Source organism: Kitasatospora sp. NPDC059571 (assembly GCF_042735675.1).
Lineage (GTDB): Bacteria > Actinomycetota > Actinomycetes > Streptomycetales > Streptomycetaceae > Kitasatospora.
In genome coordinates, this window is record NZ_JBHWBW010000001.1 from 57,672 (window position 1) to 115,342 (window position 57,671).

Annotated in this window: 37 protein-coding genes and 1 pseudogene (1 of these 38 only partly in view); 28 read left to right on the plus strand and 10 right to left on the minus strand. The window is 69.0% G+C overall.

Translation table 11 applies throughout. The annotated features are described in order from the left end of the window. Positions 1 to 220: 220 nt before the first annotated feature. The 5 genes from ACFV0G_RS00240 to ACFV0G_RS00260 all read left to right on the plus strand — a co-directional run bounded on the left by ACFV0G_RS00240 (position 221) and on the right by ACFV0G_RS00260 (position 8,301). Entirely contained in the window at positions 221 to 1,666 is a 1,446-nt protein-coding gene (locus tag ACFV0G_RS00240; RefSeq protein WP_380538992.1) for a phytoene desaturase family protein, read from the plus strand. A gap of 331 nt (positions 1,667 to 1,997) precedes the next feature. Further along, positions 1,998 to 3,500, plus strand: coding sequence for an APC family permease (locus ACFV0G_RS00245; protein ID WP_380538995.1), 1,503 nt, complete (start codon positions 1,998 to 2,000; stop codon positions 3,498 to 3,500). 97 nt (positions 3,501 to 3,597) lie between these two features. Continuing rightward, the gene (locus ACFV0G_RS00250; RefSeq protein WP_380538998.1) at positions 3,598 to 5,703 is read left to right on the plus strand and encodes an AMP-binding protein; all 2,106 of its coding nucleotides are present in this window, start codon (positions 3,598 to 3,600) and stop codon (positions 5,701 to 5,703) included. Positions 5,704 to 6,718: 1,015 nt separating this feature from the next. Then, a complete protein-coding gene (locus ACFV0G_RS00255) occupies positions 6,719 to 7,522 on the plus strand; it encodes a hypothetical protein (RefSeq protein ID WP_380539001.1) in 804 nt (267 codons plus the stop codon). A 113-nt stretch (positions 7,523 to 7,635) separates the two neighbouring features. Beyond that, complete coding sequence (locus tag ACFV0G_RS00260; RefSeq protein WP_380539004.1) at positions 7,636 to 8,301, plus strand: TetR/AcrR family transcriptional regulator; 666 nt, start codon at positions 7,636 to 7,638, stop codon at positions 8,299 to 8,301. Positions 8,302 to 8,737: 436 nt separating this feature from the next. Here the strand turns inward: ACFV0G_RS00260 and ACFV0G_RS00265 are convergent, their stop codons facing one another. Then, a complete protein-coding gene (locus ACFV0G_RS00265) occupies positions 8,738 to 9,052 on the minus strand; it encodes a transposase (protein ID WP_380539007.1) in 315 nt (104 codons plus the stop codon). A 179-nt stretch (positions 9,053 to 9,231) separates the two neighbouring features. Between ACFV0G_RS00265 and ACFV0G_RS00270 the strand changes: the two genes are divergently transcribed. From ACFV0G_RS00270 to ACFV0G_RS00280, 3 genes are all read left to right on the plus strand, one after another. After that, positions 9,232 to 11,007 (plus strand): IS1182 family transposase, encoded by a 1,776-nt coding sequence (locus ACFV0G_RS00270; protein ID WP_380539010.1) that lies wholly within the window; start codon positions 9,232 to 9,234, stop codon positions 11,005 to 11,007. 571 nt (positions 11,008 to 11,578) lie between these two features. Then, the gene (locus ACFV0G_RS00275; RefSeq protein WP_380539013.1) at positions 11,579 to 17,689 is read left to right on the plus strand and encodes a glycosyltransferase; all 6,111 of its coding nucleotides are present in this window, start codon (positions 11,579 to 11,581) and stop codon (positions 17,687 to 17,689) included. A 266-nt stretch (positions 17,690 to 17,955) separates the two neighbouring features. Next, positions 17,956 to 21,345: a right-handed parallel beta-helix repeat-containing protein gene (locus tag ACFV0G_RS00280; RefSeq protein ID WP_380539016.1), complete on the plus strand. Its 3,390-nt coding sequence runs from the start codon at positions 17,956 to 17,958 to the stop codon at positions 21,343 to 21,345. Between the two features lie 31 nt (positions 21,346 to 21,376). Here the strand turns inward: ACFV0G_RS00280 and ACFV0G_RS00285 are convergent, their stop codons facing one another. Beyond that, positions 21,377 to 21,700: a hypothetical protein gene (locus tag ACFV0G_RS00285; protein WP_380539018.1), complete on the minus strand. Its 324-nt coding sequence runs from the start codon at positions 21,698 to 21,700 to the stop codon at positions 21,377 to 21,379. Positions 21,701 to 22,116: 416 nt separating this feature from the next. Between ACFV0G_RS00285 and ACFV0G_RS00290 the strand changes: the two genes are divergently transcribed. Together ACFV0G_RS00290 and ACFV0G_RS00295 are read left to right on the plus strand one after the other, a co-directional pair. Next, the gene (locus ACFV0G_RS00290) at positions 22,117 to 22,791 is read left to right on the plus strand and encodes a LuxR C-terminal-related transcriptional regulator (RefSeq protein ID WP_380539021.1); all 675 of its coding nucleotides are present in this window, start codon (positions 22,117 to 22,119) and stop codon (positions 22,789 to 22,791) included. 204 nt (positions 22,792 to 22,995) lie between these two features. Then, the gene (locus tag ACFV0G_RS00295) at positions 22,996 to 23,781 is read left to right on the plus strand and encodes a hypothetical protein (protein WP_380539024.1); all 786 of its coding nucleotides are present in this window, start codon (positions 22,996 to 22,998) and stop codon (positions 23,779 to 23,781) included. Between the two features lie 18 nt (positions 23,782 to 23,799). On the opposite strand, the gene ACFV0G_RS00300 is transcribed toward ACFV0G_RS00295, so the two are convergent. From ACFV0G_RS00300 to ACFV0G_RS00310, 3 genes and pseudogenes are all read right to left on the minus strand, one after another. Continuing rightward, positions 23,800 to 24,429: a sigma-70 family RNA polymerase sigma factor gene (locus tag ACFV0G_RS00300; protein ID WP_380539027.1), complete on the minus strand. Its 630-nt coding sequence runs from the start codon at positions 24,427 to 24,429 to the stop codon at positions 23,800 to 23,802. A gap of 244 nt (positions 24,430 to 24,673) precedes the next feature. Further along, on the minus strand, positions 24,674 to 26,449 hold the full coding sequence (locus tag ACFV0G_RS00305; protein ID WP_380539186.1) for a hypothetical protein: 1,776 nt from the start codon (positions 26,447 to 26,449) through the stop codon (positions 24,674 to 24,676). 717 nt (positions 26,450 to 27,166) lie between these two features. Beyond that, positions 27,167 to 27,904 (minus strand): annotated as a pseudogene (locus ACFV0G_RS00310) (RICIN domain-containing protein); the annotation flags it as partial. Between the two features lie 277 nt (positions 27,905 to 28,181). On the opposite strand from ACFV0G_RS00310, the gene ACFV0G_RS00315 reads away from it, so the two are divergent. The 7 genes from ACFV0G_RS00315 (at position 28,182) to ACFV0G_RS00345 (ending at position 38,579) form a co-directional block, all read left to right on the plus strand. Then, on the plus strand, positions 28,182 to 30,068 hold the full coding sequence (locus tag ACFV0G_RS00315) for a helix-turn-helix domain-containing protein (RefSeq protein ID WP_380539030.1): 1,887 nt from the start codon (positions 28,182 to 28,184) through the stop codon (positions 30,066 to 30,068). Between the two features lie 270 nt (positions 30,069 to 30,338). Then, positions 30,339 to 30,923 (plus strand): DUF5317 family protein, encoded by a 585-nt coding sequence (locus ACFV0G_RS00320; protein ID WP_380539033.1) that lies wholly within the window; start codon positions 30,339 to 30,341, stop codon positions 30,921 to 30,923. Positions 30,924 to 31,736: 813 nt separating this feature from the next. Further along, positions 31,737 to 33,383: an APC family permease gene (locus tag ACFV0G_RS00325; RefSeq protein ID WP_380539036.1), complete on the plus strand. Its 1,647-nt coding sequence runs from the start codon at positions 31,737 to 31,739 to the stop codon at positions 33,381 to 33,383. Between the two features lie 225 nt (positions 33,384 to 33,608). Beyond that, positions 33,609 to 34,724, plus strand: coding sequence for an ATP-binding protein (locus ACFV0G_RS00330; protein ID WP_380539039.1), 1,116 nt, complete (start codon positions 33,609 to 33,611; stop codon positions 34,722 to 34,724). A gap of 19 nt (positions 34,725 to 34,743) precedes the next feature. Continuing rightward, the gene (locus ACFV0G_RS00335) at positions 34,744 to 35,151 is read left to right on the plus strand and encodes a roadblock/LC7 domain-containing protein (RefSeq protein WP_380539042.1); all 408 of its coding nucleotides are present in this window, start codon (positions 34,744 to 34,746) and stop codon (positions 35,149 to 35,151) included. 168 nt (positions 35,152 to 35,319) lie between these two features. Then, entirely contained in the window at positions 35,320 to 37,641 is a 2,322-nt protein-coding gene (locus ACFV0G_RS00340; RefSeq protein WP_380539045.1) for a hypothetical protein, read from the plus strand. Then, entirely contained in the window at positions 37,638 to 38,579 is a 942-nt protein-coding gene (locus ACFV0G_RS00345) for a hypothetical protein (protein WP_380539048.1), read from the plus strand. Before ACFV0G_RS00340 ends, ACFV0G_RS00345 begins: the two co-directional genes overlap by 4 nt. Positions 38,580 to 38,606: 27 nt before the next feature. On the opposite strand, the gene ACFV0G_RS00350 is transcribed toward ACFV0G_RS00345, so the two are convergent. Further along, on the minus strand, positions 38,607 to 41,468 hold the full coding sequence (locus ACFV0G_RS00350) for an ATP-binding protein (protein ID WP_380539051.1): 2,862 nt from the start codon (positions 41,466 to 41,468) through the stop codon (positions 38,607 to 38,609). Positions 41,469 to 41,681: 213 nt separating this feature from the next. Here ACFV0G_RS00350 and ACFV0G_RS00355 point away from each other — a divergent pair, with 213 nt between their 5' ends. The 9 genes from ACFV0G_RS00355 to ACFV0G_RS00395 all read left to right on the plus strand — a co-directional run bounded on the left by ACFV0G_RS00355 (position 41,682) and on the right by ACFV0G_RS00395 (position 49,672). Next, a complete protein-coding gene (locus ACFV0G_RS00355; protein ID WP_380539054.1) occupies positions 41,682 to 42,428 on the plus strand; it encodes a prepilin peptidase in 747 nt (248 codons plus the stop codon). A gap of 442 nt (positions 42,429 to 42,870) precedes the next feature. Next, complete coding sequence (locus ACFV0G_RS00360; protein WP_380539057.1) at positions 42,871 to 43,761, plus strand: hypothetical protein; 891 nt, start codon at positions 42,871 to 42,873, stop codon at positions 43,759 to 43,761. Next, a complete protein-coding gene (cpaB, locus tag ACFV0G_RS00365) occupies positions 43,758 to 44,492 on the plus strand; it encodes a Flp pilus assembly protein CpaB (protein ID WP_380539060.1) in 735 nt (244 codons plus the stop codon). The genes ACFV0G_RS00360 and cpaB overlap by 4 nt, the downstream gene beginning before the upstream one ends. Further along, on the plus strand, positions 44,489 to 45,754 hold the full coding sequence (locus ACFV0G_RS00370; protein ID WP_380539063.1) for a CpaE family protein: 1,266 nt from the start codon (positions 44,489 to 44,491) through the stop codon (positions 45,752 to 45,754). Before cpaB ends, ACFV0G_RS00370 begins: the two co-directional genes overlap by 4 nt. Beyond that, positions 45,751 to 46,143 (plus strand): hypothetical protein, encoded by a 393-nt coding sequence (locus ACFV0G_RS00375; protein WP_380539066.1) that lies wholly within the window; start codon positions 45,751 to 45,753, stop codon positions 46,141 to 46,143. Before ACFV0G_RS00370 ends, ACFV0G_RS00375 begins: the two co-directional genes overlap by 4 nt. Next, positions 46,140 to 46,505, plus strand: a complete 366-nt coding sequence (locus ACFV0G_RS00380; protein WP_380539069.1) for a TadE/TadG family type IV pilus assembly protein — start codon at positions 46,140 to 46,142, stop codon at positions 46,503 to 46,505. The genes ACFV0G_RS00375 and ACFV0G_RS00380 overlap by 4 nt, the downstream gene beginning before the upstream one ends. Positions 46,506 to 46,508: 3 nt before the next feature. Then, the gene (locus ACFV0G_RS00385; protein ID WP_380539072.1) at positions 46,509 to 47,846 is read left to right on the plus strand and encodes a CpaF family protein; all 1,338 of its coding nucleotides are present in this window, start codon (positions 46,509 to 46,511) and stop codon (positions 47,844 to 47,846) included. Next, entirely contained in the window at positions 47,843 to 48,766 is a 924-nt protein-coding gene (locus tag ACFV0G_RS00390; RefSeq protein ID WP_380539075.1) for a type II secretion system F family protein, read from the plus strand. The genes ACFV0G_RS00385 and ACFV0G_RS00390 overlap by 4 nt, the downstream gene beginning before the upstream one ends. Before the next feature lie 12 nt (positions 48,767 to 48,778). Further along, complete coding sequence (locus ACFV0G_RS00395; RefSeq protein WP_380539078.1) at positions 48,779 to 49,672, plus strand: DUF5936 domain-containing protein; 894 nt, start codon at positions 48,779 to 48,781, stop codon at positions 49,670 to 49,672. Between the two features lie 494 nt (positions 49,673 to 50,166). On the opposite strand, the gene ACFV0G_RS00400 is transcribed toward ACFV0G_RS00395, so the two are convergent. The 3 genes from ACFV0G_RS00400 to ACFV0G_RS00410 all read right to left on the minus strand — a co-directional run bounded on the left by ACFV0G_RS00400 (position 50,167) and on the right by ACFV0G_RS00410 (position 54,316). After that, positions 50,167 to 53,040, minus strand: coding sequence for a hypothetical protein (locus tag ACFV0G_RS00400; RefSeq protein WP_380539081.1), 2,874 nt, complete (start codon positions 53,038 to 53,040; stop codon positions 50,167 to 50,169). Positions 53,041 to 53,188: 148 nt separating this feature from the next. After that, positions 53,189 to 53,491, minus strand: a complete 303-nt coding sequence (locus ACFV0G_RS00405; RefSeq protein ID WP_380539084.1) for a WXG100 family type VII secretion target — start codon at positions 53,489 to 53,491, stop codon at positions 53,189 to 53,191. A 63-nt stretch (positions 53,492 to 53,554) separates the two neighbouring features. After that, positions 53,555 to 54,316, minus strand: coding sequence for a hypothetical protein (locus ACFV0G_RS00410; protein ID WP_380539087.1), 762 nt, complete (start codon positions 54,314 to 54,316; stop codon positions 53,555 to 53,557). Positions 54,317 to 54,486: 170 nt separating this feature from the next. Between ACFV0G_RS00410 and ACFV0G_RS00415 the strand changes: the two genes are divergently transcribed. After that, positions 54,487 to 56,865 carry a hypothetical protein gene (locus ACFV0G_RS00415; RefSeq protein WP_380539090.1) on the plus strand — a complete coding sequence of 793 codons (2,379 nt, stop codon included), beginning with the start codon at positions 54,487 to 54,489 and terminating at the stop codon, positions 56,863 to 56,865. Then, positions 56,862 to 57,314, plus strand: coding sequence for an SUKH-3 domain-containing protein (locus tag ACFV0G_RS00420; protein WP_380539093.1), 453 nt, complete (start codon positions 56,862 to 56,864; stop codon positions 57,312 to 57,314). Before ACFV0G_RS00415 ends, ACFV0G_RS00420 begins: the two co-directional genes overlap by 4 nt. Positions 57,315 to 57,325: 11 nt before the next feature. Here ACFV0G_RS00420 and ACFV0G_RS00425 read toward each other — a convergent pair whose 3' ends face one another. Continuing rightward, positions 57,326 to 57,671: the end of an FtsK/SpoIIIE domain-containing protein gene (locus ACFV0G_RS00425; RefSeq protein WP_380539096.1), read on the minus strand. Its footprint extends 4,076 nt past the window's final position; the window shows 346 of its 4,422 coding nt (coding positions 4,077–4,422); its start codon lies off the right edge, out of view; it ends in the stop codon at positions 57,326 to 57,328.

A 57,671-nucleotide genomic window follows, 5' to 3' on the forward strand; every position in this document is an offset into this window, starting at 1 on the left:
AGCCTGTGCCGCCCGCGACTGCATCCTTCACCATGCGGAGCGGTGTGCGGGCTTGGTGGCCGGACCGACGGTCCGTGGCTCCACCTGGCAGGTGGAACGGTCGATCGGTGCGGCCGCGAGGCCGCGCGAAGTCGGGTCCGGCCGCTGGTGCGACTCAGGTCTGCGTACCCGCCCCGGCAGGGCCTGTGGATGTCTGGCGATTCTGGCAGGAGGCAACAGTATGAGTACTGCCGTGGTTGTTGGCAGTGGGCCGAACGGGCTCGCGGCCGCCATACGTCTGGCACAGCACGGGATTCGGGTGCATGTGCTGGAGACCGGGGAGGTCATCGGTGGTGGCACCCGCTCCTGTGAGCGCACGATCCCCGGCCTGCTCCACGACGACTGCTCGGCCTTTCACCCCACCGGGGCCGGGTCCCCCTTTCTGCAGTCGCTGGGTCTCGAGGCCTATGGGCTGCAGTGGCGGTGGCCGGAGATCGACGTGGCGCACCCTCTCGATTCGGGATCCGCCGGGGTGCTGTGGCGCGACATCGACCGCACCGCGCTGGCCATGGAGGAGGACGGCGAGGCCTGGCTGAGAGTGTTCGGGGAGTTGGCCGGGTCCTTCGACGGGCTGGTTGAAGACGTGTTCCGTCCGACTTTGCGCAGGCCTGTGCACCTGGCTGGGTTCTGCGGGTTCGCCGTCCGTGCGCTCCCTCCCGTTTCATGGACGGTCCGGAAGTGGAAGAGGCCGGAGACCCGGGGGCTCTTCGCCGGGATCGCAGCGCACGCTTTCACCTCGCTGCGTGCGCCCCTCAGCAGCTCGGCCGGGCTTGTGCTGACGGCGGCGGGCCATGCCTACGGCTGGCCGGTTGCGGAGGGTGGGTCCCGATCGGTGACCGATGCGATGGCGGCTCTGCTCCGGGGGCTCGGTGGCACCATCGAGACCGGAACGCGCGTTCGCTCCATCGAAGAGCTGGGCAGGCCGGACGTCGTCATGCTTGCCGTCACCCCGCGTGCGGCGATAGGGATTACGGGTGGCCGGCTGCCGGGGAGGGTTGCCAGGGCTTACCGGCGCTACAGGTTCGGTCCAGGGGCATACAAGGTGGACTTCGCGGTCGCAGGCGAGGTCCCCTGGAGCAACGAGTTCTGCCGGAGGGCGGGTACCGTTCACCTCGGCGGGACCTTCGAGGAGATCGCGGCAGCCGAGAGTGCCGCCGTCCAGGGAGTCATGCCGGACAGACCGTTTGTTCTGGTCGGCCAGCAGTACCTCGCCGATCCTTCCCGGTCGGTGGGTGACATCAACCCGGTCTGGGCCTATGCCCACGTGCCGCACGGCTACCGAGGCGACGCCACTACCGCGGTCATTGGCCAGATCGAGCGCTTCGCGCCCGGGTTCCGCGCCCGCATTGTGGGCCAGCACGTGCGTTCAGTGCCGCAGATGGAGCAGTACAACCCCAACTACGTGGGGGGCGACATCGGCGCCGGCGCGAACACTTGGCGGCAGCTCGTGCTGCGGCCCCGGTTGGCTCTCGACCCGTACGCGACGGGAATCCCCGGTGTCTACCTGTGCTCGTCGGCGACCCCGCCCGGGGGTGGTGTGCATGGAATGTGCGGGTACAACGCGGCGGAGTCGGCGCTCAGGTACCTCGAGCGGACAGGCCCGTGCCGGGCAGAGGCACGACGGTGAGACGCACGAACGAGAAGACCGCCGACCGAGCCGGCGAGGTCGTCGGGCATGCACGAAAACATAGGTGGAGGGGATGGGGCCGCCCGTTGACGGGGTGATGGGGGAGGGGTACATTGGCCAAAGTCAAGTAATAACTTGTTTTTCGGAGGAGCGGCGCCCCGCTGAATGCCGTCGCCGTGAACAACCTCGTCAGGCGCGCGGGTTACACCGTTGCCGCAGGAGCGGCCGAGTACCCGATCCGCCGAGGCCGCCTGGTGCCAGTGCCGGACTGGCCCGCTTCCGGGCCGTCGAAAGGGACTGCTTCTCCTCCCCCGCCGAAGGGGTCACGCCCGTGTACACCCAGACACCGCAGAGACCGCCCGCCACCGGGGCGCTGCACGGAAATCTCTCCACACTGAAGGTCGTGGCCCTGGCCATGGCCGCAGCTGCGCCCCTGGTCGCGATGGCCGGCACCGTGCCGCTGTCGATGGCCATCGGAAACGGTGCGGGCGTGCCCGGCACGTACGTCGTCGCGACCGTCACCCTGCTGTGCTTCGCTGTCGGCTACGCGGCGATCAGCCGTCGTGTGACCTCCGCCGGCGGCTTCTACGCATATGTGCTCAAGGCCCTGGGCCGCCCACCCGCCGCCGCCGTGGGCGCCCTCTCACTCGTCGCGTACAACGCCATGGTCGTGGCGCTGGCCGGAGGCAGCGGGTACTTCGCGGGGATCGTTGGCAAGCTGCTCTTCGGAGTTACCGCACCCTGGTGGCTGTTCAGCCTGGCATTCGTGGGCATCATGGCCTTCCTCGGTTACCGCCAGATCGACGTGTCGGCACGGGTACTGGGCGTTCTCATGGTCCTGGAAGTGGCCATGCTCGCGGTGCTCGACATCGCGATCATTGCGACCAAGGGGGCCAGGGCCTTCCCGACCGCCTCCCTCTCCCCGCATCTCGTGTTCTCCGGTGCACCCGGCGTGGCGTTCATGTTCGCTTTCGCCTCCTTCTGTGGTTTCGAGGCAGCCGCGATCTACGCCCGCGAGGCCCGCGACCCGGCCCGCAGCATCCCCCGGGCCACCTACATCTCCGTCACCGTGATCGGACTCTTCTTCTGTCTCACCTCCTGGCTGGCCGTCGGGGCCCTCGGCGCCAACCAAGCCCGCCAAGTCGCCGCAGACAAGCAGGGCATGCTGTTCCTCGGACTCACCGGTTCATTCCTCGGTGACACCATGCTCGACATCTTCGCGATCCTGGTGATCACCTCGGCCTTTGCCTGCCTGCTGTCAGCGCACAACGCCGCCACCCGCTACACGCACACGCTGGGCCGCGAGGGGCTGCTTCCCCGCGCCCTGGGACGCGCGCACGCCCGCCACGGATCCCCCTACCTGGCCAGCCTTGCCCAGTCCGCAATGTGCCTCGCGGTCGTGGTCGTGTACGCGGTGGTGGGCCTGGATCCCTACCTCAACCTGACCACGACGATGAGCGGGATCTCCACCTTGGGGATCGTGCTGCTCGAGGCGGTGGTCGCGATTGCCGTGATCGCCTACTTCCGCAACCACCAGGACCGGCATTGGTGGCGCACTCTGCTCGCCCCGGCAATCGGCCTCATCGGACTGCTCGGTGCCACTGTCTTGCTGCTGTGGAACTTCGACACCCTTGCAGGCTCCCACTCAGCCTTCGTCTCCAGTCTGCCGCCGGCGGTAGTGGCCCTCGCACTGCTCGCTGTCGGGCGCGCCCTGTGGATGCGCAAGCACGACCCGGCCGCCTACACACTGCTGGGTGACGACCCGGATGAGTCCCCCCAAACCACCGCGCCGATGAACCGGCACGGGATGACCGGCGAGGGAACCGCCGTCTGACCCCCCGTCCGGCCTGCGGTCTCCGTCGGCCCTAACGCCGCCAAAACTCGTCGAGAGGACCTGGATACCCATGCCATCAACGGGCACGACTCTGGAGATGATGCGCCGATCCATCGGCCAGGAGCTGTTCGTCACGGACTGGGTGCCCGTCACGCAGGATTCGGAGCAGGCCTTCCAACGGGCCGCCCTGCTCCGCGAGGACTTCCTCGGCTTCGCACCGGACAACGGCGACCCCTGGGGCGACAGCCTGGTGTCCGGCTTCCTGCTCCTGTCCATGATCGTGGCCTTTCACAAGAAGCACCTGCGCCTGGACCTGGATGGTGGCTACGGCCTCAACTACGGTGTGGACAAGGTCCGCTTCGTGAGGCCGGTGCTCACCCACGAGCGTGTTCGGCTACGCGCAGAACTGGTTGCACTAGAAGAAAAGTCTCCCGGCCGGCTGCGCTGCCTGACACGCAACACACTGGAGGTGGAGGGCGCCGGCCCGGCGATGATCGCCGACTGGATCACCCTGTTCGTCACCCACGAATCCGGATACCGCCCTTCCCGTGCCGAGGATGCGCAGAGGACGCAAGTTCCCCCGGCGCGCCGGGCGGTCGACTTCCTGCACCACTGGGCGACCCGCCAGCCTGACGCCGAGCTGGATGTCTTCGGTGGCGTCCGACGCACCTACGCCGAGGGCCGACGCGAGGTACGCGACTGTGCGGCGGCACTGCTGCACTCCGGTGTGTGCCGTGGTGACCGGGTGGCCGTCATGACAACGCCGCGCCCGGAATTCCTCACACTCTTCTTCGCCCTGTCCGAGATCGGCGCTGTCTGGGTGGGACTCGACACACGCAACTCCCGGGACGAGCTGGCCCACATAGTGGAGGACAGCGGGGCCTCAGTGCTCTTCACCCTGGTTGATTCCGGAGGTCGCGACTACCGGCCGGACGTGCAGGCGGTCGTGGCGTCGGCGCCTGAACTGCGGCGGGTGATCACCATAGGTGGGACGTGGAACCGCGGCACTGATCCGTCCACCACCGGTGCTGACCCTGCTGGCCATGAACCTCCCGGGACCGTGCCCTTCGAGGCCTTCCTGACCGAGGGGCAGCGGCTGTCCGATGACGAGATCGCCAGTGCTGCGCTGGCCTGTCGCGGCGACGACACCGCCCTGATCGTCTACACGTCGGGCAGTACCGGCCGACCGAAAGGGGCCATGATCGCGGCCGGGGCATTCGCCCGGGGCTGCCTGCTGCAAGCGACGGGCCAACGGCTCACACGTCCCCGCGTCCTGGCCTATTTGCCGGTCAACCACGTCGGCGGAGTGATGGACCTCGGGATCGTGCCGATCGCTGCCGGCGGCTGTCTGATGTACCAGGAGCACTTCGAGCCGGGCGAGGCTCTCGGAATGCTGCAACGGGAGCGGATCACCCTCTGGGGTGGCATCCCGACGATGTTCCTCATGGTGGCTGCGCTGCCGTGCTTCGACAGCGCCGACCTGAGTTCACTTCGGCACATCGCCTGGGGCGGTGCTCCGATGCCGGCGTTCCTGGTCGCGAAGTTGCGTCGCACGGGCGCACGCCTGATCACCCAGTACGGCCTGACCGAGGCGTGCGTCGCGCTCACCTACACTGACGACGACGCCGATGACACAACTCTGGCCACCACCATCGGCCGTCCCGACCCCCGCCTCGAGTTCCGGATCGCCAGCCCCGACGACCTGCCCGTGGCGGTGGGCGAACAAGGAGAGATCCAGGTCCGCCACACCTGCCTGATGCAGGCCTACTGGGGCCTTCCGGACGCCACTGCAGCCGCATTCACCCCTGACGGCTTCCTGCGCACGGGCGATCTGGCGATTGCCCAGGAGGACGGCAACGTGCGTCTGGTCGGCAGGTCTGTGGAGATGTACAAGTCGGGTGGGTACAACGTGTACCCGCGAGAGGTCGAACTCGCGCTCGAGCGCCACGAGGCAGTGGAGCGCGCAGCCGTCGTGGTGGTACCCCACGCTGTCTACCACGAGGTGGGTATGGCCTACGTGGTGCCCCGGCCGGGCCGTACCCTCACCCAGTCCGAGCTGGAGAGCTGGTGCAGGCAGGAATTGGCGAACTACAAGCGGCCCAAGCGCTTCCAAATCATCACTGACCTGCCGCTGCGACCCAACGGCAAGATCGACAAGCGCGTGCTCACCGGTCTGGCCAGGGACCTGGCTCTGGAGAGCTGATCTGACTCCTGCTCGGTCCTGTCTCGTGGTTGGCCGGCCGCGGCGCGTGGGCAGGCGGATTGGCCGATGTCCAGCGGCTTTACAGACAAAGCCCCCGGCTGACCGAGGTATACCCCGAGAACGGGTCCCGATGTTGCGCGGAGCGGGGCGAGCCGTCTCCATGTGCGCGGCAGTGGATTGAGAAGGGTCCTGGCAGAAAAGGGTGTGCCGTCGTAGGCACTGGCCTTGGAGTGGTGAAGCTGACAGGCTTCGGGCAGCTCAGCCCTGACAAGGCGTGTGCGCAGGGGTTCCGACGGCTCACACTGATCTGTCGCTGTCCGGGGCGGAGGTGGCCTTCTTCTTTGGGTTGCTGGCCCTCCGTCTCTTGAAAGTTCGCCATGGCCGCCGCGAGGGGGACCGCAGTAGCCGATCTTGCCGGGGGTGACACGGTCGCGTGTCACCCCCGTTTACTGCTGCTGCGGCGGTCATCAGCGCGGCAGTCTCTACGCGGCCGGACCTCTGGGCCCGAGCAGCACGGTGGTTACCCGCCGGCGTCCGGAGTGATGGTGTCAGCGGTCGGGCGGGACCTGCTCAACTTCGGCAGCTGCGACATCGTCATCGCCGGAGGAGCGAGGCAACGGAACACCGAAGGCGGGCTCTTGACGGGACCTGAGCCCTGGGCCGGTCCTATTTGCATTCGCGGATGTGCCGATACCCCGGGGCGCGCGCGTCGATCACCCCGTCTCGCCGGTGACGCCAGGCTCCATCCGGCAGCCTCGCTTCCCGTCCAAGCGCTCGCAGCCGATGCCCGGTCCTGCAGGCCCGGGAAAACCGGCAGATCGGGCCTGGCCCAGGGTCCCACGGCTCTGTCGACCAGACGATTCCAGCCAGATGATGTGCGCCCTGGCCCTGCACATCCCTTCCTTAGGGCAGGTTGAGGCCCGAAGCCGATCCCTGCGGCGCATTCGGCCCCTGCCCCAGCCCAGGGCCATTCCTTCCTGGTGACTCGCTGTCGCGGTTGAACGGTGAGCCGCACATGCAGATCAACGGCTCTGACAGAAAGGGTCCGGTCATGGGAATTCCACACCTCTGGGCCGATCACGAGGCCAACCGCCACGACTGGCGACTGCTGCCGGCATCGGCGCAGAATCCGACATGGCGGGCCGCCCGGGTCGCGGTGCTGATGCTCATCGGGGCGATGCCGGTGACGACGATCCCGCTGAGCGTCTTCGGACTCCTGCCGCTGGACGCGGCAGCGCGGTTCATCGTCCTTCCCTTCGTCGTCCTGTACGTGCTTCTGGTCCGCCAGCGATCGGCCTCCTCGGCATGGGCCGTGCGCGGACTGCTCGCCGGACTGCTGGGTGTCGCAGCCTACGACGCGATGCGGCTGCCGCTGGTAGCCGTCCACCTGTGGCCGGACTTCATCCCCCGCCTCGGTGGCTGGATCCTGGGCACAGGTGTCCCCAACATCGTTGTCGGCTACACATGGCGCTGGCTCGGTGACGGCGGCGGGATCGGCATCGCTTTCTTCATGGTGTGTGGAGTTCTCGGCGGCACCCGCCTCCGCATCCTGCTGCGGCACCCGATCGCACTGTCCATCGGCTACGGGATCTTCGTTTGGTCCGGGCTCCTTGCCACCGTTGTCTTCTCTGCACGTGGCGCAGAACTGCTCTTCCGCCTCACCCCGGCGAGCTTCGTCCTCAGCCTTCTGGGCCACCTCGTCTACGGATCGGTGCTCGGCGTCTACCTGCGTCGCGCCCTCGCCAAGGGAGCGGCGCCCATCCTGCTGAAAGCCGCGGTTCCCGCCGCGCCGGAGGAGACCATGGACCTCGTCTCCTGAACCGCGGTCCCAGCTGCGACGCCCCACCTACCGAGACCCAACCAGCACGGTGGATCGGCCCGACGGCCATCACCCCTTGCAAAGCCGCTCCAAGATCCGGGCACAATATAAACATGCCTGCCAAACCATCCCCGCAATTCGAGGAGAGCGCCTCACCGCTGCGAAGGCGCACCCCCGTGCAGGCGCGTGCCCGGCGGACTGTGGAGAAGATCCTCGCCGCCGCCGCCGAGATCCTTGCGGAGTCGGGGCTGCCCGGGCTGAACACCAACGCGATTGCGGCGCGTGCCGAGGTCAACGTCGCCACTCTCTACTCCTACTTCCCGGACAAGATCGCGATCCTCCAGGAGCTGTCGGCGCGGTTCGAGGACATCCGCGGCCGGTACTTCGCGGACCGCATCGAGGCGCTCGCGACCGCGCCCGACTGGCGGCTCCTGACCCAGGAGATCATCCTCAGGCTCGCGCAGTTCCGTGCCGAGGTGGCCGGGGGAGTGGCCCTGCGCCGCGCGCTGCAGGCCGTGCCCGAACTGGGGGAGATCGACGACTCCTCGACCCGGCGCAGCGCGGGCTACCTGGCGGACGCCATGTGTCTGCGAAACCCGCGGCTGAGCCGGGACCGGGCCTACGTGGTCGCGCTCGTGACCTCCGAGACCGTCAGCCGGCTGCTCGACCTGGCGTTCCGCGACCGCACCTGCGACAAGGAACTCCTGGACGAGACCATCACCATCTGCCAGGCCTACATGGCACCGTACTGCGACGTTCTACAGCCCGGCCGACCCTGACCGCTGCCGAGATCGGCTTGATCAACATGTGGCCCCTTCCAACGGATCTATCTTGGGAACCCTCCGGCTCAGCCGGGAGGGATTAGGTCCTCGGTTGGAGCTGCGGAGCGATCTCCGCAGGGTTGGGCGGGGCCGTTGTCGGCGGGCTTCGATGAGTTGACCTGGTACATCTCCGGTATTACTACCGCCTGTACCCGACGGTGAACCAGCGTGCGGCGTTCCCCGTTCCGGGTCCTGTTTCATCTGGAGGGCCTGGAGGAGCAGGATCAGTCCGTGCTGGTCGTGGGTGTTGCCGGCGGAGATGCCGACGATGAGGGGCAGCCCGGAGCGGTCGGACAGGACGTGCACCTGAGATCCGGGTTTGCCCCGGTCGACGGGGCTGGGGCCGGTGTGATCTCCTCCTTTCTTTCCACGCGGACGTGCACCGAGTCGACGATCACCCGCGACACGTCGAGCACCTCGGCGGCAGCCAGGTGCTCCAGCATCGCCCGCCGCAGCCGGCCCCCAGCCCGTCCCTGGTCCAGATCGTGAAGCAGCGGTGCACCGTCGACTTCGACAGCCCGAAGCAGGGCAGCAGATGCCGCCACGCGCACCCGGCGGTCAGCACGTAGACGATCGCGGCGAACACCGCCTCGTCGTCCAGGTTCGCCGCCCCGCCGCCCTGCGGCGGCACCCGGGCCGCCGGCAGCAACGGCTCCACCACATCCCACAGGCCGTCAGGAACGATCCAGCCCAACCTGCCACTCCCCATGCCTAATCCAACGACCAGTCACCACATAGGTCATGCTGTAAACCGGACGTTCGGGTGCGCGGGGTGCCCAGCGCTGGCCCCGCGCTGCGGAAGGACACACGTAGCGGTCCGCCATGGTTATTGGTCGTGCCCGAGGCGCTCCCTGAGCTTGACTCTGTCGGGGATCTTGGAGTTCCTCGGTGCGGCAGCGTGATCAACGGGCATGCTCGGGTAGTTCCGCCGACCGATGCAGCTGTCGAGGTGCCCATTGTCCCTTCGCCCCCCGTTCCGGAGAGCAAGTCCCTTCTCTGACCGCGCAGATCGCGCGGGCGAGCAACCCGCGCGGTACGACGGCGATCTGGGTACGCGACCGCCTCGATGGGCTCTGGCGCGACGAGGACTTCGCCGACTGGTACCCCCGCGATGGGCGGCCCGGGCTCTCGCCTGCTCAACTGGCCACCGTCTGTGTCCTGCAGTTCCTGCTCGGCCTGTCGGACCGGCAGGCCGCCGAGGCGGTCCGCTGCCGCATCGACTTCAAGTACGCCATGGCGATGGAGCTGGACGATCCCGGGTTCCACCACAGTGTGCTGGCCGACTTTCGTGACCGTCTCGCCGAAGGCGACCGTGCGGATCGCCTCCTCGATCTCGCGCTGGCCCGTCTCACGGAGGCCGGACTGGTGCGCGAGCGCACCACGCAGCGCACCGACTCCACCCACGTCCTGGCCGCGGTGCGCGACCTGACCCGCCTGGAGCTGGTCACTGAGGCAGTCCGTGCCGCACTCGAAGAAGTCGCCGGCACCTCCCCTCACCTGCTGGACGAACTGGTCGATGAGGAGTGGGGGCACCGCTACGGCCGGCCGGTCCGCCTGGGCAAGAACCCCACCAAGCCCACGGCCAGGATCCTCGCCACCGGCAACGACGCCGTCCGGCTCCTGGAACTCCTCCACCGGCACGGAGCAGGCCGCACCCCCGGCCCTCGCGCCCAGGCCCTGCGCCAGATCATGGTGCAGAACTACCACCGCGACCACGCAGGGCGACTGCGCTGGCGCACCGCCGAGAAGGAAGGCGGACCCGGGCTGCCACCCTCGTCCCGGGCGGTCGTCTCTCCCTACGACACCTCAGCCCGCTATGCGAGGCACGGACACATCATCAGCTGGAAGGGCTTCGCCGCCCATCTGACGGAGACCTGCGCTCCCAACAGCCCCAACGTGATCACGGACGTGGCCACCACCGCGGCCACCACCCACGACAGCCAGGTCCTGCCCGGCATCCACACCCGCCTGGGCCGCCGCGGCCTGCTGCCCGCCGAGCACCTGGTCGACGCCGGCTACACCTCCCTGCCCCACCTGGAACAAGCCGCCCGTGAACACCAGGTCACCCTCTCCGGGCCGCTGCGGAGCAACCCCACCCGTCAGCACCGCCGCAACGAGGGCTTCGCTCGGGACGACTTCCACATCGACTACGACCGTCAGCAGGTCACGTGTCCCCAGGGGCAGGTCAGCGCGGGCTGGCACGGTCCCTATCCGACCTCGTCACCCACCGCGGCCCCACTGATCGTGGCCAGGTTCACCAAGAGTCAGTGCCGTCCCTGCCCGGCCCGCACCCACTGCACCTCCACCGCCGACAGTGCCCGAACCGTGGGCTTTCCCCCGCGAGAACTCCGTGACCTGCAACTCCGCGTCCGTGCCGAGCAACAGACACCCGAGTGGAAGGCACGCTACGCGGTCCGCTCCGGAGTAGAGGGCACGGTCAACGAGTTCGCCCACGGCCACGGCATGCGGCGCTGCCGCTACCGAGGACAAGGGAAAGCCCACATCCAGCACGTTCTGACAGCGATAGCCGTCAACATCGAGCGCCTCAGCGGACTGCCACCGGCCGAAGAAGCGCCCACGTCCCGGCAACCGACTGCCTTCCAGCACTACCTCGACCAGCGCGAAATACCCCGGTCGAAATCCTGGCGAATCCTGGGAACCTGACCGGCATCTCCAAGATCCCCGACAGAGTCAAGCTGAGCGCGGCACCTGGGTCCGCCCAGACCGCATGCTCATGGCCGCCGCATGGCGCAGTGCGGAGAGATGGTCGACGGTGACCGAGTGCGTGGTCCGGAGTTCGGTCACGTCTCTGCAGACAACCCGTCCCTCGATGTGCCGCCCGGCGCCGACACCGTCGAAGAGCTGCATACTGCGCTGTCTCCGGCCCGTGCTGCCGAGCTCCCCACTGCGATCTACACGGCCATGATGCCCGGCAACCCTGAGGTCCCGCCCGCGCACCCGTGATGGGAGGCGCAGCTCGCCGTCGTGCCACCTGCGGCCAGCGGCATCACTTCGTGATGGGCCCAGGGGCTCTGTGTGCTAGGAGGGGAGTCCGTTACGGTTCACACCCCCAGTAGGAAGGCAATTTCGGGACATCGGAGGGAACAGGAGGAGGTATGGACAACGGCTCCCTCCCCACGGCTAGTGTCGCGTCCGGGCACGCACAGGCCCGTCCGCCCGCGGCGGGCGGAGCCGACTAGTCGTGTCTCTGAGTCCCCCCTCGTGGACACAGCCGGTGCTGGGCATCCTTGCTGGGCACTGGCCCAAGGCCGACGAGGACGGCCTGCACGGCCTAGCGACCACGTTCGACCAGCTGGCTTGGGATGCCGGGTCCTTGCAGGATCGGCTCGCGGCACAGTCCGTCTACGTGCCCAAGTGGCAGGGCGGGGCCAGGGAGGCCCACGACCGAGCTGTTGGACAGGCCCTGGGAGACAGCGGGCTGGCCCGGGCACGGGAATCAGCAGCCCGAATGGCCGACAGCATCCGGGCCACTCGCAGCCACGTGGTGAAGGCGAAGATCCAGGACCTGGAGATAGCCGCCTGGCTGATCGCATCGACCACCTGGGCACTGGCGAGTGCCTACATCACGGGTGGCGCTTCGCTCCACCTGCTGGCTGCACTGCAAGCCGCCGCGGAAGAACTGCTGGCTGCGGTGAGCCGGTGGTTGCTGGCCGCACTCCAGGCGATCGGCGGGGGCATGCTCTTCATGGTGGCCGCGGACGCGACAGCGCAAGGCATTGAGCTCGCGCGCGGCGACATCAGCAGTTTCGATGCGGACTCGCTGGCCCAGTCGGCGCTGGGAGGCGCGGTGGTGGGAGTGGTGAGTTTGCCGCTCGGGCTGGTGGTTCGCCCTGCCGGGGACGCACTGAAGAATGCGCTGAAGGACAGGCTGGGGGGACTGCTGGGTGCGACGGCTGGAAAGGCGGCGGAGGCTACGGCGGACCGGGCCGTGGGCTTCGCGAACATGGTGGCCACCAACTGGGTGACGAACGCAGGATGGGGTGCGGCAGAAGGACGAGCAGACCTGAGCCTCACGGACGCTGTGGCGGGTGCGGGTGCGGCCGCCCTGCACGTCCATGCTGCGGAACACGGTGAAGGACCCCCTGGCATGGGGCATCAGCCGGGAGAGATCACCCCCCACCCGGCGGGAGACGGACACGCTTCCGGTTCTGCGGACGGCGAGGGATGGGGGGTGAGCCTGCCAGATGGGTACTGGCTGGGGGCCTTTGGTAAGGGGAACTTGTGGGCGCGGCCGAAGGGCTGGGAAGAAGCTCCGCAGGCGATGGGGTTCGCGTCCTCGGTTCGCGCGATGAAGCCCGCAGTAGATGGAGGACCACGGCTCGTAGTGGGAACGCCTGAGCTGTCGGCGGATGCCGTGCTGGAACGGCTCGCCTCGGCGTGGCGCAGCGTCCAAGCGACGGGGGTACCTGTGTCGGAGGTGGTGCTGGCCGCGCCGGTTGGGGACCGGCGAATCGCTGTGATCCGTGATTTCGCCACCCGCGAGCGAGTGACAGTGAACGCGCTCAGCGGACAGGTGATCGCAGGACCGGGCCGGTCACAACGCCTGCCTGCCAGTATGGGCCACAGCCCCTCAGATCCTGCCTCCCACATGCTCGACCACATGGCAGCCAACCACGGCACATCGTCGGCCTCGCACGCTGCCGTTGACAGCCCCGCCCCTCTTGACCGGCCCACCCTTTCATCCGCTGGTACCCCGCTGCCCGTCCGGACGCCGTCCGCGGACACGAGCGCACTACCTGCCACCGTGCCCGCCGAAGTCGCCCACCCGCAAGCAACCCCCGCAGAGCAGCACCAGGAACCTTTCCGCACCACTCCCGCCGGACCTCCGCTGCCCGAAGCACAGACACTCGTCGCGCCCCAGGCTGATGCGGCGGCGCACCAGACCACTGGCGGCACGCGCGAACTTGACCCTGCCGTTGCACCGCGCTACGCATCCGGCTCCGTCCGCCCGGATGCGGCGCCGCCGACCACGGGCGATGCGATGGCTGGCCCCCTGGCACCTACCTCGCTCTCCACAGCGACGGTACGGCCGGGCGGTGCGCTGCTGGACCCGCCCCGCTGGGAGCACGCACTGACCGGAGAAGCCGACCTGATGCCTGCGGAACTGGCCGACCGCCTGGGGCAGGTCACCCGTCCCGAGGGCTCCAGGTCCGGCACAGGCCCGTTCATCGCGGAGTCGGTCGGCTCTCATTACCCGTCCCCGCCCGTAACCCGCATCGAAGCCCTTGCCGAACTCCGAGACCAACCGCTGTCCGTCACCACATACCCAAGCCCAGCTGGCGCCCGTCTTCACGATCCCCTCCCCGCCCCGCAGGAGTCCGCCAGCCACTGGACTACACCCGCGGCCGCCTCGCCGAGCCACACCAGCACCGGCGATGCGCCGTCAGCCCTGACTCTGGCGAATGCCCTCGACCCCACAGGCCGCAACCATCTGCACAGAGCCTCCCTCGACACGGCGCCCGCCCTGGCACCGGAACACACCGTGCACCACCCGCTCGCAGCGAACACAGGCTCCGCTCCTGATGCGGCTCCCGCACACGCTCCGGCTGGATCCGCATTGGGCCGGCTCGCGGATCACCCCGCTGCCGGGCAGAACCCCCACACCCAACCGAACGAGCCTGCGCCCGGTCCTCGGGCCACCGATCCTGCCGAGAGCACGCGCCTGCGGGCGGCGCTCGCACGAGACTTCAACCCGTTGATGGACGCAGCCACACCGGACACCGCCCTTGCACGGATTCTCGGCCCTGACGTGTTCGGCCTACGGCAGGCACCACCCGCACCGGAATTCCTGCACGGCTACGACTTCACCCGGGTGAAGGCTGACCAGCGGTCCGCCCTGTACCGGACGCTGGACCTGACCCACGACGCCCCACACCACCAGGACCTTTCCTCCGCGGCACTGGAACACCGGCCGGACAGCGTCACGGCGTCGCAGCGCCAATGGGTGCGCCGCGCGGATGTACCTGGGCTGCCCAAACGCCCGAAAATCCCCCACACACTGCACTCCATCTGGCTGGGCGGCCCGCTGCGCGACCACGGCGCCACACATGCCTTCCGCGAGAACGTGGCGGCCGCGGCCAGGGCACTCCCAGGTTTCGACGTGGTGGTGTGGACCGATGTGCCGCGCGCACAGTTCGATGACGCCCGGTCGTCTCCGCTGGCCCGGAGGGACACCGGCCGGCTTGCAGAGGTCCGTTCCATGCTCGACTGGGCGCGAGACAATGGTGTCAGGCTGGTCAATGTCGACGAGGTGTTCTCCGCCGGCACCCCGATGGACCTCCAGGCCCTGTACCGGACTGAGACGGCGAAGCAGATCGGTCCCGGGTATGCGGCGGCCAGCGACATACTCCGCATCGAAATCCTCAAACGGTTCGGCGGGGTGTACTCCGACGGAGACAACACCCCGTCCGCCAACCTGGGTATGGAGGTGCAGAGAATCGCCGACTCCCCGCACGGCTTCGCCGTCGGCACCGAGATGGGACGCAACACCAACGCGGTCCTGGTCTCCCCCGCAGGTCACCGCTTCCTCGACGCCTACCAGGACGCCTTCACTGACAACTACACGCGCACCCCGTACGAGAACGTCTTGCGAAACGAGGAACTGAGGGTAGGGCACCGAGACGTTCTCGCCCCGATGGGGCCCGACCGTCCGCTGGCCGCGCAGATCCGGCCGCAGAGCCCGCAAGCGGTGCGCGCAGAGGTCCTTCACCGAACCGGGCCGAGCCCCAATGTGTTCGAACCATTGGCCGCCGCGTTGGGCCTGGCCAAGCGCGCTGATCTTCCTCAGGTGACCGAGGACGTCTTCACTCGTTCCAGCCGCTCCCGGTTGCCCGATAGCCGGGTACACACCTCGGCCGGCAGGGAGGTACCCGCGCCGCCGACCATGGACGAGTCTGCGCAGACCGCTCGCAGGCTGGCGGCCTCATTGGTGCACGAGCTGCACAGCCAGCCGGGCAACCTCAACCTTGCCCGCTATGCGTCAGTGGCCGAGGAGCACGGCAATCCCGGCGTCGTGTGGGACACCGTACTCGGGCTGATTGCCGCCGATCCTCGGCTACGGCACATGGTCGACTCTGTGACCCTCGACGTTCTCGATTCGAACGGTCGGCCGACCCGCACCGTGGACCTCCCGGCGTACTCCCGGGACCTGCTCGACCTCACTCATCGGACGGACGTTCACGACCAGGTTCTGCCTCCAGGTACCTTTCCGGCTCGTCTACGGGAGCCCGGCGTCCCTTGGGAATCAGGGCATGAGAACAGGCCCTTTGACGCAGCGGAAGGGGAAAGAGCCAGCCGCAACCATGACGACCCGCAACCCGTGTCCACCAGCACACGGCTCCTGCTCGGCACCGGTGGTCACGGACTGGCTGGGCTGCTCCTTAATTACGGGGCCCACAAAAGGGCCGAACTGCTGGGCCAGCGCCACGGGCTCGTTCTGGGCCCCCGGCTGAGCCACTCGCTCCTCGACAAGCTTGATCTCGTATTGCGGGAGCTGCCCCGTGCAGACGTGGCCGACAATCCAGAACTCATCTCGGTCTTCGCGAGTTCCCAGGCCCGCGGTCATGCCAGCGCGTACGACGGGGAACAGCGGAGCATCGCCGTCGTCCGCCCGTTTGGCATGCCGGCGTGGCTGTACACCCGGCTTGACCGAGGCATCGCCTGGCAACGCCACCTGATGGAATACGGTGCGCTGCGAGATCACGAAGGCATTAGCGCTCGAGAGGACGCGGCTCTCGGACTGGTCGGCCGCCAACGTGAGGTCATGGCAGGGGTGTCGGACGTCCTGGCGCGTGGCAATCTGGTGGAGTGGACGCTCAGGCACGAGGTCGGCCATGCGGTCGACCAGCAGATCTCCTGGGCGAGCAAGTTCTCCTCACAGGACATCTTCGGCGGGTGGCGCTCCTACCCGACCTTCAAGGAACGGGCGACCATCGCCCGGGATATTCTGCGCAGCGTGGGTGTGAGCGACGCTGAGGCTGGCCTGAAGGACGAATACGGCTTTTCGATGGCGGACGCCTTCACCACGGTTCTCCACCCGCGGGGCGTGGTGCTGCACCGGCAGGGGAAGGAACTCCGAAACGTTTTCCACCAGTTTGGGGGCGACCTGCGGGACAAGGGCGAACAGGCGTTGCGCCGCGTGCGGCTGGCACTCGCGGAGCCGTGGACCTTTGCAGACGGCGGGAGCGCGGAGTTGAGCATCGACGGCCGCATATACCAACTGAGTGCGCAGGACGGATGGATTAGCTACCTGGCGGATCAGCGCCGGTACGCCGTCTCCAACTACCAGTTCTCCACGCCGGCCGAGTGGTTCGCGGAGGCGTATGCGGCCTTCCACGATCCCGCGCCTGGACCTCGGGAACGGCTCAACCCGCAGGTCCGGGAATGGTTCTCAAGGAGGCTATCCACGCTGACCGAGACGGCGGAGGCCCCGCCGGCGGAGGCCACCCCTCAAGTCGTGGCGCACACACCGGCGACCGACGACCCAAGCGAGACGTTGCCGATCAGTGACCGGCCAGCGAAGGCCTTCCAGCTCGCGCCGGACGCGGCCGTGGTGCGATCTGCGGAGGGGGACCTGAGGCTCAACCCCGCCGCTCGTGCAGAGCTCGACAGCCTGGCGGACGGGTTGGCGGACGGGTTGGCGGACCAGGGTTTGGAGCGCTGGCAGCAGGGGGCGCTTACTGCCGAGAGCGAGAACCAGGAGACCGTTCCTGCCGCCCCCGGGCCTGCGTCTGGGTCTGTTCCCACGCCGGAGGCGCCCAGCCCGAAGGGGCCGTTCGCCGGCGAGGTCGTTCCGACCCCCGAACAGGTCGCCGAGGCGCTGGGCGGCCCGGCGCCCGGGAAGCCGGACGTCCCGCGTGAGCGGGCGCCCCTCGACGTCGTCGCGAAGGAACAGAACTGGGTCTGGCGCCGTGGGAACGGGGCGCTGTGGCGCAACGACGACCGGGAACCCGCGACCGTCTTCGCCGAGGGGTTCCAGCCGAAGAACCCCGCCAACATGAGCCTCATGCACCACGTCATGAAGAGCATCGATCCGAACGGATACGGCTTCGTGAGCACCAGCAGCGAGAAGAGACTGGACTGGGCGGCCAACTACCGATACAAGATCAAGGCCCCAGGGGGCATCGACGTCAACCGGACGTTCCCCGGCCACAAACATAGCCGTGAAATGGAAGTCGCCTTTCCCGGAGGCATCGACCCGCGGTACATCAAGGGAGCCTTCGACCTCGACCCCTACGGCATGCCAGTGAGGTGGATCCCCAATCCCGGCTACGAGTCGTTGAACGGTCCCGGTCTGGTGACGCGGCTCGCGACGCGGCTGCGATGAGGCCCGGTTTTTCGGGTCCTCGGGCCCTGCCCGATGCCAGCAGACCCCGAATATCCTGCGCGAACCGTTGTAGAGCAGCCGACGGTGCCCTGCCCGCCGCCGTTGGGTCCCGGCCAGGACTGCAGGCGTCGGGCAGGGCTGCACCTCTGGACGCCCGATGCCGGTGTCAGACCGTGGGCCCGCATTCGACGCGGGACCCACCGGACGAATCCCCAGGGAAAGGTCATCGCCGTGCCGCAGACAGACTTCCTCCAGGGGACCGGCCGGTGAGTCGAAGGATCCTCAACGTCTCCCGTCACGAGCCGGGCTGCTACCCGAGCATCGGTCACGCCCTGGCCGAGGCCGGCTCAGGGACGATCATCAACGTGCTTCCCGGCGACTATCGGGAGACCGTGGTGGTTCGCACGCCGGTGAGCATCACCGCCGAGGACGGTCGGGGCAGCGTCACTCTCGAAGCAATCGAGGGCAGCGCGGTGGTGCTCGCCGCGGAGACACTGACGCTCCGTGGCCTTGTCGTGCGGAACCGGGATGCCAAGGCCGCCGCGGTGGAGGCCGCCACCGGCTGCCTCACCATGGAGGACTGCGTCGTCGAGGCGGAGTCCTGGGCGGCGGTCGTCGCGAGCAACCGTGCCACCTTGGCGCTGCGCGACTGCCTGGTCCGAAACCCCGGCGGCTCGGGGATCGTGGCCGCGGAGGAGGCCGGCGGACTGGTCGAACGCTGCACCGTGGAGCAGATCGGCGGATCGGCCTTCATCCTCGCCTCAGGCGCCGATCCGGTGGTGCGAGAGTGCACCGTTCGAGAAGTACAGGGCAATGCGGTGTGCGGCACCGACCACGCACGCGGCCGGATCGAGAACTGCGACTTGTCCAGCGCCGGTGGCCCTGCTGTCGGCCTGGAGAAGGGCAGTACCACCGCGCTCCTACGCACGCGGATCCATGACACACACGATGCCGCGATCCATCTGACCGGCAAGGCCAGGCCGATCATCGAGGACTGCGAGCTCACCGACTCCGCCAGCCACGGCATCGTCCTCACCGACGGCGCGGACCCTACCGTGCTGCGCTGCCGGATCGTGCGGCCCCGTGGGGACGGCATCCACGTGGCAGATCGCTCACGCGGCACCTTCGAGGACTGCGAGGTCACCGAGGGCGCACGCAGTGCCGTGTGGGTGACGGGAGAGAGCGACCCGACGCTGACCTCCTGCCGTATCCGAGACTTCGAGGAACTCGCGGTGGCTGTCCGGGAACAGTCCGCCGGTACCTTCACCGGTTTGCAGATCCAGGACGTCCGACGGCACGGCATCGGGATCAGCACCGGCGCCAACCCCCTGTTCCGTTCGGTTTCGGTGTCGGACTGCCAAGGCCATGGCGTTCTGATCGCCGAGCATGGCCGTGGGCGGATCGAGGACTCGCGCATCCAGCGCACGGCCCTCGCGGGCCTCGCCGCTTCCGGGGGCGGTAACCCCTACCTGGCCGGGACGCGGATTCTGGCCAGTGCCGGTGCCGGCGTACTGGTGGGCACCGGAGGAAGGGCGGTCCTGCGGGACTGCGAGATCGCCTCCGCTTCAGAGCACGGCGTGATCGCCGAAGGCGACGCGGAACTGTCACTGACCAGGTCGCGGGTGCACGACTGCCGGCACGGAGGCATCCGTTTCGTCGAGCAGGCCAGCGGCTCGGTCACCGACTGCGAACTGTACGCCAACGGCGCTGACGGATTGCTTATCCAGGGCACCGGCTCCATCGCGGTGCGCGACTGCGAAGCATGGGACAACCGTGGCGCGGGGCTCCGGCGCACCGTGCCGGACACCAACGTACTGGTCGAAAGCTTCACCAGCCGCGGCAACGGGGCAGCCGACACCGGAAGCGCCCAAACCGCTACGGCGGCCGCAGGCCCGCCCGAGGGCCACAACAAGCCGACGCCGCTGTCCGGGCCGACGGCCGCGGGCACCCGACCGCCAGAACAGGACTCGCTCGCCGCGGCGCTGGCCGAACTCCACGACCTCGTCGGTCTCAACGGCGTCAAACGCGAGGTCACCAACCTGGTGAACCTCAACCAGATGGCAGCCCGCCGACGGCAGATGGGGCTCCCCGCGCCGCCGATGAGCCGCCACCTGGTCTTCGCCGGCCCGCCCGGCACCGGAAAGACGACGGTGGCCCGGTTGTACGCGCAGATCCTGGCTGCTCTCGGCACCCTCCGCAGCGGCCATCTGGTGGAGGTCGCCCGGCTGGACCTGGTGGCGCAGATCGTCGGCGGCACGGCCATCAAGACCGCCGAACGCTTCGAGGAGGCCCGCGGTGGCGTGCTGTTCATCGACGAGGCGTACACCCTGGTGTCCGGCGACTCCGGCTCCGGCCCGGACTTCGGGCGGGAGGCGATCGACACCCTGGTGAAGCTGATGGAGGACCATCGCGACGAGGTGGTCGTGATCGTCGCCGGCTACTCGCACGAGATGAGGCGCTTCCTGGCCTCCAACCCCGGCCTGGCCTCCCGGTTCACGCGTACCGTCGAGTTCGAGGACTACACCGCAGCCGAATTGGTGACCATCGTCGACCGGATGTGCTCCGCGCACCGCTACGAACTGGCCCACAGCACCCGGGAAGCGCTCACCCACTACTTCGAACTCCTGCCACGCAACGAAGACTTCGGCAACGGCCGCACTGCGCGGACGGTCTTCGAGGAGCTCGTCGAACGCCAGGCCCAGCGCCTTGCCGAACTGCCCGACGCCACCGCGGTCGACCTCACCCGGCTGCTGCCCGACGACGTCGCAGCACCCGTGCTCCCCGGTGCCGTTGTCCCGGAAGCCGGGGACGAGGAGACCCTGGCCGACCTGATGGAGCAACTCCACGCCATGATCGGCCTCGCCCAGGTCAAGCGCGAGGTGTCCGACATGGTCAACCTGCTCGCCTCGGTACGCCACCGGCAGGCCGCCGGACTTCCCACTCCCTCCCTCAGCCGCCATCTCGTCTTCTCCGGGGCACCCGGCACGGGGAAAACCACCGTCGCTCGCCTCTACGGACGCCTGCTCCGCGCGCTCGGTGCCCTCTCCCGCGGACAGCTGATCGAGGTCTCCCGCGCAGACCTGGTGGGGGAGTGGGTGGGCCACACTGCCCAACGAACCCGCGAGGTCTTCGAACGCGCCCGCGGCGGTGTGCTGTTCATCGACGAGGCATACACCCTCTCCCCAGCAGGTCACACAGGCACGGACTTCGGGCGAGAGGCGATCGACACCCTCGTCAAGCTGATGGAGGACCATCGCGATGAGGTGGTGGTGATCGCGGCCGGCTACTCGGAGGAGATGGAGGGCTTCATCGCCGCCAACCCCGGTATGGCATCCCGCTTCTCACGGATCGTGGAGTTCGACAACTACACGCCGACCGAACTGGTGACCATCCTGGAGCGGCATGCCGCCCAGGCCGGCTATGTGTGCACGCCCCCCGTCCGCGACGCGCTGCTGCGCCAGTTCGAAGCGGTGCCGCGCGGACGATCCTTCGGCAACGGGCGCTACGCCCGGCAGGTCCTCGACACCATGGTGACCCGCCAAGCGGGGCGCCTGAGCAGCACCGTGCAGCCCACCGGGGACGAGCTGCGTACTCTGCTGGCCGAGGACCTGCCACAGCCCACTGCTCCCGCGCCGACAGCCTTGCCCGAGGGATGACTCGGCGTCGGACTGCCGCAAGGCTTCGGCATCACAGCCGTTGTGTCAGGTCGGCGACGGTGGCGCGGCTCCTCTCGTCGGCTGTTCGGTAGAGTGCCGCGGACTTCTGCAGATCGTCGGCGTACCGGTCGTACCTGACTGTCAGATCCCGCAGGAGGGCGGCCAGGTCGTCGGTGCCCAGGCGGTGCTGCTCGGCGGCTTGCAGGCCGACCGGGAGCGAGCCGTAGCCGTCCCGCGGGTCCGAGCAGGTCTGCGCATACCTGTCGATGCAGGCGGAGAGGTTCCGGCCCGCCTCGCGGAACTCCTCGGCGAGCTTTTCCAGACGGTCGGGATCGACTGCGGTGTACTCCGTCACCTTGTTCTCCAAATTACCTGCGAGTATTGTTTTTGCGTGCGCCCCGCCCTCCGCGGCGGACCCTGCGAACCCTCGTTCGAGCATTGGACTGGAGCGCAGGTCGGGGGAGACGGTACCGGCCTGCGGGTTGAGGTCGAGAGGCCTATTGGGGCCCATATATATTGGGCCCGACCCAATAATTTCACGAGGCCCTTTATCTGCGCAATTCCTCGCTTGACATTTGAGCTCCGTTGGCCAAGAGTCGCAGCGAAAAGGCGGGGGCGGCCCAGTGTGGGCTGGCAAGGCATGCGATCAGGCCGAATGGCGGATCATTCGCCGCCCGGCACCGGCCACGCTGAACTCGACAAGCGCGGCCGGAGCGGACCGCCGTCGAATGCCAGAGGAAGCCGGCGTGGGGCGACTTGATGATCGATGAGATGAAGGCTGACGCGGGGGAGGCCCGGGTGCGGGTCCTGGTCGTTGACGACGATCTGGTGATCCGCAAGGGGTTGATCAGCCTGTTGCACGGAGACGGGCGGGCCATGGTCGTCGGGGAAGCCGGGGACCGCTTGCGCGCCCTCGAGCTGGCCCAGCTGCAGGCCCCGGACGTCGTGCTGCTGGATCTGGGCCTGCCGCTGTTCGAAGGACTGCACGTTCTCGCCGAACTGTCTCGGACGTGCAAGGTTCTGGTACTCGCGGGCAGGGATGTGGCCTTCGACGTGGATCAGGCGCTACGGGTGGGTGCCACCGGCTACCTTGTGCACCGCCAGTTCAACGCCGCCGAACTGATCACGGCTGTGATGGCCACTGCGCAAGGGCGCGCGCACCTGTCCCCAGGGGCAATCACCGCCCTGGCTGCCAAGCTCCGCTCGGCGCGGCCCCTGAGAGCGGGGGCGCCGCGCAGCGGCCGTGTCGGCGAGCTCTCCCGTCGGGAGCTGGAGATCATGGATCACATTGCCCGGGGGCGGAGCAACCCCGAGATCGCCAAGACCCTCTTCCTCAGCGAGAAGACGGTCAAGAATCACGTGAACCGGATCTACGCCAAGCTCCAGGTCCGAAGCCGGGCCGCGGCGGTGGCCCTGTGGCTGGGCGCCGAGGTCGACTCCGGCTGATGTGGACCAGCCCGCCCGAACCACGATTCAGCCAGATGCCCGTTCCCCTGGGACGGCGCAATCACCGGCCGCCCGGCGGATGTCTCGGCGGCTTCGAGCCTCGCATCCTCGTGGCAACCCTGCGGCCCACGACCGAAGGCCCACGCAGCCTGGGCCCACGCCCTCACAGGCCGGGTGGAAGCCGGCGACAGGAGGATGCGCACGATGATCGAACTTGCCACGGAACCAGCACACCGCCCGCCTGTGCGTCTTCAGGCCGGCACAGCGGCCGAATCAGTGGGCGACACCCCCACCTGCCTGGCGATGGTCACTGTCGGCGCGGGATACAGCAGGGACCTGGCCTGGCAGCTCCAGCGGATCGGAGTACCGGTCGGCAGGGCGCTTCCATGGGGCAGCAACAAGGCGTGCCAGGCGTTTCTCGACCCGCGGCCGTCGATGATCCTTCTCGATCTCCACAACTCCGTGAAGGGGGAACGGCTGGCGGACTTCGTCCGGGCCGCTGCGCTGGTGGCCCCCGTGGTGGTGCTGCGCCACGAGGGGCAGGGCATCCTGCTGAACCACCAGGGGCAGGAACTGCTACTGCGCCCGTCGGGGCAGGACACGTTGGAGGCGTTCAGGGCCGGAGCGTTCGACGTCCTGGACCCCGGCATCCCGCTGGCCGAACTGGCGGCCCGGATCAGGGCCGATCTCAGACGCTGTACGCCGGCCGGCGAACAGCACGCGCCCGGGTGGGACGGCGGTTCCTCGCAGAGCCAGCGCCTTCTGTTCGACGTGATCGCGCAGGCCGGGGCGCCAGTCTGCTGCCACTACCTGAAGCAATTGCTCGGCACAGCTCGCGAACCCATGACCCTGCGGGCCCTGAAGGCCCGCATCCATCGTTTGATGCCGGTGTTCGATGCCTACGGCCTGCGCCTGATCGTCGACCAGTGGCGGGGGATCGTCACCTACCGGGTCGACGGTCAGCTGCCCTGCCCAAGGCCGGCCGGGTGAGGCCCCGGCGGCGTGCGGTCAGCGGATTCCATGCCGCACCAGCGCACGCCGGAGCTCCTTGAGGGCGTAGTGGTTGCGCGATTTCACCGTCCCCAGCGGAATCCCGATGGAGCGCGCGGTGTCTCCGACGGACCGGTCCAGGCAGTGCAGGTGAACCAGCACTTCCCGGTGCACGGGGGAGAGCTCGGCCAGGACGAAAGCAACGCACCGAGCCTCGACCACCTGCTCGCTGCTGTCCGCGACGGCCGCGGTATCGGCTGACTGCTGTTCCGTCTCCACAGGCCGGGCGCTACGCGCCCGGCTCGCGTCAATCACCAGGTTGCGGGCCACCCTGAGAAGCCACGGTCGGACCCGGTCGGCCGACTCCCGAAGCGCACCAGCGTGCCGCCAAGCCCGCAGGAACGTCTCCTGCACGAGGTCCTCGGCAGCTTGCGAGTCGATCCCGCCGGTCTTCATCACATAGCGAAGCAGCGAGCCGCGGTGCGCAGCATACAGGTCGCGGAGAAAAGAGTCGTCCGACCGATTATCCTGTGTCAAATCCGTGTCCCGGAGAAATTGGGTAAGCGTCCGCACAAGCAAAGATTTAGGCGGTCGCCTGAAAGGTGCGATGGGTGCCGAAGAGATGCCCAAGGCGGCTGAAGGGAGCATATCGTGGAGATGGTTGCCCAGGCCCGGTCACCCTGCTGCTCTCGCGGAATCCACCGCTTCTCGCAACGCCTGGTGTCACGACCTTATGAGAGCTTTTCTAAGGTTGGATCACTTTCCCTGCGAGCGCTCTCGCAAGGCTAAGGCGGGGCCCGCAAGGCTGGTCTTCGGACGGAGCGTGAACCCCTTTCCGAAGAGTTAGGCAATGCCCGGGCCGCCGCGCTGCGCCCGCCCGGGCATTGCCTGCTCAGGAAGAGATCGAGCCGGGGCCGTTGTTGCCAAGCCAGGCCAACAGCAGAGCCCGAACGGTCAGGTCCTCCTTGCCGAGCGTGTCTGCAGGGGTGCTCTCCTCCTGCCGAGGGCCATCCGTACGGGAGATCTCCCTCAGCAGCACCAGCGAGGGCACGTCGGCGTCGTCCCGCTGCACCTCCAGGACACGAAACAGGCTGTTACCGGGGAAGACGGCCTCCTCGGCAGTGCCGGCGACGGCCAGGACACCCGTACGCCGTCCGTTCAAAGACCACACGACGGTCACGGTCTGCTTCTGGGTCCCGACGGGCGGGAGGAGGGAGGTGCGGAGCACCTGCGAGCAGCGCAGCGTGCGGCCGGGAATCAGGGCGTCGGACTCCCAGCCGGACGGCACGCCCCGGTAGTGAACAGGCCCCCGGTAGGACGGCAGGCGCCGCAGGCCAGAAGCCACGCAGGCGGCCCATGCCGCGTCCACGCGCGAGGACGGCCGGCCCTGCGGGTCCAGTGGCCGGTCACCACCCAGCAAGACCCGGACGGCGACCAGATCGCCCATGTCGGACCCGTCGTTGGGTGCAGAGAGCGAGCCCCGCAGACCCGGATTGGTCGCCAGGGTCTGGGCGATGGCGCGAGCGTGGGCGTCGTACCGGCGAGAGAGCGCATCGCGCAGAAGTGAGCGCTCCGGGAGCGAGCTGCGATGGTCCGGTCGCACAGTGTCCGGCGCCAGCAGCACACCTGTGAGCGCCACATTCTCGGCCGGGGCCATCATGTCGTCCTCCGGAGGACCAGCAACCTCGGGCTCAGCCACCTTGGGGTCTGTAACCTCGGGAGTGGGGTCCTCGCGGTCGGCGGGTTCCTCGGGGCTCACCGCCGTCGGTTGCGGCGCCACGATGACTGGAGCCTGCAAGTAGGCTGACAGCAGGCGCAGTTCACTCGCCTGATCTGCGCCGAGGGCGTCCGAGAAGACTGCGAGGGTCTTGCCGTCCTGCCAGTGTTCACGCAGCCGCCACAGCTCGCAGGCCAGGTCCCACCCTGTACGCGGCTTGTCGCCGACCATGTACGGACAGCCCGGCTCGGCGTCGGAGCACTGTACGGCGACGCCGAACAGGTTCGCCGGGGCGGTTCGGCGCCAGCGGGCAAAGTCCGCCAGCAGCTGCTCGGCACCGGGTTGGTCGCGGTCCACGAGGGCCAGGCCACATTCGTCCACATCGATGGCCTTCACCGCGCTGCGGACCTGTTGCGCCGTGATGCCCGCATCGGGGGAGTGCCGGAGCCGGGCCTTGTCCGCGTCGCGGAACGGCCAGGGGCCGGCCAGACGCACCACAGGGGTCCACCCGCGGTCCGGCCGCTGGGGCAGCATCGCCCACCAGCTCCGCTGGTCGCCGGAGACGACCGGGACCTGGAGCCGGTCGGCGACAAGCTGTACGGCCCACCCGCCGATCCGGCCCTTGGCGATCAGAACGACGGGCCGCTGGTGCCAGTCATCTTGGCCTCGCAGCAGTTCACCGAACCGCACCGGACTGAGCACACGTCCGCCGAAGCGGAAGCCGGAGGCGAGGCTGTCGTAGTGGACGAAGACGGTGAACAGGTCCGGGTCCGGCTGCCACCACGGGGCCATGGCCGAGGGATCCAGCCTGTCTTCCGGGGTGTCGAGAACCACGCCGGAGGCGAGGTCCGAACTACTTCCTGTCGTCGCCACGTCAGGTTCTTCGGACAGCAGCGGGGAAGCGGCGGCCCGTTCGGCAGGTGCGGCCTCGTCGGATCCGGACGTGGACACGGCTGGGCTCGCATCGGGCTGCGGGCCGACCGCGGACGAGTCCGGCCCGGCTTCCGTCGTGGTGGTACCGCCCCCCCGCCGTGCAGAACGGGAAAGCGCGGCCATCAGTCGAGCCCCGCGCCCTCCACTCCGCTCGGCGTCTGGAGCCGGGCGGCCCGGGGACGCCGCGCCGGCCTGCAGAGCGACGGTCGTGGCCTCCGCCATGCGACCACCCTCGGTCGGGGCGGGGGACGCAGGCGCCTTCCGGTCGGGAGAAGCCCCGGTCAGAACGGAGCTTGTGTGGCTTGCAACAGCGTCGGCAGCGGGAGACAGCCGGTCCGTCCGCCATCGCAGCGGCCGTGCTGTCGCGGTGCGCCGGGTGAGCCATGCCGGAAGCGACGGCCGCCACGAGGCCACCCTCCACAGCAGCACGAGGACACACAGCGCGATCAGCACAGGCGCCAACGAGCCCGCGGCCCCGGACGGCTCGGAGCCGACGGGCAGCGGGCGGGCCGCAGCGGGGGAGATCGGGGCCTGCACCGCGGCTCGTGACCCACCCACTGCCGCGGGTGAGGTGGGAACGGGCGCTACCGCGGAGGACGGGGGAGCCGCAGAGGTGGTCAACGGGGTCGGCGCCGCCGAAGAAGCCGTCGGTTTGGGGGCCTTCGTCGTAGCAACGCCGGGGGCGGGCAGTCGTCCAACGTCGGGTGGGATCGGCCCCGGATCGTTGGCGCAGGCCCACATCCACATCACGGTGCCGTTGTCCGTGCGGGAGTACCGCTCGTCCATGCACTTGCCCGGGCTGTCGACCGCCTGAAGCTGGCTGCGCGGCCCCACCACCCACTTCTGGTCGTTGGCTCCGGAACAGGGGTAGAAGCCGATGACGGTTCCGTCGTCGTGGTGACCCGCTACCGAGTCCATGCAGTAGCGGGTCCCGGAGGCCGCACCGGGCACCCAGTACGACCACGTGCCGTCGCCGTTGTCCTGCTGGGTGAACGACTGCACAGTCGTGTTGCCGCAGTCCCACACCACCAGCGGGGCCCCCATCCGGGCAGGCGGGGCCATGCCGAGGCATTTGCCCGCCCCGGCCGTGATGGTGTGGAGGTGTATTTGCGCGCCCGCGCCGCCACTCGGTCGGCCCAGCACCTTGCCGCCGTCGCTGACGATCTGCTGCGAGGCGTTCGGGAGATTCGAGTACGCCTGTGCGGCCGTGCCTCCGAGGGCAGAGAGGAAGAGGAGAAGAGGGGCGAGCAGGCCTGAACGGACTGCAAAGCGATGGGGCCTTCTCAACATGCATCTTTCCTTCGGCAGTACGCGGGCATGCGGTGCACCGCAGTACGGCAGGAAGCGCAAGCCCGCAGGCGCGGAGCCGGCCGGGGGCACTGCGGATGCGGGCACCATGGCGCCGGCTCCCCGCCGGCTTGAGCCCGGCGGGTCCGGCATGTCGTCCTCGTGCCGGCCGCACGGGCACAGCATGAGGAGCAGTCAACTTGCCTACCGCCGCGAGGCAACAGGGCCTGGGGGCCCAAATGCGAATGGGCGGAACGGGGACGGCCCAACTTTCGCGGATGCGGTCGGTGCACATTGACAGGTTTCAGGGCGCTCGGATTGCATGAGTCGGCGATCTTCGAGACGGACTGCACGCGATGCCGTCACAGATCCAGAGTCGCAACCCCACCACCCTGCGGCCCTCTTGCTACGCGCCGCCGAACCGACATGAGAGCGACCTCGCACTGTGCCGACACTGGGTTCTTTGGTCCATGGAACGACCAGTCTCCGTTTCGCCGACCAGGTCTCCGAACGTGCTGCCGCGCGCACCGTCTCCGGCGTGTGGACCACGCTCGACGGCGACCGGACCTGGGGCTCGCTCGCCGCCGCGACCGGGCTGCGCGACCTTCTCGTCGCCGTTCGTGCCGAAGGCGGCTGGTGCGCCGACCCGCACCGCGCCGATGTCCTGCTGCGGCGGCTGGTCAGCCTGCGGGCTGCCGCCCTGGCTGTGGCCACCCGCCAAGGGAGCCGCATCTCACCGGTCCTGAGCCGGCAGGCCGCCCGGTACGGCATTCCCCTGCTGACCGCCACCGCCGGCATGTCCTGGCAGCGCCTCGCGCAGGACGTCAGCGATCAGCGCCACCGCGAAGACCTGCACCGGGCGGACCGCCTCGGCGAACTGCTCGACGTGCTCCGCCACGGGCCCCGCCCGGACACCGTCCAGCGACTGACCGACTGGCTGGCCGACGCCACCGGCGCGACCGTCGCCCTTGTGGGGCCGGCTGGGACACCGATCACTACTGTGCCCGCCGGCAGCTGGCCACAGCTCGCAGGCGCCTTCGAGATGATCGCCGAGATTCGGGCCGGCGGATCTCCGGCTGTCCCGGACCCCGGCGGAGTACCTCTTGCGCTCCACGCCATCGGGCCGAGAGCCCCACACCACGTGCTTGCTGTCATGGGAGTCCAGCCCTTTGCGCGCGAGGCCCGGGAGTCCATTGCCCAGGCGGCCGGTCTCTTCGCTCTCGCTCTCCAATCCCAACAGGCCGAGGCCGGGCGCACCCACGCCCGAGCAACCCAGAACGCACTGAAGCTGGCCGTGTTCCAACTGCTGACCGTGGGCGAGACCGACGGCGCCCGACGCTGCGCCGAGGCGATCAGCCCTGGTCTCCTGGACGCGCCGAACGCCACCGTCCACCTCCTGGAGGTCCCGCCGGGAGAACGCGACCAGGCCGAACGAGAGTGCGCGGGCCGCCTGCACGGCAAGGCCCTCGCCCTCCGCTGCCCGGCTTCAGCCGACCGCCTCATCGTCGTCGAGCCCTCGCACGACCGGAACAGCGCCCACGAAGCGGACACCCTCGCGAGAGTCCTACGCCAGATCAGTGCAGACGGCCCCGGACGACTCCTCCGCCGCGGTACCACCGTCCCCGTGGCCGAGACCGCCCGATCCCACCGCGAAGCCTCCCGTGCCCTGGCCATCGCCCGGCTGCGCAGAGACCAGTCCGCAGACATCGGGCCCAGCTCCCAACTGGCAACCGTCCTGGACGGCCGCGCAGCCCACTGGGCCCGGAACCTCCTGCAGCCTTTGCTCCAGCTACCGCCGGAGACCCGTGACCCACTGACCTCCACTCTGCGCATCTTCGTACGCTTTCCCGGCGCCCAGGCGGCTAACGTTCTCGGCCTGCACCGTCACACCGTGACTACCCGGACGGCCGCCGCCACCACCCTGCTGGGCCTCGACCTCGGGAACGCCCACACCCGTGCCCTCCTGGACCTTGCGCTCCAACTGCAGAGCCGCATCCCACCCAGCACAGCCGCCAGAGCGGCCCCAACACTCGCCGAACTCCTCGGCCAGCCGGCGGCCCGAGCCTGGGCCCGAGAGTTCCTGGCCCGCCTCGGACACGACAACGCGGACCTGCGCACCACAGTCCAGACCTGGCTGGCCTGCCACGGCAACGTCGGCCACAGCGCCGAACGGCTCGGAGTGCACTCCCAGACCGTCCGCTCCCGCCTGCGCCGGGCAGAACAGGTACTCCGCCGCCGACTGGTCGGCGGCGCCTCCAGCGTCTGCGATCCCCTCTTCGCCTTCGCCGCGCTGGGAGAACTGGAACTGGAACTGGCCGACTGGACACGACCGGAAGACCCGGCACACTGACCCAGCCTCCCCCCAGTCGTGGGCCTCGAGACCCACCTCCTGCAACGTGGGAATGCCCGTCTCCGACGTTCCCACAACACCGACGAATTGGGCCTGCCAAACCAATGACCAGGTCAGCTACGCTGCGCCTTCAGGCAGCCGGTTTCCGCCCCGGCCGCAGTTGCGTGCACAGGCGGCAAAGGCGAGGAACGGGATGGGAGTGACAGCCATTCGGACACCTGGCCTCCCCGCTGCGACGCCACCCGCCTCCGCGTGGCACGAGCCGTCCCGATGACTGTCCTTGCGGCCGTGACGGCCGGGGTCCTGCTGGGCTACCTGGCGGGCGGGCGGCTGGGCAACCTGGGCAGTGCGGACCTGCGGGACGGCTGGCTTCTCGGAGCGGCGGCGGTCATCAACGCGCTGGACGGATACCTCCCCGCCCTTGATGCCTGGGCCCGGGCGCAGGGAATCCCGCTGCTGGTCGTCTCGTACGAAGTCATCGGAGTATGGGCGGCCCGCAACATCAAGGCCGGACCGTCACAGGTGCGGATGCCGCTTGCCGTCGGGTCTGCCGGCGCAGCGTGCAATGCCGCCGTGATCGCCGCCAACGGCCGCATGCCTGTGATCCTGCCCCCACGCTGGGCCAGTGGCCTCTATCCCGGCGGCGCGGTGCTGGACGCCAAGCATGTCGTCATGACATCGCATGCCGTGCTCCCCTGGCTGGGCGACATCTTCCCGCTCGTCGGCGGCGCCGTGATGTTCAGTTTCGGCGACGTCCTGTTGGCCATCGGGTTCGCCGAGCTGATGGCCGTCCTGATGATCGCGGACCCGCATCGCAATCAGCGCATGTGGGCCCGCGGTGTCAATCTTGAATGAGGACTGTCTTGGTCGAGCGCCTCGGATTCGCATCCTCGGAACGCGGAAACCAGAATTCCGAAGATCTGCTCGTCGCTGAGTGAGCCGAAGAGTGCATGAGGCGGCCGGATACAGATGGCCGGCGGCATCGGCGAATGGAATCCGACAATGCCGTTTCGCGCTGATCCTCATCGGGACGGAGGTGGTTGTGCCTGCGGAAGGCCGCCGCCTTCGAGAGGGTACCGAGGCCGCCAGGCCCCGGCGAGCCGCGCCTCTTGGGCCAGGTCCCGGAAGTCTTGGTCCTTTGGTGCCACAGGCCCAAAGAACCTCAAGGGAACCTCAGATTCGCCTGGGTGTGCCTTGACACTCAGGGGCCGGAGCGTGAAGCTCGGGATGGTTGGAAATGCCGGGCGGAAATCATCGAAACCTGATGAGGGAAGCCGATATTCCCCTACGTCAAACCTGCCCCAACGGTCAGAGGCGGAGGATGCATCGGGTTTCCCGGAGCGCGTTGTCGGGCCGCGGCACCTGAGCCGACGAAACGAGCAGAATTTCCGACGGGACGGCCTGGCTTCGTGGCAGGGAAAACCGATCGGGTAAACGTGATCGTCGGCCTGGTGCCGCATCGTCGCGCGCCGCGGACCGAGAGCCTGGCTATTGCCGCATGTGACGGCGCACCTGCGGCTGAGGCCTCAGGCTCCGCCGTGCGTACGTGGCACGAGGAGTCGGCCACAGCTCCATCCACCTTCACCCTCCGGGACCGCGGCCCCCGCGCGGCCCGGAGGCATACCCCTGCGGTACATCCCCCGTCCCCTTAATCGAAGAGGGATCACCATGACGCTGGCGCAAGCCCAGAAGCACTCATCCTCGGCGGAGACCCCAGGCGGCCTCCGCCGCGATGTGGGACTGCTCGGGCTGCTCTTCACAGGTGTCGGCTCCATCATCGGCTCAGGCTGGCTCTTCGGGGCGCTCAGTACCTCGAGGCAGGCCGGGCCGGCCGCGATCGTGTCCTGGATCCTCGGCGGATTCATGATCATGCTGATCGGCCTCGCGTACGCCGAGCTCGGCGCGATGCTTCCCATGTCCGGCGGGGCCGTGCGCTTCCCGCACCTGGCCTTCGGGTCTTTCGCGAGCTTCACCACTGGGTGGATCAACTGGCTGGCGGCGGCATCGGTGGCGCCCATCGAGGTCGAGGGAGCCCTGCAGTACGCCACCTACTACGTGCCATGGCTTACCCGCTCGGACGGTGGTGTCCCCGTTCTCACCGGTGGGGGTCTCGCCGTCGCCGTGGGCTTCCTCGCCCTGTTCAGCGTGATCAACGTCGTCGGCGTCAAGCTCTTCGAAAAGGCCAATACCGTCCTGGTGTGGTGGAAGCTGATCATCATCCTGGTCGTGGTCGTCGCTCTGCTCGGTACGGCCTTCCACCCGGCCAACTTCCACAGCCACGGGTTCGCCACCAACGGCATGTCCGGAATCGTGACCTCCATCGCCACCGCCGGCGTCGTCTTCTCCTACTTCGGCTTCCGGCAGGGCGTTGACCTTGCAGGCGAGAGCAAGAATCCGCGGCGCAACGTCCCGATCGCGGTCATCGGCTCCATCGTCATCACCATGGTCATCTACGTGGCCCTGCAGATTGCCTTCATCGGCGCGCTTCCCGAGAACCTGCTGACCCACGGCTGGTCGTCCCTGGACTTCCCCAACGCCTTCGGCCCGCTCGCCGCACTGTCCACCCTTCTGGGGCTGCCCTGGCTGGCCACGCTGCTGTACACGGACGCGGTGATCTCCCCGGCCGACACCGGACTCATCTACACCACCGTCACCTCCCGGCTGTCGTACGCGATGGCGAAGAACGGCAACGCCCCCAAGTCGCTGGCCACCCTCAGCCCGAGGGGCGTGCCGTGGGTCAGCATCATCCTCACCTTCGTCACCGGGCTGATCTTCTTCATGCCCTTCCCCGGCTGGCAGAAGATGGTCGGCTTCATCACGTCCGCCACGGTGCTGTCCTTCGGATCGGGCCCGCTGGTCGTCGCCGCACTGCGCCGCAGGGTGCCGCGGCAGGCCCGCCCGTTCAAGCTCCCGCTCGGCGACGTCATCCCCTTCCTGGCCTTCTACTCCTCGAACCTGATCGTCTTCTGGACGGGCTGGGAGACCGACCGGAAGCTGTTCATCGCGATCCTGCTCGGCCTCGTGCTGTTCGCGGTGCAGAGCCTGCGAGGCCGCGGCCCCCGGGGAGGCAGGCCCGCACTCGATCTGAGGGCAGGCCTGTGGGTCGGGCCCTGGCTGGCCGGCCTTGCCGTGCTGAGCGCCCTCGGCCCGTTCGGCGGCGGCAGTGCAACCCTCGGCTTCACTTGGGCTTTCCCCGTCCTGGGCGTGTTCAGTCTGGCCATCTACTGCCTCGCGGTGCGCTTCTGCCTGCCTGCCGAGACGGTGGAGCGCTCACTCGCCGAGGTCATGGCCGGTGAAGGCTTCGAGGAAGGCTGATTCCCGTGCCGCCGGGTGCCCAGTACCCGGCGGCACGACCGGGGCGATGCTCAACCGGGCACCGTGCACATCGGAGGGGAGTGCACTGTGCGTGAGCGACGTCGTAGCGCGCAGCCGGTGAGGTTGGATCGGAGGGCCAATCATCCGAGCACGCAACAACACGTGCCAGAACACAGATTGACACGGCACCGGCGCCATGCCTGCCGTAGTCCCCGAGGAACCCCGATGATGCAATACCTGGTGATCGCCATGCTGCAGTGCTTGCTCGCAGCACTGCTACTCCGCCAAGCCAAGGCTGCGCGCAGCCGTGCAAGGGCAGAGCTGGGCCGGAAGGTGACCACACTGCTGGCCGAGACACGCATGCGTGACGAGGAAGCCGCCCACCTTGCCAGCAGACTGGCCATCATGGCCGACCACCTGCTCTCCGGGGCCGGCGATGTACCGGGCCCCCGGCATGCAGAACTTACGGGTACCCCGTTCGCAGCCAGCCTCGAGGCCGTGCTCGACCTCGCCTCCGAGACCGTGCAACAGGCCCGCGCCCAGGCGGAGCAGAGTGCGCACAACGCAGTCAGCACCGCCATGGAGTCGCTCCAGGCACTTGCCAGCCAGCAGCAGACCGTGATCGCCGACATGCAGCGGCGCTTCAGCGACCCCGACATCTTCCAGGGGCTGCTGGAGATCGATCACGCCAACGCCCAGGTCGGGCGCCGGATCCAGGCGATCGGGCTTCTGTGCGGAGCGGACACCATGTGCCATCGGCAGCCTGCGACCCTGACGGACGTGGTGCGCGGCGCCACGTCGCGGATCCGCGACTACCGACATGTCCGACTCTGCCCGCCGGTGGAGACGACCCTCATCGGTGAAGTCGTCGAGCCAGTGGCCGTCGCCCTCGCGGAACTGCTCGACAACGCCGCCCGTCACTGCGAGCCCGGTACTCCGGTCGATGTCGGAATCCAAACAGCCCCCCGAGGTTCCATCATCACCATCGACGACAGCGGACCCGGCATGGACGACGAGCACCTGCAGCAAGCAGCAGCCGTGCTTACAGGCCGGCGCTCCCCTGCACTGTGCCGCCTCGGCGACCGTCCGCAACTCGGACTTCCTGTGGTCGGGCTGCTGGCGGCCCGCCACGGCTTCCGCGTCCACATCGGCGCCCGGTCCCCGCACGGCGGCGTGCGCGCCATGCTGCTCCTGCCCACCGAACTGCTGGCCGGAGCGGCAGAACCAGACCCCTCGTCGCTCCAAGGGGCGGCCGTCTCCACACGCCACGCCGTCGGCAACCTGGCGCGGCCCATGGGGAAGTTCATCAGGCAAACCCGTGACGGCCACCAGGCCGAATGAAACCGAAAGGGAACCTGCTGTGAATCGTGCCCACTGGACAGAAAGCGCCGCGGGACGGCTGCTCGATGAGCTTATCGCCGTTGCCGGCACGCGCGAGGTGCTCCTGCTGTCCCACGACGGCTCGCTGCGCGCTCACCCCCGAAGCATCGACCGGCACACGGCACTCGAACAGGCCTCCAGATTCGCAGCTGTGCAGTCGGCAAGCCGCAACGCCGCCGAGCTGTGCGGTCCGGGCTCCACACCCTGGCAGCAGAGCCTGATCGAGTTCGCCGGCGGCTTCGTGTTCCTCCTGGCACTCGACGAGACCAGCTACCTGGCGGTCTCCGCATCCGCGTTGGCGGACGTTGCCGTGATCGCCTTCCGCATGCACCTGTTGGTGGACAAGCTCGTCGGGGAGACGACCGCATCGGCCCATCCAGATATCTGAGCTATCGTCAGCTGACGATCCCCGAAGAGGGATCGGGGGCCCGGAGGAATAGGCCTGGGGTACCTTCCGGGCGTCGCGCCTGCCCGCTGGACTGTGCGAGTGCAACGACAGGTGAACAGGCTTCCGCTCGCGGCGGGCAGCAGGGGCGGCAGTGACAGCGGACGGCGCTTGTCCGCAGGGCGTGTGGTGGTGCTGGCGGTCGCGGCCGCCGGGCCGCTGTCCAGCATGGTGGGCAGCCTTCCGCTCGCTCTCGCCCTGGGCAACGGCCCAGGCCTGCCCGGGGCCTTCGTCTTCGCCACAGCAGTACAGCTCTGCTTCTGCGTGGGGTACGCGGCGCTGTGCCGACGAGTGGTCAGCAGCGGTGCTCTCTATACCTACGTGGCACAGGGACTGGGCAGGCCGGCGGGCGTGGGGACGGCGATGCTGGCACTGCTCTCCTACACGGCACTATCCGTCGGCCTGACCGGGGCATTCGGGTACTTCACCAGCATGGTGCTCGCCGCTCTGGGCCTCCACGTCTCCTGGGTCCTGCCCACAGGGTGCGGCATTGCCCTGTGCGGGCTGCTGGGCCACCGTTCCGTGGACGTGTCAGCCAGAGTGCTCCTGTGCCTGATAGCCGCCGAGGTCGCGATCGCCGCTGTTTACGACATCGCCGTGGTCGCGCACCTGGGTCCCGCCGCTCTGCCGACCGCGTCATTCGCCCCGAGCACCGTCTTCACCGGCGGCATCGGGATCAGCCTGATGATTGCCTTCAGCGCCTTCGTGGGATTCGAGTCCGCCGCGCTCTACGGGGAGGAGACGACGGACCCCACCCGCAACATCCCACGTGCCGCGTTCCTGGCCGGAGCCGCCATCGGACTACTCTTCGTGGCCACCAGCTGGATCACGATCGGCGCCATCGGGGCCGACCGGACCCGGAACCTCGCCCGCGATCAGCTCGGCAACCTGATGTTCTTCCTTGCGGACACCTACGCGCCCAAGCCGCTGAGCCAGGCGATGGCTGTCGTGATGTGCACTTCGCTCCTGGCTGCGCTCCTGGCCGTACACAACGCAGCCAGCCGCTACACCTTCGCCCTGGGCCGCGAAGCACTGCTGCCCGCATTCCTGGGCCGCCTTCACCCGCGCCGCTTCTCACCCGCCAACGCCAGCCTCACTCAGACAGGCCTCGCCTTCTCGGTGGTTGCCGTCTTCGCCCTCGCAGGCCTGGACCCCTACCTCAACCTGGCCACATCGATGGTGGGTCTCGCCACCCTGGGCATCCTCGCCCTGCAGACCTTCGCCGCCGTAGCGATCCCGGTGTACTTCCACCGCCACCCGGGCACCGGATGGTGGCGGACCCGGATCGCCCCCGCGCTCGGCGCGGCGGGCCTCCTCACCGCCACCACGCTGAGCGCCGCCAACTACCGCACCCTGGTCGGTACCAGTAACCCCGCCGTCGTCGCCCTGCCGGCTCTGCTGGGCGCGGCGGTGCTCGGCGGCGTCGCCTACAGCCTGTGGCTGCGTAGACACCGCCCCACCGTCTACGCAGCTCTCGCCCGGTCGGGCACTCCTACGCCAGCGCCCTGCTTGCCCACGGGCGGCAGTACACGGCACCCCCGCTACTGCATCGTCGGTGCCGGTGCGGCCGGCCTGATCATGGCCCGAGCGATGCAGATCGACGGCATCGCCTACGACCAGTTCGAACGCAATGCTGCAGCCGGCGGATTCTGGGACCCGGACAACCCCGACAGCCCCTTGTCCGGCCCGCCGCAACAGCACCCGCCGCTGCACCTTGCGGGCCTCCCGGGCCACCCGATGCCCTCCGAGTACACCCGCCACCCGGACCCGCGACGGGGCCTGCACCACCTCAGGTCCTTCGCCGAAACCTTCGGCCTGGACGAGAAGATCGACTACGGAGTGGAGGTTGTCCACGCGCAACCCGTGGGAGACGACGCCCGCCACGGCTGGCGGGTGACGCTCGGCACCGGCGAGATCCGCCACTACACCGGCCTCATCTGCGCCCACGGCGTCCACTGGCGCACCGCCAGCCCGCCCCCGTCACCGTACGCATGGCAGATCCGGCACGCCGTCGCCCACGAGTACCGCATCCCCTACCTCGACGAAGCGCTCCTCGACTGGCAGGACGGCCGACCGCAGCTCTACCTCAACCTGTTCCACCGGCGCCTGGAAGGCCTCTACGCCCTGGGCTTCCTCGACTTCGCCGAGGCAACCCATGCCTTCTACGCGGGGATGGCCCAGACGATTTTGGTGGATATCCACGCTCGCGCGGGCGGGCACAAGGACTCCCTCCGCACCGCCCGCGCGACCCACTACCCCGACCTCTCTGCCACGATGGCCTACCTCGGCCTCGCCGGACATACCAGCCATGTGGAAGCCGACACCTACTGGGGACTGCTCACCCAATTCCGGCAGCGGCACGGCAGCCGTGACGCCGGAACGTCCCGCCCTGCCATCGACCCGCCCCGCACCCCGAGGACCGCACTCCCATGAGGCTCTTCGGACGCGGCAGAAGAGCCGCACCCCGCATCGTTCCGGAACTTGCCGACCCCGAGCTCGGCCGCGTCCTGTCCCAGACCGCGGCCGCCGTCCGCGCCACGGACCAGGACTTCGTCCTGGCGGCCGTCGAGCAGCTGCTCCACACGACCGGACCGGACTGGGACCGCTGCACCCATCGCCTGCTTGTCCTGGCTCGCAGTGACCTTCACAGCGTCGCCCACACCTGGCGAAGCCGGTGCCCCGACGACCCCTTCGCCCTCTTGCTGCACGTGTGGAGCTGCCTCCACACCAGTGCCGTGGACCGCAGCCCGGGTGAACTGCGCGACCTGGCGCGCCTGTGCCGGCGCAGCACGGATCTCCTGCCCGCGCACCCCGCACCCTGGGTGGCGCTGCTCGCAGTCCTTCGGCGGATGCGCCGCCCGGCCCACCAGATGTTCGAGATCTGGGGCGAGGCAGTCGTCCGCGACCCATGGCACCGGGAGACGCACCGGCAGATGCTGCGCTACCTGTCACCGGAAGAATGTGGCTCCACCGCCCGCGCCCTCGACTTCGTGGACGACGTGCGTGCCGGCATGCCGCCCGGCACTCCGGCCGCCGGCCTGCACCTGGCCGCGCTGACCGACAACTACCTGCGCGTGGGTTCCCACTCCGGGACGAGCGGGCTCGGTGTCCGGCATTGCTGGAGTACCCCCGCCGCAGCACAGGCCTTGGACGAGGCGGCGTTGCGGTGGATCGAACCCCGTGCCCTCTCCCACGCTGCAGCCCCGGCCGACCTCAACCTGCTGGCCTACGCGCTGGTTGCGGCAGACCGGACCGCGGAGGCGTCCGAGGTGTTCCGAACGCTGGGCGCCGTTGTCACCCCATGGCCGTGGGGCGTAGATGCGGACGCGGTGCAGCGGTTCACCCACTGGCAGGAGCGGCTGCTGCCCTGAGCACGGCCCGGATCCTACGACGAGGCGTCAAAACGGCTTCGAGTGAGGAGACTGGACGGTGCTGTCATGCCGGCGAGCAACGGCGGTGAGCTCCGCACGGGTGGCGACACCGAGCTTGCCGAGGACGCACAGGACGTGCTGCCCGACCGTGCGCTGGGAGAGCAGCAGGCGACCAGCGATGTCCCGGTCGGAACATCCCTCGGACACCAGGGCCGTGACCAGCAACTCGGTGCTGCTGAGAGCAGCCCAGCCGGTCGCCGGACGCATCGGCCACCGCCGGGTGGGGTGCAGCCCCACCACGGCGAGCCTGCGCAGTGCCCGGTCGGCGTCCCACACCGCCCCGAGTCGGCCGTACACGGCAAGAGCGGAGTCCAACGAGGCCACCGCCTCCTCACCCCGGCCAGCGGCGGCGAGGACCTCGGCTGCTCCCTCCTGCGCGTAGCCTTCCGCGAGTGGCTGGCCCGCCATCCGGAAAGCCCCCGCCGCCTCCTCCAGCACAGCCGGGTCGCTCTCCAAGAGCCCACGGGCCAGCGAGGCCGTGCCCTGGATACTCACCGTCGACTCACGTACCGCCAGCACTCCCAACCCTGCGGCGAGGTGACCGAGCAGATCGGTGCGGCCGAGCTGTCGGCACAGCCGGGCGATGTCCGGGCACAGCCAGCGGAGATAGTCCTGCGGCATCTCCCGCACACCGTGCTGCCAGGAGTCGAAGAGCAGACGGAGAGCCTCGTCGGGGAAACCGCTCGCTTCTCGGACCAGTGCCCGGGCCCATCGCCGGGCGAACTCGTAGATGTCGGCCGCGAAACCCCGGTCCGGATGTTCGACCAGTTCGGCGAACTCCCCGGCCCGGCCCCGGTGGACGCCGATGAGCGCCTGCATGCTACGCAGCGCGTCGCCGATCCCTAGCAGGTCGTTGGTCGCCACGCCAGCGGCGATCTCCGTCAGAGCGTCGTCCCACCTGCCCCCGTAGTAGCCGAGCTGGGTCATGCCGACGTGGTACCACACCTGGAACACCGTGCCGCCGTACTCGCTGTCGTGCAGGCCGGTGGCGAACTCCTGGCGTGCCTCGGCGAAGCGGTCGAGTTCTACGAGCGCGAAGCCGCGTACGAAGTGCGGGACCATGGGCAGCTCGGGACTGACATTGAGATTTCCCAGAATCGCCAGCGACTCGTCGATCAGCTCCAGAGCCTGGACAGGGTGCGACGCGGATGCCCGCATCCCTGCCAGCAGATACAGGCCGAATGCTGTGGAGTAGGCGTCTTGGTTGGCCCGCCCACAGGCCAGGGCAGCCTCCGCCGCGGAGGCCATGAGATCCAATCGCCCCGAGAAACCGTGGCACTGGGCGATGAAGCACCGGAACCGGGCTGCCTCGACGGCTCCCACACCGGCCGATGCGATAGCCGCCTCGGCCTCTCCGACAGCTTGGTCGATGAGCCCCTGATGAAGCAAAGCGAGGGCCAACTGCCAGCGCAGCGCAGCCTCCTGTTCTGCCACAGCGGCGCCGTCCGCTACACCCGGGGCGGCCAGCGCCCCACGTGCACAGCTCTCCGCAGCCGCCGGGTTCCCACCGCGCAGCAGGGCTCTGGCGAGCTGGTGATACAGCCTGCCGACGCGTTCGTCCTCAGGCCGGACCGCCAGCAGGGACCGCTTGAGCAGATCTGCGGCCATCTCCGGGGCCCGCATCACCAGTGCGCCCGCGCTGGCGTCCAGCCAGTCCAGCGATCGGGAGTCCAGCGGCTGGTCGGCGAGCAGCAGATACTGTGCGGACCGCTCGACCGGAGTGCCGACTGCCGCCAAGGCGTGCCCGGCGTGTGTCAGCACGGCGCTGCGGGTGGCCGGGGGAAGCCGGTCGGCCAGGGCCTGCCGGATCAGCTCGTGCCGGAAGGCCAACCGGCCTCCGCTGTAGGCGAGCACACCGGAGCGGCCCGCCGTGCCGACCGTCTCCAGGACCTCCTGCAGTGGAAGTCCCAGCACGGTGGACACGTCCTGCGGGGTAACGGCGGTCCCGAGTAGTGCTGCAACCTCGAGAACGTCCTGCTCCTTCGGCGAGAAGCAGCCGAACCGGGCGGACACTACCTCGTTCAGCGAGCCGGGCAACAATGACCCGTCTCCTCTGGGCCCGGCCACGATGTCGGCGACGCCATCGCGCACTTGCAGGTCGCCTTGCCGCTCATATGCGGCCACCAGCTCGGTCACGAACAGCGGGCTTCCCGCTGCCGGTTCCACCCGCTCCAGCAACCTGGCACCCGGCCGCGCCCCCGCCAGGTCCTGAACCAATTCCGAGACCGCAGCCCGGGTGAGCGGTCGAAGATCCCACGACCCGGCCCCACGGACGTCGAACTCCTCACAGAGTTCCGGCAGTTCCGGCACCGGCCGGCCAGCCGCGATCAGCAGCAACGGCTGGTGCTCCACGAGCTCCAGCAGGCGGCCCAGCACTGCCGCGCTGGACGGATCGACCCAGTGCAGGTCGTCCAGCAGCAGAGCTCCTGGGCTGGCGGCGAACCACTGGCCGACCACCTCCACGAAAGCCTCCGAAATGGCCAGGTTCCAGTCGCTGCCCGCGGCCGCGCCCTCACCACGCAACAGGCGGGAGACCTGCTCCAGATCGCATCGCGGCGCGTCGATTCGAGACCGAAGACACGAATACAGCGCCGCGAACGGAACGCGCCGCTCGAGTTTCGTGCCCGATCCCCGAAGCACAACCAGCCCCGAACGCCGGCACTCCGCGGCCAGCATGTCCAACAACGCCGTCTTGCCGATGCCGGCCTCGCCCCGGATCACCCCGCTGCCGCCCCGGCCCTGCAGTGTGGCCCGTACCAGCCCCATCAGCCAGGCCACCTCGGGCGCTCGGCCAACCAGCCGGGCCGGACCCCGCGTCCGGAAACTCATGACGTCCTCCGATCGGTCCAAGGGCCCGAAATACCCCTGATCCTCCGTGCTCAGGCGAGGGGTCACCAGGCCCAACCAGGGCCTATCCCGGGCCCACGACAGACGTCTCCAGGCGCGCTACCGTCGGATCTCCCCGCACAGAGAGGTGCGCAATGGCCTATGCGCTCGAGCCGTGCTGAATATGCACCCCAACGTCCCTGAACCGGCCGCGCCGTGACCACCCCTGTCATCTTCACGGCCGGCTGCACCCTGCTGGGCTTCCAGGTCGGAGCGTTCCTGCCGGCGCTCGTCCGCCGCCTGGACCCGACAGCTTCGGGCACCATCACCCGTCCCGGATGCCACCTGCCCGTGAGACACCTGGGCTGCCCGTCCTGGCGCGGCTGGGTGACGACCGCGAACACCTGCACTCACTGCGGACGCAGACTCGGCCCCGCAGCCCTTCCCTTGGAGCTGCACACCGCAGCCGTCTTCGGACTGCTCGCATGGCGGCTCGGACCGTCCCCTGCCCTTCCGGCGTTCCTGTACCTCGGTGCGGCGGGCGTCGCCCTCGCTGTCGCCGATCTGCGTACACGCAGACTGCCCGACCTCCTCGTGCTGCCCTCGTACCCCATCGCTGCCCTGCTCCTCGGACTGGCCGCAGTAACGGCCGACGGTGCCGGACCCTACCTGCGGGCCCTGACCGCAGCCGCCCTGCTGTTCTCCGCCTACGCCGTACTCGCCATGCTCGGCCCCCGGAACGGCATGGGCGGCGGCGACGTCAAACTTGCCGGCGTGCTCGGAATGTTCCTCGGTTGGCTCGGATGGAGGGCGGTACTCAACGGCACCGTCCTGGCGTTCGGGTTCGCCTCCATCGTGGCTGCTGCCTTGTTGGCGAGCCGCCGCGCTACCTGGAGTTCGAGCATTCCCTTCGGACCGTTCATGCTCGCCGGCACTTTGGCCGCGACGGTCCTGAGCGGGTAGAGCCAAACCGCGGGACGACAGTCGACCGTTGTGGTGCCAAGTTCTGCACCGTCCAGCAACGAAGGGGGGACCGGCCCGCCGTTGCCCTGGCCGAGGCGCGTCGGAACGCCACGGAGTTGCCTGCCACCAGAGATCAGGCACGCAGAGCGGCCATCTGTGTCGTCGGCGGCCAATGGACGGGACCTGTGCCCCGGGCAGCCGCCGGCGACAGCGACCCACCCCGGGCCCCGGCAGGACCAGAAGACAAGGAGAGCAGGGCCGCAGGTGGTTCCACGGGCCCAACACCGCCTGCGCCCGGTGCCACCACTGGCCTCATGGCGGATGTCTTCGGGGCCCCGTCCTGGGGAGGGTGGGACCTGCCTCCCCATTCCGAGCCTCGGAGGCGACCGCCGAGGCCCGGAGCCCTTCCCGGATCGGGAGTCCAGAAAGGCGGCTCCGGCGCATGCTCCAGATCGTGCTCCCCGTGGCCCTTCCCCCCGTGCCCCTTTACGACGTCCTTGCGCCGCCGCTGCTGACGCTCGACACCCGTGATCACGGGGACATCGACGAGATGGTCGACGAATTGGGCGCGGCTTGCACGCGGGCTGCCCACACCCTGCTCATCGTGCCGAGCTGGCTGGACCCTGCGACCCGGGTGCGGCTGCGTACCGCACGCCGCCTCCTTCAACCAGCGCCGCTGTCCCTCGTCGAGGTCCACGTCCCACCTCTGGCGCTCTCCGTCCTGGCCCGTCAACTCACGGTGCTCTCCGAAGCCGTCGCCGAGCCCTCCCGACTGGCCTCGGCCACCCCGCTGCTCACACGTGAGCTGGTCATCGGAGCCTGCCTGTCCAGCATCTCCGGGTACCCGCACGGATCCGTGCCCCTGCACGCACACCTGTCCTCGTACCTGCCGTGGACCGCCTTCGTGGCCATGCTCGGCCCGGCCGGCGGAGTGGCGCGGGCCACCGCGTGGCGCCCCCCCGCCAGCACGGCCATGCGCCGGACCAGACTGCTGCACGGCAGACCGGGCACCAAGGGCACCGGCTGGGCCCGGGCCGCAGTGGCGCTCCACCTGGGAGCATCCACGGCCGAGGAGGTCCCCCAGGCACCCCAAGCAGCGGCCTGGTGGGGATCGCGCAGGGTCGTGGAATTCGTAGCGGCCATCGAGGACCCCCAGGAACTACTCAATGCGGTTCTGGCAGCCCCCGCCCGCCCCTGCCAGTGGTGCGGTGCCACAGTCATCGGAAACAGCTGCCCGTTCTGCGCGATGGCCGCACCCCACCCAGCAGCCCCAACCGGTCACGCCCCGCAGAGAACCGGGCCCGCCTGCCTCGGCTCGCGAGGAGCCGAATGAACCCCCGCCAGCGCCGCGGCCTCGTCCTCGTCATTCTCGCCTGCGTCGGTGCCCTGCTCGTCTTCACCCTGGTATCCAGAGTGATCACCGACGTCAAGCGCCAGGTCGGCCCGCTGGTGCCGGCACTCGTCCTCACCCGGGACATCCCCGCCTACACGCCGATCGACCCCTCCACGGTACAGATCCGCTACCTGCCGCAACGGTGGATCTCCACCACCGCACTCCAGGACACGACCGCCCTCGCCGGCAAGGTCGCCGCCGCCAACCTTGCCGCAGGCTCCTACCTTCAGCACGACATGATTGCTGAAAGGCCGCAACTTCAGCCAGGAGAACGCGAGATAGCGATCCTCGTCAACGCTGAGACCGGCGTCGCCGGGAAGATCCGACCCGACTCCAGGGTCGACATCTTCGCCACCTTCGGCGCCTCCGGCACCACCCCTGCCGTATCCCGGATCATCGTGTCCGGCGCACGCACCATCGACGTCGGGCACCTGGCCACAGTCAACGACGCCGCCAAGGACGGCACGGCCACCCAGGTGGTGCCGATCACCTTCGCACTCTCCCCGCTCGACGCCCAACGGGTCGCCTACGCAGAGAGCTTCGCAGTGAAGGTACGGCTGGCCGTCGTGGCCCCCGACTCCCCACCAGACACGAATCCCCGGGACCGAACCTACGAACTCGAAGCCGACCTGGCCGCCACCGGGTCGGAGAACGCCGGAGCACGGCCATGACCGTGCGCATCCTCCTCGGCGTCGGCGAAACCGAAATCATCCGGCTCCTCCGCACACTCCTGTCCGAACTCGGCGACAGCCACGTAGTGGAGTCCCTCAACACCTCGGAAGGCGTCCTCGACGCCTTGGTCGCACTCCACACAGACATCGACGTGGTCCTCCTGCACGAGGAACTCGGCCGCACCCCTGCCCTGCAACTCATCCGCGAAATCTCCCTGCGCTACCCCAACCTGGGAATCGTCCTGCTCGCCCGCGACGGCACACCCGAAACGCTGAGCGCCGCCATGGAAGCAGGCGCCCGCGGCGTCCTCACCCTGCCGCTCGACCTGGAGGCGCTCGACGCCCGCCTGCATGCAACCGCGGGCTGGTCCAAGGCGATTCGCGACCACATCCGGGGCGCCCGGTCCGATGTGCAGGACAGCCGCAGCGGCAGCGTGATCGCAGTGGCCGGCGCAAAAGGCGGCGTCGGAACCACCACGCTCGCCACCCACCTCGCCCTGGCCGCAGCCGACCCCCAACGAGCCGTCTGCCTCGTCGACCTTGACCTCCAAGCCGGCGACATCGGCTGCCACTTCGATGTCGCCTTCCACCGCTCCGTTGTCGACCTGGCCGACGTCGCAGAAGACATCACGGGACGCGCCCTCGAAGAAACCCTCTACAGCCACGAGTCCACCCTGAGACTGCTCCTCGCCCCCAGCGAGGGCGAACGCAGCGAGGAAGTCCCCGCCCGCGCAGTACGCCAGGTCATCAGCGCCCTGCGCTCACGCTTCGACGTCGTCGTCGTCGACGCGGGCTCGACGATGAACCAGGCCAACACCGCCGCCATCGAGGTCGCGGACCAGGTCCTCCTCGTCGTCACCCCCGACGTCCCCGCCCTGCGCGCGGCCAGACGGATGACCCAGCTCTGGTACCGCCTCCAGGCCCGCAAGGACGACGACCCGCTGCTCGTCGTCAACCGCTGCTCCCGCAGCTGCGACATCCAGCCCGCCCTCGCCGGCCGCGCCGTCGGCGCACCACAGGCCGCCACCGCCCTGCCCGCCAGCTTCCGCGAATTGGAGGCCACGTTGAACTCGGGCCGCCCGCACGACCTCCGCACCGGGTCCTACGTGCGCAGCGTCAACAAACTCGCCGCTGAACTGGGCATCGCCTCCCGTGCCAAGGCGGCCCCCAGCGCCTCCGACCGGCGCCACAGCGGCGAGTCCAGGGGGCCCCGAGCCGCAGACCGGCGGCGTCGCAGCGAGGCAGGGGAGGAGGAGCGGTGAGACGCAGGACCACCATGGGAGACAACGGCCAGACCACCCTTGAGTTCCTGGGCCTGCTCCCCATCCTCTTTGCCGTGCTCATCGCCGTGTGGCAGGGCGCGATGCTGGCACTGACCTTCATCTTCGCGGGTCACGCGGCGGCGGCGGGAGCCCGCGCCGTCTCCGTTGGGGCGGACGCCCGCGCCGCGGCCGTGCGCGACCTACCGAGTGGATGGCGAGATGCGGCCGCCATTCGGCTCGACCAGTGGCCCGCCGCGCCGGGCACCAGCCCGGCACCGGCACGCGCGGTCGACGTCGACCTCTCCGTCCCACTCCTCTTCCCCGGGCTGTGGCACCTGCCACTCCACTTCTCCGGCCGTGCCGGAGTCCTCCAGGAAGACAGGCCATGAACCTCAACGCTCCCGCGTCCCTGCGCAACCACCTCCTGGCGCAGCGAGGCCAGGTGTCCCTGGAACTCCTGGGCCTGATACCCCTGCTGCTGCTGGTCCTGCTCGTCATCCTGCAACTGGGTGTCGCCGTGTACGCGGCGCAGCAGGCCGATGGCGCCGCCCGCATCGCGGCCCGGGCCGACACCGAGGGCCTCAATGGCGCCGCCCTTGGCGCCGACGCCCTGGACTCCTGGCTCCGCGACGGTTCCACCGTGGCCGTCTCTGCAGGCCATGCCTCCGTCCGCGTCCTCGTCCCAGGCGTTCTCAATCTTTTCCACCCCCTCTACGTCAGCCGTACCGCTGACATGCCCGTGCGGAGGTGAGCCGTGGGGTTGCGCGAACGCATCACCGACGTGGCCGACCAGCCGGTGCCCGGCCACGTCGACCTGGTCGCCGATTACCGGCGGAAGCTGCTCGCTGAGGTGGATCTGGCTGAGCTGTCCACGTTCAGTGCCCCACAGCGCCGGGCCCGGCTCGAACGGGTCCTGAGTCGCACCCTTTCCAGGGAGGGGCCGGTTCTCAGCACCTACGAACGCTCCAGGCTCATTCGGCGGGTCGTCGATGAGGCACTGGGCCTCGGCGTCCTGGAACCGCTGCTGGAGGACCCCACCATCACCGAGATCATGGTCAACGGACCCGATGTGATCTTCGTCGAACGATCCGGCCGGCTGGAACGCGTCGAAGCCCGCTTCCCCAGCGTCGACCAGCTCTACCAGACCATTGACCGGATCGTCTCCGCAGTGAATCGGCGGGTCGACGAGTCGAGTCCCATGGTGGACGCCCGGCTTCCCACAGGGGAGCGGGTCAACGTCATCGTCCCCCCGCTTTCCCTGAGCGGACCGGCCATGACTATCCGCCGCTTCCCCCGGCCGTACAGCATTGACGAGCTTGTCGCCCTCGGCGCGATTGACGTTCCCCTCGCCGGCCTGCTCGCCGCCTTCGTGCGAGCCAGGCTCAACATCATCGTGTCCGGCGGAACCGGCAGCGGGAAGACCACCATGCTCAACGCGCTCTCCGCGTTCATCCCCGCCCGGGAGCGGATCGTCACCATCGAGGACGCCGCCGAACTGTCATTGCAACAGGAACACGTGATCAGGCTGGAGAGCAGACCGCCCAACATCGAAGGCCGCGGGCAAGTGACCATCCGCGACCTGATGCGCAACAGTCTGCGCATGCGCCCTGACCGCATCATCGTCGGGGAGGTCCGCGGCGGTGAGACCCTCGACATGCTCCAGGCCATGAGCACCGGCCACGAGGGATCCCTTGCCACCGTCCACGCCAACTCGGCCGAAGACGCTGTCATGCGCTTGGAGACCCTCGCGAGCATGAGCGAACTCCAGATCCCCTTCGAGGCCCTCCGTGACCAGATCAACAGTGCCGTCGACGCCATCGTCTTCCTTGCCCGCGGCAGCGACGGTGTGCGTCGCATCACCGAGGTCGCTGCCGTCACCTCCGCCCGCCGGGAGGCGTTCCAACTCACCACCCTGGCCGACTTCGACCAGGAGCCCGTCGGTCCGGACCGCACCGTCCAGGGACACTTCCGCCACCTCCCGCTCCCCGCCGCACTGGCCGAACGCCTCCTCCGCGCAGGAGAGCGGGTTCCGCCGGGTTTCCCGTCGCTTCCTGGCGAGCACCGGTCATTCCCTCGGCGGGAACCCCGATGAACCCCGCAGCCATCGCTCTGCTCGCCGCCGCCGCACACCTCCTGGCCTGCGCCGGCCTGGCACTGTGCTGGCGTGGCGGTCGGCACCGCGGGTACCTGCTCGAACGCATCCGCCGCCCCGAGGACAGACAGAACCAGCCCCTCCTGACACGGCTGGACGCCCGCCTGCGCACCACCGCGTTCGGACAGCAGCTCGCGCGCCGGATCACCGGAGCCGGACTGCATCTGACCCCGGCCACCTTCTGCCTGCTGACCCTTGCCGCGGCCGCCGCCGCATACCTTCTCCTCGCCACACTGCTCGCGCCGTTCTTCGGGCTTCCCGCCGTAGCCGTCACCGCCGCCGCGGCCTACGGTCTCCTGGAGCGCCGCCGCCGCCAACGAACCGAACAGTTCGTCAACCAGTTGCCCGAACTGGCCCGTGTCCTGTCGAATGCCGTCTCGGCAGGGCTGGCGATGCGCACCGCCCTCGCCATGGCTGCCGACGAGGTGGCCGACCCCGCAGGTGAGGAGATCCGCCAGGTATGCGAGGGCCTCCGCGTCGGGCAGGCCGTGCCCGACGCGCTGGAACAACTACGCCGGCGCCTGCCGTCCCGCGAGATCAGCGTCCTCGTGACCACCCTCGTACTGGCCACCCGGGCCGGAGGCTCCCTGGTCACCGCCCTCCAGAACATCTCGCAGACCCTCGAAACCCGCAAGGAACTCCGGCGCGAGATCCGAACCCAGCTTGCCCAGGCGGTCGCCACCACCTACATGGTGCCGGTGATGGGATTGGGAAGCCTGCTTCTGATCAACGCCATCCAACCCGGCTCCATCCGGCAGATGACAGCGTCACCCCTGGGCCAAGGCATACTCGCCGTCGCAGCTGCCCTCTACGTCCTGGGAACACTCGTCATTCGACGAATCACGAAGATCGACAGCTGACGGAGGGCCCACGTGAACGATGTATGGCTCGCTCCCGCAGCCGCTGCCTGCTTCGCCTTGCTCTGCAGGGGCTGGCAGCTCTGCCGCTCCCAGAGCAGACTGCCCCCCGACCTCGCCACGGCCCCCGTCGCCGAACGGCGACGACCACCCTCGGTGTACGCCCTCGCCGAACTGATCGGTCGGCGGTTCGTCCCGCACACCCTCGCCTTGATGGGACCCCGGCGCATCACACGGGTCAGAGGGCGCCTTGAACGTGCCGGAAACCCCCAAGGGCTGACTCTCGAACGCTATGCCGCCCGCCGCACAGGACTCGTCGCCGTCGGCGCGGCCTTCGCTCTCTTCTACCTCGCCGACGGATCACCCGCCCTGGCTGTCCCCCTTGCCCTGATCAGCTGGTTCTGGGCCGACATCACCCTCAACTCGGCTGTCAGACATCGCCAGCGGGAGATCGAGCGCACCCTCCCTGACTTCCTCGATGTCCTCACCGTCACCGTCAGCGCAGGGCTTGGCTTCCGCCAAGCTCTCGAACGTGTAGCCGAACACCAGACCGGCCCGTTCGGAGAGGAGATCGCCACTCTCCTGCGCCAGATGCAACTGGGCATGAGCCGCCGCGCAGCCTTTGAGGAACTGCGCCGACGCAACCCCAGCGGTCAACTCGGCACGTTTGTCACTGCCCTGCTCCAGGCCGAGGAGTTGGGCTCCCCCCTTGGCGATGCCCTCCTCCTCATCGCGGGCGACGTCCGCCGGGAAGCAGCCCAAAGCGCCCGCCGCCGCGCTGCCCGGGCCGTCCCGCAGGTCAGTGCCGTCGTCACCCTCGTACTCCTGCCCGCGACCGTTCTGCTTCTCGGTGGCGCTCTCTTCGTTGGCTCCGGCATCGACATCTCCCAGTTCACCGGCGGCCGTTGACCAGTGAACCTCTCTCATCCTGCCTCTGCAGGGTGAAATACCTGGTCAGGAAGGGTGGAATAACAGGCGGGGCTCCTGGTCGTTGCGCTGGTGTTCTCTACGCACCATGCTTCGACCGAGGAGCCTCGCTTGGCTCCATAACGAGCCATGCTCGACGTCCCGCAAGAGTCTCATTCTTCCGCAGATGGGCCCGGGCGAGCAGGGCCTGCTTGAATCAACCAGACGTGCGCCAGGGCGAGTTCAGTTCAAGCCTTCGGGTGTAGATCGGCCAGGCCACGTGCTCGTGCGGGACGTCGTGCAATGGCAGGAACGGAACCAACAGGGCCCCTCGGGTGTCGCGGTGCTGAGTGAGATCACCACCGCAACGGCGAGGGGCCCTGCTGCGTCACCCGTGCCCATCCTGGCGAGCCGTTCACCCTGCCGAGACAGGATGAAAGAGGCTCAATGCCGGACGGAAGGGGCCGGCAGCCAGGAGGCTCTCGGACGCCTCCCGGTCAATCCGAGTCCATGAATGCCTTGTAGTATCCATTGACTGCCTTATCGACATTTCTCGATATGTCCCGTTTGGCGTAGTCCCATGCTGCGGAGAAGCTTTTCACCTGGCCGCTTTCGACTCGTTCTGCGAACCTATTTACCATGTGCTCGGCGCCCTCGAGAGCTGCTTGCCTCAGCGTTCCAGTGGAATGGTTTTGGTAGAACTCGCGGCCTACAGTCGTCGCGCGATGGCTCTCGGTGTCGCGCGTTCCGCCGCATTCCGTAACGCCGGCCTGTGCGAACGCCTGCCTCCGATACCCGAACCCGTACGGATCCCAGCCTGCCGACCAGATCTGGAGAGGCCGTCGCATGAGGACTTCAGCGATGACCTCTGGGTCGTAGACAGACCTGTTGTTCACGCCCGCGCCTGCCACGTCATCCTGAGGGCTGAGCACGTGGCGTATCTCTTGACGGCTCTGGTCGCGCATAGCCGCCTCTCGTGGGGCGGGACGGGCGCTCGGGAGGCGTGGACCTTCGGCGCGGCCCGGACCTGCCGCTACCTGAGAAACTTGTGGGTTCAGAATGGAAGCCAGCACGGCCTCGCTCCGTACACGGCTTTCGGCACCATTCCGCGCGCCTTCTGCTGCCGAAGCCTCCGCGGCAGCCGATGTGTGCGGCTCCCGGAGTTCGGCGTCCCCCGCAGGCACCGTCCAGCCGTGTCCGGGTGCCGTGGCGGCATACTGTCCGGCCGATGGTAGGAGGCCCGCTGAGAGTGTGTCCGTCTGGAGATCGGACCGGACCGCCGGACCGCCGTGAGCCTCGTGAACCGCAAGGTCGGGAACCCCGGGAACAGCCCCGGCGATGACCGCTGGATCCGTAGGGCGTATGGCATCCAACGGGACTCCCGCTGGTGTGCCCGGTCCCATGATCTGCGGCGCGGCCCGGTCCCCGGCCGCGACCTGCACAGCCGATTCGGCACGTGAGGTGGGCCCTGAGCCGCCGCCCGGCTGCGGCGAACCCGCCGCCGTCGGGCTGTCGGCGATAGGAACGGTGGCGGCGGCCGCGGTGTGGCTGGTCGGTGTGGTCTCTGGGGTGGGGGTGTACCGCGGCGGGGTGTCGGTGGGGATGGTGTCGTTGTGTCCGGGGTGTGTTGCGGTGGGGGGCGTCGGTTGGCGGTCGGTTGCCGTGCCGGGGTTGTCTGCGGTGGTATCGCCGGTGGGGCCGGTGGGGCCGGTGGGGCCGGCGGGCACGGCGGTGTTCGGGGCGTGGCGCTGGTGGTCGGTCGGGTTGGAATCCGACGTGTGCGGTTCAGGCTGCTCTGCGGCCGCGGTGTGGCTGGTCGGTGTGGTCTCTGGGGTGGGGGTGTACCGCGGCGGGGTGTCGGTGGGGATGGTGTCGTTCTGTCCGGGGTGTGTTGCGGTGGGGGGCGTCGGTTGGCGGTCGGTTGCCGTGCCGGGGTTATCTGCGGTGGTATCGCCGGTGCGGTCGGCGGGCACGGCGGTGTCCGGGGCGTGGTGGCCAGCGGCCGGTCCGGCTGTGCTCTCGAGGCTGCCGGGCCGGTATGGCGTCGGCTGTGCCGGTTCGCTGAGCGCACGGGTCGGTTCAAGTGGTGTGGAGGCCACCACCTTCCCGGTGTCGGATTCGATGGGCTGGGCCAACTCCTGGGAGGTCGGGTCGTCATGCGTAGCGGTGGCCGGGTGGTCGGCCTGCCCTTCGATGCGCCCGGCGGCCTTGGCGTCGAGAGGGACCTGCTTCTCGCGGACGGTTGACCACAGCCCGGCGACGACGGCTGCGATCGTCTCCTCGTAGGTGGGTGGCGCGTCTTTCGTAACGTGTCCGCCGTCGCCGTACGAGAGGGTGCTGTCTCCTGGGGTTACCTCCCCAAGGAGTGAGGTTGTGCTCGTCCAGTCGGTGGGTGTGGAGGGCTCGGGGGTGGTGGTTGAGGGGCGGCCGCCATCCCCGGGCGGTGTGTCCCCGGGGAGTGCGGCCTCGCCCGCCCGTTCGGTGGGTGCGGGGCGGTCCGTGGTGAGGCTGTGGCGAGCGACGGCGTGGCCGGAAAGGGCGCCGGTGGCGCCGGCGACGAATCCGCCCCAGTCGGTGTTGAGGTGGCCCTCGGCGGCGCTCATGACCAGCTGGGTGGCGAAGCCGCTGGTTCCTTGCACGAGGACCTGTCCGAGCAGGCCGGTGGTGAGCTTGGTGGTGCCGAGGGCCTCGAATTCGGCAGCACCCGCGAGGGCGCCGGTGACGAGACCGATGGCGCCGCCCATGGCGCCCGCGGCCACGGACATCAGGAAGGACTCGACATCGAAGTGGTCTGCGTAGCCGCTGGCGATGGTGAGGCCCTGGGCGGCGGCGTCGGTGCCGGCGACGAGTGCGGCGCCCATGCCGGCCGCGGCGATCGCGCGGATGAGCCACTGGCCGATCTGGCCCAGCGCGGTGCGGGCGGCCGCTTCGATCGCGGTCAGCCAGGTCAGGGAGGCGCCGGCGGTGAAGGCGGCGCAGTAGATCGCCCATGCGGCGGAGGCCAGGACCCAGTTGATGGTGAGCGCGAACTGGTACTTGGCCTTGGCGGTCGAGCCTGCGGTGGAGGTGATGCCGTGGCCGATCGCGTCGGCGTGGTCCGCGAGGGCGAGGAGGCCGCCGCGTTCGCCGAGGATGCGGTCCAGTGCCTGCCGGTGGGCGTCGTAGCCGGGGCCGTGCCAGCCCGGAACGTAGGTGCTCTGGGCCTGTTGGCGTTCGTGGAGGGCGCGCAGGTCCGCGGCAAGGCCGTGGAAGGTGTGGGCCTGGACGAGGAGGCCGTCCTCGTGGCCGGAGGGGTACTCGATCCCGGTGAGGATCTTGGTGACGAGTCCTTCGGGCGTGATGGACACGAGCAGGGCCTCCGGCCGGATCACGGATTCCCGGACGATCCGGGGCAGGCTGTCGGCACGTCATGTGCCATACGGCACAGAACCCTAGCCAGCGGGCGGCCTGCGGCCCCAGGGCCCACTGCCTCAACGACACCGGGCCCGGCCGGGACTACGGGGCGGGCCCCGTGTGGACTCATGTGGCGATCGACTTCGCGATCTTCCCGTCCATGTCCTGCATTGCCGCGACGATGTTGTTCAGGAACCCCCCGAACTCCTGCAGCCCTTTCACGTTGCTCGCAAGGATCGCGTCGAACTGCTGGTAGTGCTCGTGGAGAGGCCCGCTCGTCTGGTCGAGATGCAGGCTCGGCGACGTGACGAGCTGGCTGAACTGGCCGCGCAGGGCCTGGGTCTGCGTCGTGATGTTGTCGGCGGACGTGGCGAGCTGGCGGGCCATCTGCTGTACGGCGTCGTAGTCAACGGATATGTTCGAGGACATTGCTTCTCCTGGGTCGCCGGGCAAGATACCTGTCTTGGATAACGTTCGCACTCGTGCGGCGGTTCACCAGTAGCTCTGGTTGGATCCCGCCGGTGCCAGTGGGGTCGGCGCCTTCGGGTCCAGGTCGCTTCCGCTGACCTGCGTGAAGTCGTCGCTGCCAGGGGCGGCTTTGAAGACGGTGGTCTTCCCGTCGGCCACCACGGTCTGGGTCTGCGACCCGTCCGGGTTCCGGACGAGGTCGATGGTCTGCGTCCGGCCGTCGCCGTGCCGGATGGCCATGTGGGCATTGCCGGCGTCGGCCCTGATGGTCTGGGAGTACAACAGGCCGGTGGGGCCGTTCACGGTGATCACGGTGGTGCCGTCGGGGTGTCGGATCGCCGCCTGAGAGGCTCCGCCGGGCAGGGTCTTGGCATACCAGCCGACGTGGCGCAGTACATCGGGCAGCTGCTGTTCTTCCTCCGCGCTGAGAGGGTGCTTGGTGCGGTATTCCAGGAGCTCGCCGCGTACCGAGGAGATCTTGGCGAGGAACTGGGCCGCGAAGCCGGCGTCCGCGTCGAACCATTCCTTGGCAAGCTGGTCGGTGAGGTCACCGAGGCTCTTGGCCTTGTCCGCGGCGTTGGACAGGGCGGTGGACCAGCGGGAGTGGAAGTCGTCGAGCTGGCGGCCCAGTTCGGCGGTACTGGTGCCACCCTGGCTGAGCCGGCCGTCGTCGGAAAGGTAGGCGGACGCGGTGGAGCCGGACATCTGCTGCAGCAGATCGGCGGCCTTGCGGGCCGTGGAGGCGAGGTTCGCCAGCAGACCGTAGTCGATCGACAGATCCGTCACGCGTCCTCCTCGCCGTCGCACCTAACCGTCGCCGGGCTGCCTCGTGACCGGCTGCCGGGGGCTGACCGGACATTCACCGAGTACTACGCAAGAGGCCGGCCAGGGGTTCGGCCCGGCGAACCGTGCGGTCGTCGCGGTGCGTTGCTGAGGGCAGGGGGAGAATCCCGGAGGTGTCGATGGGTGCTCGGCCAGCTGACTGGTCTGTGCTGGGTCTGTCGTCCGACCCGGTGCCGGGCGATCTTGACCAGTTGGCGGCGACAGCCAACCGCCTGAACCAGGTCGCGGATCTCGCAGGCCGACTGGATGCACTGGTCCAGGCCGCGTTCCGGTCGGTGGCCGATGGCGGTTTTGTCGGGCAGACCGCCGACGCGTTGCGCGGGAAGATGGATGCTCTGGTCCCGCAGTATGTCGCCGCCATCGCGTCGGCGTTCGGCCAGGCGGCCGCGGCGGTGGACGACTTCCGGTCGGCGCTGGCCGAACAGCAGCCGCGCGCGGATGCGGCGCTGGCCGGAGCATCGGCGCTCGGGCCGACCCCGGACGGTACCGATCCCGCCAGGTCCGCCGCCTGGCAGGAGTCGATGACCCGCTTCCGCGAGCAGGCACGCGAAGCGGCGGCCGAGGCGGACGCGGCGGCGTCCGCAGCGGCTGCGGCGGTGCGGGATGCGACGGCGGCAGCGCCGGAGTTCCGGGACGGCAGCAGCTGTTGGGACACGTTCTGGACCGTGGTGGGATGGATTGCCACGGCGGTCACCATTCCGGCGCTGATCTTCGGCGGCCCGTTGGGCCTGATGGCCTGGGGCCTGGGAGCAGCCCAGTTCGTCAAGGCAGGGGTGGACCTCGCCGAAGGTCGGAGCACCGTCGGCGACTTCCTGCTGGCTGGCTTGGGCATCCTCGCGCCCTCCACCAAGCCGCTGCTCGGCCTGGAGCAAGTCAGCCGGCTCGCCACATCCGCGGCCGGCGCGGCGAAGGCGGTGCTCACGACTGGCACGGACGGGGTGATCAGCCTGGTGAAGGCCACCTCGGAGATCGGCCACGGCCTTCTGGAGGCGCCGCTGTCCACCCTGGCGAACCTCGCGCAGACCACGGTGATGGTTCCTGCCACTGTGGTGTGGCGCGGCCGGGACCTCATCCTGAACGGGCTGCGGCTCACCCCCGATTACCTCGGCAGGATCGGCGCGGGCCTCATCGACACCGCGCACGCGCTGCCGGCAGCCGCCTGGGAGCAACTGCGGGACTGGCGGTGGATCGGCGTCTTTCTTCCCGTGACTGCCAACGAGATCAAGGCCTACGGCGTGGCCGGCGCGTTCGGCAAGGGAATCCTGGAACGCGGTCTCGGATTCTCCTCCCACTCTGCGTCGTTGGCCTCGGACGTTCTCACCGGCGCTGCGCACGGGGCAGATTCGGCACTCCGACTCCGCCCGGGCGACACCGCCCTGGGCGGCGGAGGGCCACTGAAACTCACCGACCACGGTCTGCTGGTGCCGTCCGACACGGCCGCCTGGGACGGCACCGGCTATACCTCCGGCCCAAGCGGCCTCCTCCTGCCAGACCACCCTGCCGACGTGGGCAAGGCCGAGCCGAGCAGTGACATCGCGTTCGCCGACCAGGGGCTCGCCAAACAGGACCGCAGCCCGCTGGGGGACGCGTCGTTCAGCGCCAGCGCAGACACCTTGGTTGACCTCGGCCAGGGCATCGGACCCGATAAAGCCACACCACTGGCGGTGCCCCATCACCTCACCCACCCGGTCGTCTTCACCGTGCGTGTGCCTGCCCCGGCGCCCGAGGGCGCCGGGGCGTTGACCGGCGCAGCGGACATGTCGGGGGTGCACTGGCCGACGCCCGACCCGACGCGGCCCGGCTCGCCGGACGTTGCCCGAACTCCGCCCGTGCCCGGGGCGCCGACTGGGGCTACGGACGTGCCGGGGTTGCACTGGCCGACGCCCGACCCGACGCGGCCCGGCTCGCCGGCCAAGGGGCATGCCCCGGGTAGGGCTGAGTCCGTCCCGTGGGGCGGGAGCGTCGTGCAGCATGTCGCGGACGTCCACCGCCCTGTGGCATTGCCCGTCGACTTGAACGACGCAGGTCTGGTGCCGCCGCTCCGGCGCGCCGACGAGGCCGTCGTGCACGCGCCCCCGGGAATCCTGGGTGGTTCGGACGACCAAGTGCGCAAGCACCTGATAGGGCTGGCCAAGGACCGCATCGGCCAAGTGGAGAAGGAGATTTCCGACGGTGTGCGCGACACGCTTCCCGGGGCTTTCAGCGCGGGAGTCGACCGGGCCAGCGGGCGGATCTTCTTTGGCGAGAGCGGATCCGCCGAGGGGCTGGCCGACTCCGTCCTGGCCGCCCTGCCACAGGAATCGCTGCACCCTGCCGGTCGGCCGCCGGGCGTCTGTGCGGAGGGGCGCATGTGCACCAGTGCCATCAATGGCGGAGCCGATCCCAGTGACTTGTATATCATCACGGTGAATGCACGCGGGAAGAAGTTTAAAATGTGCGTCAACTGCGCCTCGTGGGTGCCTGATTTTGTGGGAAAGGTGCTGACAGGATGACTGAGGAGAACCGTCCTCTCCGGCTCGGGATGGAAAACGTTCTTGCGGGCGCTGTGGAGTTCGAGTATCAGCCGGTGGATGTGGACGACGCCTGCGCGCGTTACCGGGAGTCCGGTTACGAGGTCACTCCCGTGCTCCGGGAATTCCTGGCGCGCTACAGCGGGCTGTCCGTCACCTGGTCGTTCCGAGGGGTCCTGGACGTCGAACTTGCCACCGACGTGGAGAGCGCCCTCGATGTGCACCCGGCGAACGTCCGCCACTATGCCCGCCGGTCCGGCCTCGCTGTGGTACCGGTGGGTCTGGCCTTCGATACCGAGGAGACCGTCCTGCTCGCGGAGAACGGCGACATCCTTCTCGGTGGCGACGCCGGGGTGCAGTGGGTGGCAAACGGCTTCGAACGGGCGATGCGCGCGCTCGTTGCGGACGACTGGGACAAGAGCTACCTCTGACCCGATGGCTGTCAGGCGGGCCGGCGGGGGCCGGGCACCCGCAGCGTCGTGTGCGGTACAAGGACGGAGACGGGTGCGGCCGAGCGAGGGTCCGTCAGGTAGGCCCGGCCGGGCCGCACCGGGCGGCGCACCAGGTCCGGTGAGAGCCTGGCGCCGATCAGGTCGCCTTCGACCATGCTCTGCGGGCTGAGCAGGACCCCTTGGCGGGCGCGCCGGGCGTCTCCCAGCCACCCCATCATCACCTGGCCGAGGAGGTCTCCGGTTCCTGCGTACACCAGGCCGATGGCCCGGTCGCGGCCGGTTGCCACGATCTCCCGCAGCGCGGGGTCGATGCCGCTGCGATCGAGCAGGTCGGCG

What these genes read in the sequence shown, in the direction of transcription:
- ACFV0G_RS00320 (WP_380539033.1), top strand. Translation starts at nt 30,339, where the DNA reads ATGACTGTCCTTGCGGCCGTGACGGCCGGGGTCCTGCTGGGCTACCTG.
- ACFV0G_RS00255 (WP_380539001.1), top strand. Translation starts at nt 6,719, where the DNA reads ATGCAGATCAACGGCTCTGACAGAAAGGGTCCGGTCATGGGAATTCCA.
- ACFV0G_RS00345 (WP_380539048.1), top strand. Translation starts at nt 37,638, where the DNA reads ATGAGGCTCTTCGGACGCGGCAGAAGAGCCGCACCCCGCATCGTTCCG.
- ACFV0G_RS00250 (WP_380538998.1), top strand. Translation starts at nt 3,598, where the DNA reads ATGATGCGCCGATCCATCGGCCAGGAGCTGTTCGTCACGGACTGGGTG.
- ACFV0G_RS00360 (WP_380539057.1), top strand. Translation starts at nt 42,871, where the DNA reads ATGCTCCAGATCGTGCTCCCCGTGGCCCTTCCCCCCGTGCCCCTTTAC.
- ACFV0G_RS00405 (WP_380539084.1), bottom strand. Translation starts at nt 53,491, where the DNA reads ATGTCCTCGAACATATCCGTTGACTACGACGCCGTACAGCAGATGGCC.
- ACFV0G_RS00240 (WP_380538992.1), top strand. Translation starts at nt 221, where the DNA reads ATGAGTACTGCCGTGGTTGTTGGCAGTGGGCCGAACGGGCTCGCGGCC.
- ACFV0G_RS00420 (WP_380539093.1), top strand. Translation starts at nt 56,862, where the DNA reads ATGACTGAGGAGAACCGTCCTCTCCGGCTCGGGATGGAAAACGTTCTT.
- cpaB (WP_380539060.1), top strand. Translation starts at nt 43,758, where the DNA reads ATGAACCCCCGCCAGCGCCGCGGCCTCGTCCTCGTCATTCTCGCCTGC.
- ACFV0G_RS00295 (WP_380539024.1), top strand. Translation starts at nt 22,996, where the DNA reads ATGATCGAACTTGCCACGGAACCAGCACACCGCCCGCCTGTGCGTCTT.
- ACFV0G_RS00325 (WP_380539036.1), top strand. Translation starts at nt 31,737, where the DNA reads ATGACGCTGGCGCAAGCCCAGAAGCACTCATCCTCGGCGGAGACCCCA.
- ACFV0G_RS00370 (WP_380539063.1), top strand. Translation starts at nt 44,489, where the DNA reads ATGACCGTGCGCATCCTCCTCGGCGTCGGCGAAACCGAAATCATCCGG.
- ACFV0G_RS00350 (WP_380539051.1), bottom strand. Translation starts at nt 41,468, where the DNA reads ATGAGTTTCCGGACGCGGGGTCCGGCCCGGCTGGTTGGCCGAGCGCCC.
- ACFV0G_RS00265 (WP_380539007.1), bottom strand. Translation starts at nt 9,052, where the DNA reads ATGGGGAGTGGCAGGTTGGGCTGGATCGTTCCTGACGGCCTGTGGGAT.
- ACFV0G_RS00330 (WP_380539039.1), top strand. Translation starts at nt 33,609, where the DNA reads ATGATGCAATACCTGGTGATCGCCATGCTGCAGTGCTTGCTCGCAGCA.
- ACFV0G_RS00380 (WP_380539069.1), top strand. Translation starts at nt 46,140, where the DNA reads ATGAACCTCAACGCTCCCGCGTCCCTGCGCAACCACCTCCTGGCGCAG.
- ACFV0G_RS00260 (WP_380539004.1), top strand. Translation starts at nt 7,636, where the DNA reads ATGCCTGCCAAACCATCCCCGCAATTCGAGGAGAGCGCCTCACCGCTG.
- ACFV0G_RS00290 (WP_380539021.1), top strand. Translation starts at nt 22,117, where the DNA reads ATGAAGGCTGACGCGGGGGAGGCCCGGGTGCGGGTCCTGGTCGTTGAC.
- ACFV0G_RS00300 (WP_380539027.1), bottom strand. Translation starts at nt 24,429, where the DNA reads ATGCTCCCTTCAGCCGCCTTGGGCATCTCTTCGGCACCCATCGCACCT.
- ACFV0G_RS00390 (WP_380539075.1), top strand. Translation starts at nt 47,843, where the DNA reads ATGAACCCCGCAGCCATCGCTCTGCTCGCCGCCGCCGCACACCTCCTG.